Source organism: Paraburkholderia tropica, from assembly GCF_914484835.1.
GTDB lineage: Bacteria > Pseudomonadota > Gammaproteobacteria > Burkholderiales > Burkholderiaceae > Paraburkholderia > Paraburkholderia tropica_A.
Genome location: NZ_CAJZAR010000058.1, coordinates 1 through 56,692, shown reverse-complemented (window position 1 = coordinate 56,692; position 56,692 = coordinate 1). Strand labels below are relative to the sequence as shown.

52 protein-coding genes, 1 tRNA gene and 1 pseudogene are annotated in these 56,692 nt (G+C 66.2%); 28 read left to right on the top strand and 26 right to left on the bottom strand.

The window, feature by feature from the left end; translation table 11 throughout:
- The first annotated feature begins 181 nt into the window (after positions 1 to 181).
- On the top strand, positions 182 to 367 hold the full coding sequence (locus tag LDO54_RS19940; RefSeq protein WP_224012397.1) for a hypothetical protein: 186 nt from the start codon (positions 182 to 184) through the stop codon (positions 365 to 367).
- A 200-nt stretch (positions 368 to 567) separates the two neighbouring features.
- Here the strand turns inward: LDO54_RS19940 and LDO54_RS19935 are convergent, their stop codons facing one another.
- Positions 568 to 1,686, bottom strand: a complete 1,119-nt coding sequence (locus LDO54_RS19935) for a fatty acid desaturase family protein (RefSeq protein WP_224012396.1) — start codon at positions 1,684 to 1,686, stop codon at positions 568 to 570.
- A 200-nt stretch (positions 1,687 to 1,886) separates the two neighbouring features.
- Positions 1,887 to 2,930, bottom strand: coding sequence for an L-glyceraldehyde 3-phosphate reductase (mgrA, locus tag LDO54_RS19930; protein ID WP_224012395.1), 1,044 nt, complete (start codon positions 2,928 to 2,930; stop codon positions 1,887 to 1,889).
- 230 nt (positions 2,931 to 3,160) lie between these two features.
- Between mgrA and LDO54_RS19925 the strand changes: the two genes are divergently transcribed.
- On the top strand, positions 3,161 to 3,367 hold the full coding sequence (locus LDO54_RS19925) for a DUF3185 family protein (RefSeq protein WP_224012394.1): 207 nt from the start codon (positions 3,161 to 3,163) through the stop codon (positions 3,365 to 3,367).
- A gap of 102 nt (positions 3,368 to 3,469) precedes the next feature.
- Here LDO54_RS19925 and LDO54_RS19920 read toward each other — a convergent pair whose 3' ends face one another.
- Positions 3,470 to 4,234: a phytanoyl-CoA dioxygenase family protein gene (locus tag LDO54_RS19920; RefSeq protein WP_224012393.1), complete on the bottom strand. Its 765-nt coding sequence runs from the start codon at positions 4,232 to 4,234 to the stop codon at positions 3,470 to 3,472.
- 617 nt (positions 4,235 to 4,851) lie between these two features.
- On the opposite strand from LDO54_RS19920, the gene LDO54_RS19915 reads away from it, so the two are divergent.
- A complete protein-coding gene (locus tag LDO54_RS19915) occupies positions 4,852 to 5,181 on the top strand; it encodes a hypothetical protein (protein ID WP_405044957.1) in 330 nt (109 codons plus the stop codon).
- Positions 5,182 to 5,280: 99 nt separating this feature from the next.
- On the opposite strand, the gene metK is transcribed toward LDO54_RS19915, so the two are convergent.
- Positions 5,281 to 6,468 carry a methionine adenosyltransferase gene (metK, locus tag LDO54_RS19910; protein WP_065061891.1) on the bottom strand — a complete coding sequence of 396 codons (1,188 nt, stop codon included), beginning with the start codon at positions 6,466 to 6,468 and terminating at the stop codon, positions 5,281 to 5,283.
- Positions 6,469 to 6,735: 267 nt separating this feature from the next.
- On the opposite strand from metK, the gene LDO54_RS19905 reads away from it, so the two are divergent.
- The 9 genes from LDO54_RS19905 to hslU all read left to right on the top strand — a co-directional run bounded on the left by LDO54_RS19905 (position 6,736) and on the right by hslU (position 16,401).
- Complete coding sequence (locus tag LDO54_RS19905; RefSeq protein ID WP_224012391.1) at positions 6,736 to 7,623, top strand: lipid A biosynthesis lauroyl acyltransferase; 888 nt, start codon at positions 6,736 to 6,738, stop codon at positions 7,621 to 7,623.
- 60 nt (positions 7,624 to 7,683) lie between these two features.
- Positions 7,684 to 8,550: a diaminopimelate epimerase gene (gene dapF, locus LDO54_RS19900; RefSeq protein WP_224012390.1), complete on the top strand. Its 867-nt coding sequence runs from the start codon at positions 7,684 to 7,686 to the stop codon at positions 8,548 to 8,550.
- 165 nt (positions 8,551 to 8,715) lie between these two features.
- The gene (locus LDO54_RS19895) at positions 8,716 to 9,417 is read left to right on the top strand and encodes a DUF484 family protein (protein WP_224012389.1); all 702 of its coding nucleotides are present in this window, start codon (positions 8,716 to 8,718) and stop codon (positions 9,415 to 9,417) included.
- Between the two features lie 40 nt (positions 9,418 to 9,457).
- A complete protein-coding gene (xerC, locus tag LDO54_RS19890; protein ID WP_224012388.1) occupies positions 9,458 to 10,396 on the top strand; it encodes a tyrosine recombinase XerC in 939 nt (312 codons plus the stop codon).
- A 130-nt stretch (positions 10,397 to 10,526) separates the two neighbouring features.
- The gene (locus tag LDO54_RS19885; RefSeq protein WP_224012387.1) at positions 10,527 to 11,732 is read left to right on the top strand and encodes a class I SAM-dependent rRNA methyltransferase; all 1,206 of its coding nucleotides are present in this window, start codon (positions 10,527 to 10,529) and stop codon (positions 11,730 to 11,732) included.
- 148 nt (positions 11,733 to 11,880) lie between these two features.
- The gene (locus LDO54_RS19880) at positions 11,881 to 13,047 is read left to right on the top strand and encodes a CobW family GTP-binding protein (RefSeq protein ID WP_405044959.1); all 1,167 of its coding nucleotides are present in this window, start codon (positions 11,881 to 11,883) and stop codon (positions 13,045 to 13,047) included.
- A 693-nt stretch (positions 13,048 to 13,740) separates the two neighbouring features.
- Positions 13,741 to 14,160 carry an RNA polymerase-binding protein DksA gene (dksA, locus tag LDO54_RS19875; RefSeq protein WP_028203189.1) on the top strand — a complete coding sequence of 140 codons (420 nt, stop codon included), beginning with the start codon at positions 13,741 to 13,743 and terminating at the stop codon, positions 14,158 to 14,160.
- A 316-nt stretch (positions 14,161 to 14,476) separates the two neighbouring features.
- A complete protein-coding gene (hslV, locus tag LDO54_RS19870; RefSeq protein ID WP_224012385.1) occupies positions 14,477 to 15,013 on the top strand; it encodes an ATP-dependent protease subunit HslV in 537 nt (178 codons plus the stop codon).
- 35 nt (positions 15,014 to 15,048) lie between these two features.
- On the top strand, positions 15,049 to 16,401 hold the full coding sequence (gene hslU / locus LDO54_RS19865) for an ATP-dependent protease ATPase subunit HslU (RefSeq protein ID WP_224012384.1): 1,353 nt from the start codon (positions 15,049 to 15,051) through the stop codon (positions 16,399 to 16,401).
- 63 nt (positions 16,402 to 16,464) lie between these two features.
- Here hslU and LDO54_RS19860 read toward each other — a convergent pair whose 3' ends face one another.
- Both LDO54_RS19860 and LDO54_RS19855 read right to left on the bottom strand, forming a co-directional pair.
- Positions 16,465 to 17,007: a response regulator transcription factor gene (locus LDO54_RS19860; protein WP_224012383.1), complete on the bottom strand. Its 543-nt coding sequence runs from the start codon at positions 17,005 to 17,007 to the stop codon at positions 16,465 to 16,467.
- A 19-nt stretch (positions 17,008 to 17,026) separates the two neighbouring features.
- Positions 17,027 to 18,499: an ATP-binding protein gene (locus tag LDO54_RS19855; RefSeq protein WP_224012382.1), complete on the bottom strand. Its 1,473-nt coding sequence runs from the start codon at positions 18,497 to 18,499 to the stop codon at positions 17,027 to 17,029.
- 153 nt (positions 18,500 to 18,652) lie between these two features.
- Between LDO54_RS19855 and LDO54_RS19850 the strand changes: the two genes are divergently transcribed.
- A complete protein-coding gene (locus tag LDO54_RS19850; protein WP_224012381.1) occupies positions 18,653 to 20,311 on the top strand; it encodes a hypothetical protein in 1,659 nt (552 codons plus the stop codon).
- Between the two features lie 27 nt (positions 20,312 to 20,338).
- On the opposite strand, the gene LDO54_RS19845 is transcribed toward LDO54_RS19850, so the two are convergent.
- Positions 20,339 to 20,530, bottom strand: a complete 192-nt coding sequence (locus LDO54_RS19845; protein WP_224012407.1) for a cysteine-rich CWC family protein — start codon at positions 20,528 to 20,530, stop codon at positions 20,339 to 20,341.
- 511 nt (positions 20,531 to 21,041) lie between these two features.
- Here LDO54_RS19845 and argB point away from each other — a divergent pair.
- The 8 genes from argB to LDO54_RS19805 all read left to right on the top strand — a co-directional run bounded on the left by argB (position 21,042) and on the right by LDO54_RS19805 (position 29,146).
- Complete coding sequence (gene argB / locus LDO54_RS19840; RefSeq protein ID WP_224012380.1) at positions 21,042 to 21,941, top strand: acetylglutamate kinase; 900 nt, start codon at positions 21,042 to 21,044, stop codon at positions 21,939 to 21,941.
- A gap of 67 nt (positions 21,942 to 22,008) precedes the next feature.
- Complete coding sequence (locus LDO54_RS19835) at positions 22,009 to 22,782, top strand: pyrimidine 5'-nucleotidase (RefSeq protein WP_224012379.1); 774 nt, start codon at positions 22,009 to 22,011, stop codon at positions 22,780 to 22,782.
- 190 nt (positions 22,783 to 22,972) lie between these two features.
- Positions 22,973 to 23,659 carry a nucleoid occlusion factor SlmA gene (gene slmA / locus LDO54_RS19830; RefSeq protein WP_224012378.1) on the top strand — a complete coding sequence of 229 codons (687 nt, stop codon included), beginning with the start codon at positions 22,973 to 22,975 and terminating at the stop codon, positions 23,657 to 23,659.
- Between the two features lie 151 nt (positions 23,660 to 23,810).
- On the top strand, positions 23,811 to 24,422 hold the full coding sequence (locus tag LDO54_RS19825; protein WP_224012377.1) for an HdeD family acid-resistance protein: 612 nt from the start codon (positions 23,811 to 23,813) through the stop codon (positions 24,420 to 24,422).
- Positions 24,423 to 24,706: 284 nt separating this feature from the next.
- A complete protein-coding gene (gene metX, locus LDO54_RS19820) occupies positions 24,707 to 25,852 on the top strand; it encodes a homoserine O-succinyltransferase MetX (RefSeq protein ID WP_224012376.1) in 1,146 nt (381 codons plus the stop codon).
- Entirely contained in the window at positions 25,849 to 26,457 is a 609-nt protein-coding gene (gene metW / locus LDO54_RS19815) for a methionine biosynthesis protein MetW (protein WP_224012375.1), read from the top strand. The genes metX and metW overlap by 4 nt, the downstream gene beginning before the upstream one ends.
- Before the next feature lie 68 nt (positions 26,458 to 26,525).
- Positions 26,526 to 27,995: an AmpG family muropeptide MFS transporter gene (locus LDO54_RS19810; protein WP_224012374.1), complete on the top strand. Its 1,470-nt coding sequence runs from the start codon at positions 26,526 to 26,528 to the stop codon at positions 27,993 to 27,995.
- Positions 27,992 to 29,146 carry a M48 family metallopeptidase gene (locus LDO54_RS19805; RefSeq protein WP_224012373.1) on the top strand — a complete coding sequence of 385 codons (1,155 nt, stop codon included), beginning with the start codon at positions 27,992 to 27,994 and terminating at the stop codon, positions 29,144 to 29,146. The genes LDO54_RS19810 and LDO54_RS19805 overlap by 4 nt, the downstream gene beginning before the upstream one ends.
- A 99-nt stretch (positions 29,147 to 29,245) precedes the next feature.
- Here LDO54_RS19805 and LDO54_RS19800 read toward each other — a convergent pair whose 3' ends face one another.
- From LDO54_RS19800 to gatC, 5 genes are all read right to left on the bottom strand, one after another.
- Positions 29,246 to 30,025: an exodeoxyribonuclease III gene (locus LDO54_RS19800; protein WP_224012372.1), complete on the bottom strand. Its 780-nt coding sequence runs from the start codon at positions 30,023 to 30,025 to the stop codon at positions 29,246 to 29,248.
- Positions 30,026 to 30,077: 52 nt separating this feature from the next.
- The gene (locus LDO54_RS19795; protein WP_224012371.1) at positions 30,078 to 30,926 is read right to left on the bottom strand and encodes a PPK2 family polyphosphate kinase; all 849 of its coding nucleotides are present in this window, start codon (positions 30,924 to 30,926) and stop codon (positions 30,078 to 30,080) included.
- Between the two features lie 137 nt (positions 30,927 to 31,063).
- Positions 31,064 to 32,539: an Asp-tRNA(Asn)/Glu-tRNA(Gln) amidotransferase subunit GatB gene (gene gatB / locus LDO54_RS19790; RefSeq protein ID WP_224012370.1), complete on the bottom strand. Its 1,476-nt coding sequence runs from the start codon at positions 32,537 to 32,539 to the stop codon at positions 31,064 to 31,066.
- A gap of 2 nt (positions 32,540 to 32,541) precedes the next feature.
- On the bottom strand, positions 32,542 to 34,032 hold the full coding sequence (gene gatA / locus LDO54_RS19785) for an Asp-tRNA(Asn)/Glu-tRNA(Gln) amidotransferase subunit GatA (protein ID WP_224012369.1): 1,491 nt from the start codon (positions 34,030 to 34,032) through the stop codon (positions 32,542 to 32,544).
- Positions 34,033 to 34,230: 198 nt separating this feature from the next.
- Positions 34,231 to 34,530 carry an Asp-tRNA(Asn)/Glu-tRNA(Gln) amidotransferase subunit GatC gene (gene gatC, locus LDO54_RS19780; protein WP_028217261.1) on the bottom strand — a complete coding sequence of 100 codons (300 nt, stop codon included), beginning with the start codon at positions 34,528 to 34,530 and terminating at the stop codon, positions 34,231 to 34,233.
- A 380-nt stretch (positions 34,531 to 34,910) separates the two neighbouring features.
- On the opposite strand from gatC, the gene LDO54_RS19775 reads away from it, so the two are divergent.
- The 5 genes from LDO54_RS19775 to rodA all read left to right on the top strand — a co-directional run bounded on the left by LDO54_RS19775 (position 34,911) and on the right by rodA (position 41,698).
- The gene (locus LDO54_RS19775) at positions 34,911 to 35,954 is read left to right on the top strand and encodes a rod shape-determining protein (RefSeq protein WP_004189550.1); all 1,044 of its coding nucleotides are present in this window, start codon (positions 34,911 to 34,913) and stop codon (positions 35,952 to 35,954) included.
- 312 nt (positions 35,955 to 36,266) lie between these two features.
- On the top strand, positions 36,267 to 37,364 hold the full coding sequence (gene mreC, locus LDO54_RS19770; protein ID WP_224012368.1) for a rod shape-determining protein MreC: 1,098 nt from the start codon (positions 36,267 to 36,269) through the stop codon (positions 37,362 to 37,364).
- On the top strand, positions 37,364 to 37,876 hold the full coding sequence (gene mreD / locus LDO54_RS19765; RefSeq protein WP_065061841.1) for a rod shape-determining protein MreD: 513 nt from the start codon (positions 37,364 to 37,366) through the stop codon (positions 37,874 to 37,876). The genes mreC and mreD overlap by 1 nt, the downstream gene beginning before the upstream one ends.
- Before the next feature lie 102 nt (positions 37,877 to 37,978).
- Entirely contained in the window at positions 37,979 to 40,522 is a 2,544-nt protein-coding gene (mrdA, locus tag LDO54_RS19760; protein WP_224012367.1) for a penicillin-binding protein 2, read from the top strand.
- Between the two features lie 9 nt (positions 40,523 to 40,531).
- Positions 40,532 to 41,698: a rod shape-determining protein RodA gene (gene rodA, locus LDO54_RS19755; protein ID WP_065061839.1), complete on the top strand. Its 1,167-nt coding sequence runs from the start codon at positions 40,532 to 40,534 to the stop codon at positions 41,696 to 41,698.
- 93 nt (positions 41,699 to 41,791) lie between these two features.
- Here rodA and LDO54_RS19750 read toward each other — a convergent pair whose 3' ends face one another.
- The 10 genes from LDO54_RS19750 to rsmB all read right to left on the bottom strand — a co-directional run bounded on the left by LDO54_RS19750 (position 41,792) and on the right by rsmB (position 51,272).
- Complete coding sequence (locus tag LDO54_RS19750; RefSeq protein WP_224012366.1) at positions 41,792 to 42,601, bottom strand: tetratricopeptide repeat protein; 810 nt, start codon at positions 42,599 to 42,601, stop codon at positions 41,792 to 41,794.
- Entirely contained in the window at positions 42,598 to 43,380 is a 783-nt protein-coding gene (locus LDO54_RS19745) for an HpcH/HpaI aldolase family protein (RefSeq protein WP_224012365.1), read from the bottom strand. The genes LDO54_RS19750 and LDO54_RS19745 overlap by 4 nt, the downstream gene beginning before the upstream one ends.
- 218 nt (positions 43,381 to 43,598) lie before the next feature.
- Positions 43,599 to 44,042 (bottom strand): 6-carboxytetrahydropterin synthase QueD, encoded by a 444-nt coding sequence (gene queD / locus LDO54_RS19740; RefSeq protein ID WP_110325590.1) that lies wholly within the window; start codon positions 44,040 to 44,042, stop codon positions 43,599 to 43,601.
- 21 nt (positions 44,043 to 44,063) lie between these two features.
- Positions 44,064 to 44,696: a 7-carboxy-7-deazaguanine synthase gene (gene queE / locus LDO54_RS19735; protein WP_224012364.1), complete on the bottom strand. Its 633-nt coding sequence runs from the start codon at positions 44,694 to 44,696 to the stop codon at positions 44,064 to 44,066.
- A gap of 185 nt (positions 44,697 to 44,881) precedes the next feature.
- The gene (queC, locus tag LDO54_RS19730; RefSeq protein ID WP_224012363.1) at positions 44,882 to 45,616 is read right to left on the bottom strand and encodes a 7-cyano-7-deazaguanine synthase QueC; all 735 of its coding nucleotides are present in this window, start codon (positions 45,614 to 45,616) and stop codon (positions 44,882 to 44,884) included.
- Between the two features lie 304 nt (positions 45,617 to 45,920).
- A tRNA-Phe gene (locus LDO54_RS19725) sits at positions 45,921 to 45,996 on the bottom strand.
- 104 nt (positions 45,997 to 46,100) lie between these two features.
- Positions 46,101 to 46,790 carry a response regulator transcription factor EsaR gene (gene esaR, locus LDO54_RS19720; protein WP_224012362.1) on the bottom strand — a complete coding sequence of 230 codons (690 nt, stop codon included), beginning with the start codon at positions 46,788 to 46,790 and terminating at the stop codon, positions 46,101 to 46,103.
- Positions 46,791 to 49,217, bottom strand: a complete 2,427-nt coding sequence (locus LDO54_RS19715) for a sensor histidine kinase (protein ID WP_224012361.1) — start codon at positions 49,215 to 49,217, stop codon at positions 46,791 to 46,793.
- Entirely contained in the window at positions 49,207 to 49,797 is a 591-nt protein-coding gene (locus tag LDO54_RS19710) for a DUF4390 domain-containing protein (RefSeq protein ID WP_065061831.1), read from the bottom strand. The genes LDO54_RS19715 and LDO54_RS19710 overlap by 11 nt, the downstream gene beginning before the upstream one ends.
- Positions 49,794 to 51,272 carry a 16S rRNA (cytosine(967)-C(5))-methyltransferase RsmB gene (gene rsmB / locus LDO54_RS19705; RefSeq protein WP_224012360.1) on the bottom strand — a complete coding sequence of 493 codons (1,479 nt, stop codon included), beginning with the start codon at positions 51,270 to 51,272 and terminating at the stop codon, positions 49,794 to 49,796. Before rsmB ends, LDO54_RS19710 begins: the two co-directional genes overlap by 4 nt.
- A gap of 219 nt (positions 51,273 to 51,491) precedes the next feature.
- On the opposite strand from rsmB, the gene LDO54_RS19700 reads away from it, so the two are divergent.
- A complete protein-coding gene (locus LDO54_RS19700) occupies positions 51,492 to 52,646 on the top strand; it encodes a hypothetical protein (protein ID WP_224012359.1) in 1,155 nt (384 codons plus the stop codon).
- Positions 52,647 to 52,699: 53 nt separating this feature from the next.
- Here LDO54_RS19700 and htpX read toward each other — a convergent pair whose 3' ends face one another.
- From htpX to def, 4 genes are all read right to left on the bottom strand, one after another.
- Positions 52,700 to 53,551, bottom strand: coding sequence for a zinc metalloprotease HtpX (htpX, locus tag LDO54_RS19695; RefSeq protein ID WP_224012358.1), 852 nt, complete (start codon positions 53,549 to 53,551; stop codon positions 52,700 to 52,702).
- A 189-nt stretch (positions 53,552 to 53,740) separates the two neighbouring features.
- Complete coding sequence (locus LDO54_RS19690) at positions 53,741 to 54,388, bottom strand: LysE family translocator (RefSeq protein WP_224012357.1); 648 nt, start codon at positions 54,386 to 54,388, stop codon at positions 53,741 to 53,743.
- A 152-nt stretch (positions 54,389 to 54,540) separates the two neighbouring features.
- A complete protein-coding gene (gene fmt / locus LDO54_RS19685) occupies positions 54,541 to 55,539 on the bottom strand; it encodes a methionyl-tRNA formyltransferase (RefSeq protein ID WP_224012356.1) in 999 nt (332 codons plus the stop codon).
- Positions 55,540 to 55,595: 56 nt separating this feature from the next.
- Positions 55,596 to 56,099 (bottom strand): peptide deformylase, encoded by a 504-nt coding sequence (gene def / locus LDO54_RS19680; RefSeq protein WP_224012355.1) that lies wholly within the window; start codon positions 56,097 to 56,099, stop codon positions 55,596 to 55,598.
- Between the two features lie 331 nt (positions 56,100 to 56,430).
- On the opposite strand from def, the pseudogene LDO54_RS19675 reads away from it, so the two are divergent.
- Positions 56,431 to 56,692 (top strand): annotated as a pseudogene (locus LDO54_RS19675) (hypothetical protein); the annotation flags it as partial.

Here is a 56,692-nt window from a genome sequence, read left to right as displayed (position 1 = left end):
GCCACGCGGGCCTGCGCGGCTGTGCGGCGACGCACACGCGGCCCGCGCGCGAGGCGTCCGGTTTGCAAGCCTCACCTATACTCGATTCAGGCCCGCAGCCGCAGCGCCGCACACCGTGCGATAGAAGAAACCTCGATTGAACGCGCCGCGCCCTGCCGCCCCACGAAAAAAGGAGACGAGCATGCAAGGATATTTCACGATCGGCGATTTCGTGATGATCATCCCGATGGCCCTCGCCGGCGCGCTCTTTCTCGGCGCCTTGCCCTGCGCGACCGAATTCCGGCACAACACCTTGCGCGTGATCGGCGCGCTGATCGGCGCCATGGTCGCGGTCGCGCTGGTCGAAACGCTGCCTGTGCTCATGTAGCGCATCGCAGCGATCCAGGCGGCGCGGGATGCGCGGGCTTTTGGGGGTTCCGCGTGTTTCGCGTGCTTGTTGAGCGTGCTTGATGGCGCTTGAGTGCGCTTGATGGCGCCTGAATCCGCTTGAGTGCGTTCTGGCGCGCTCAGGTGTCTTCAGCCGCGCCTTGGCGTGCGTGCCGATGACGCGCGCCGCGCGTTTCAGTTTCAGCGCGCACCGCCCGCACCGACTCCCGGCTGCAATCCCTTGAGCTGACGCAGCGCCGCGCGCCAGTACGGCTCGCGCATCTGCGCGGGCGCGGCGTCGCCGTGTTCGTCGACATCGGCATATTCGGCGTTAGCGAGCACCGGCAGCGCAGCCCACGGCAGCGTCGGATGCAGATGATGTTGCCGATGCAGATGATGGTTCATCAGCAACACGCCGATCACGCGCGGCACCCGAAAGTCGCGCGAGCGCCCCGGCTCGTCGAGCGCGACGCCGTAATGCGGCAGGTTATCGGCGAGCGAGAGCCACAGGCCGCGCGCGAACATCGCCGCCACGAGCACCGGCCACGCCTTCCCGTACAGCGCGAACGCGCACGCATACAGCGCCAGCGAACCGAGCCAGTCGCGCCGCGCGCGACGACGCTTCTGCGGATCGGTCGCGTGATTCACGAAGAGACGCTGCACCTGCATGTCCTCGGCGCTCGCGCTTTCGCCGGGCGTGCCCACGCCGCGCGCGACCAGCGCGTGCGCGAGACGCACCGGCACGAACGCGAGCAGCGGCACGAGCAGTTCGCCCACATACAGCCCGCCGAGCAGCCGCACGTACCACGCGAGGCGGCGCAGCCAGCGCGGGCCGCGCGCATCGTCGACATCGGGACGATCGAAGGCCTCGCGCGTGAAGCGGTGATGCATCAGGTGTCCGAAACGCACGGCGTCGAACGGCATCGCCATGCCAATCGCCAGCAGCCGCGCGACGATCTCGTTGGCGCGCCGCGAGCGCAGCAATTGCCCGTGGATGCCTTCGTGAATCAAGCCCCAGTGGATCGGCGTGGCGAGCACGACCGGCACGAGCGTCGCCATCAGCGCGAAGGACGGCCCGCCCGCCGCGCGCAGCAGCAGCGGCAAACCGAACAGTTGATACGCGAGCGCGAGCGTGGCGGCGGCGATGAGCGCGGCGTTGGCGCGCAGATCGGGCGCGCGCCGCGTGGCGGTCCGGGCGGACGCGCGCGGCGCGGTGGAAGGCTTGACGGCGGGCGGTACACCAGGTGGTACATCGCGTTGAACAGCAGGCGGCGCAGCAGGCAACTCGCCCAGGGTGCGCACGGCGCTCGTCGACTCCATCGGCAATCCTCAGTGCAAAGACTGCCGCGACGTTAGCAGCGCTCCATGACAGTCCCAGGACGCGCGGCCTTCAGCGCCGCAAGCCTCGTCACCGCGCATTACAGCGCTCGCGTGCCATCACCGGTGCCGAATAAAAAACGCCTCGCAGAAAGCGAGGCGCGAGGGTGCTGCACAAGCGCCCGCGAAGCAGGCGCGCACGATCAGATGTGCTGATCGGTCGACGGCTTTTCCCACAGATTCACGCCGCCTTCGGTCGCGTAGCGATCGATCTCGGCCAGTTCCTCCGCCGAGAATTCGAGGTTCTTCAGCGCGGCGACGTTCTCGCGCACCTGCTCCGCGCGGCTCGCGCCGATCAGCGCCGAGGTCACGCGGCCGCCGCGCAGCGTCCACGCGATCGCCATCTGCGCGAGGCTCTGGCCACGGCGCTGCGCGAGATCGTTGAGCTTGCGCACGTGCTCGATGTTCTGCCCGCTCAGGTGCTCGCTCTTGAGCGAGCCGCCGCCCGGCCGGTTCACGCGCGCGTCTTCCGGCACGCCGTTCAGATACTTGTTCGTGAGCAGGCCCTGCGCGAGCGGCGTGAACGCGATGCTGCCGGTGCCGATGTCTTCGAGCGTGTCGAGCAGGTCGTGCTCGATCCAGCGGTTGAGCAGGTTGTACGAGGGCTGATGGATCAGCAGCGGCACCTTGTATTCGGCCAGCAGCTTCGCCATTTCACGCGTCTTCTGCGCCGAATACGAAGAGATGCCCACGTACAGCGCCTTGCCCTGCTGCACGGCCGTGGCGAGCGCGCCGGCGGTTTCTTCGAGCGGCGTTTCCACGTCGAAACGGTGCGAATAGAAGATGTCGACGTAATCGAGGCCCATGCGCTGCAGGCTCTGGTCGAGGCTCGCGAGCACGTACTTGCGCGAGCCGCCGCCCTGGCCGTACGGACCCGGCCACATGTCCCAGCCCGCCTTCGACGAGATCAGCAGCTCGTCGCGGTACGGACGGAAATCGTCCTTGAAAATGCGGCCGAAATTGGTTTCGGCGCTGCCGTACGGCGGGCCGTAGTTGTTTGCCAGGTCGAAGTGCGTGATGCCGAGGTCGAAGGCCGTGCGCAGGATGTCACGTTGCGTCGAAATCGGCGTGGTGTCGCCGAAGTTGTGCCACAGGCCGAGCGAGAGCGCCGGCAGCTTGAGTCCAGACTTGCCGCAAAAGCGGTATTGCATCTCCGAATAGCGTTCAGCAGCTGCTTCGTAGGCCATCGTTTGAATCCTCGACGAGAACAGGTTTTCAGGAAGTCCAGCGGCGGCGCTAGATGGGCGCGAACGCCGCTCCAGCAGCGGTTTGCGCCCCGCTCGACACACCGCGCGGGCTGCCATGTTAGCCAATCCGCGCGATGCGTGCAGAGGCCCATCATGTGGGATGCGAACATGGACGCCGCCGCGCGGCTCGCCTACACTGCGGCGTCCGTCCAACCCCCGGGAGGTCTCTTATGATGAAAGCGGTTTCGTTCGCGCTGATCGCCTGCGGCGTGGTGCTGCTGTACTTCGGCGGCCAGTCGTTTCACTCGTTCTCGAACGATGTTTCGCGCCTCGTGACGGGCGGGCCCACCGACCGCACGATGACGCTGATCATAGCCGGCGTGGCCGCGACCATTGCGGGCATCAGCGGTCTCGCGCTCAGCGGCCGCCGCCGCTAGGCGCTGTTTCCAGGCGCTGTTGCCAGGCGCTGCTGCACAACGGGCGCGATGCGTGATGCGCGCCATGCACGCGCCCGTTTTCTTGTCGCCGGCTTCGCAACGTCAAACCAGCTTCACCTCGGGCTTCGACGCCGAACGCGAACCCGGCAGCGGCACGTTGCTCGCGCCGTGATAGGTGTAGACGAGCGAAAACTTCACGTCATCGCTCTGATTCTGGCCCGCCGAATGCAGCGTGTTGCAGTGGAAGAACACCACGTCGCCCTTTTGCAGCGTAGGCGAGATGGCCTGCTCGATCCACGCCTGATTCTCGGGCACGTCGGAGCGGAAGAACTTCGCGGCGTCGAAACTCGACGACGTGAACGGCGCCGTATGCGAGCCCGGCACGAACCACAGCCCGCCGTTCTCGACCGTTTCCGGCCCGAGCGCGAGCCACACGGAAACGAGGTCGTCGCGCTCGAACGACCAGTAGCGCACGTCGCGATGCCAGCCCGTGAGGCTGCCGTACGCGGGATGCTTGGTCATCATGCAGTTGTGATGCACGCGCGAGAGCACGGGCTCCTCGCCGAAATACAGCTCCATCCAGCCCGCGATCTCGGGCGACGTGGCCCACGAAGCGAATTGCGGATGACGCCCGTAGGCGTCGAGCAGACGCCGCACCGTATGGCCGCCCGGCGCGTCCTTCGAGTCCGGCGCGCCCGGATAGCGCAGGTCGGCTTCGAATTCGACCGGCGCCTGCGCCGCCTTCAACTGCTCCTGCGCGATGCGCTTGAGTTCGTCGCAACGCTCGGGCGCGACGAGGCCCGGCACGACCACGAAGCCGCGCTCGCGCAGCGCCTGCACCTGTTCTTTCTTTGAGTGAACTGACATGAGACTTCCGTTATTCGAGGCCTGCGAAGGCTGCGCACCGAAGCGGCTCCGATGACGCGCGACGTGCGCAGCGGCGGCGCCGCGAGGCCTGCTGGCCCCAGCGCGCGCCGATCGTTCGATTGTAAAGCGTGCGGCTTGCGCGGAGGCAAGCGTTAGCCATCTGGATGATGTGAGTGCGCACGAAATCCCGCTCACGCGTCGGACAAACGTCGAACAAGCGGCGGACAAGCGCGGAGCACGCCGATGGCGCACACGCACCGCGATGGCGAGAAAGGGCGCGATGACATGCCTCTTTCTTGAGCACACGCGGGTATTAACCGACTTTCTGGCGTCACGATTCGCGTGTAGTCTGCGCGCATGCAGTTTCATCGCACTTCACCTCCAATGCGCGGACGGACCGCCAGCCAGGCCTTGCCCAGCAAGGCGCTCGCCTCTCCCGGCCGATCCCGGCGCTCATCTTTACGCCCTGCGCACGCCCCGCGTTGCGCCGCGCGAATTCCGCTATCGTGACTCCCTCGCAAACAGGCACGTTTGGTGCTCGAAGCATCATGTCGCGCGAGGCGCAAACCGAACCTGATTCCACACACACCATGGATACCCTTTTCGATACCCGCCGTATGACTCGCGCCGCGCTGAAGGCAGCGCGCCCCCGCCGCCACGTCGTGCGCGCGCTGCGCCATCACGCCGCGCGCACGCGCGCGCTCGCCCAGCATGTGCGCGAAGCGCGCCCCGTCGACGGCATGCGCGCCTGGTTCCATGCGTTCTTCTCGGTGCTGCGTCAGCGCGCCGGTTCGCGCCACTTCTCGCTGCGCACGCTGCTCTATCGTCCGAACACGACGCTGCGCACGCTCGCCGCGCCCTCGACCGTCCACACGGCGCGCAACACGCGCCGGCCGCGCCGCATGGGCGCGAGCAGCGAGGGCTGGTTTGGCTTCGCGATGCGCTGAAATCCGCGCTAAAAACAAAAAACCCCGCACAGGCGCGAGCCCTGCGGGGTTTTTCATGCGCGTCCGACGCCGCTGGTGCGGCATCGAACGACGGCGTGCTTACGCCAGCGCGACGACCGGTTCCGTGCCGGCCGCTTCGGCCAGCGCGAGCGCCTTGTCGGTGGCTTCCCACGAGAATTCCGGCTCTTCGCGGCCGAAGTGGCCGTAAGCAGCGGTCTTTTCGTAGATCGGACGCAGCAGGTCGAGCATCTGGATGATGCCCTTCGGACGCAGGTCGAAGTGTTCGCGCACGAGCTTCGTGATGGTCGCGTCCGAGACCTTGCCGGTGCCGAACGTGTTGACCATGACCGAGGTCGGCTCGGCCACGCCGATCGCGTACGAGACCTGGATCAGGCAGCGCGACGCGAGGCCGGCGGCCACGATGTTCTTCGCGACGTAACGGCCGGCGTAGGCCGCCGAGCGGTCGACCTTCGACGGATCCTTGCCCGAGAACGCGCCGCCGCCGTGCGGAGCCGCGCCGCCGTACGTATCGACGATGATCTTGCGGCCCGTGAGACCGCAGTCGCCTTGCGGGCCACCGATCACGAAACGGCCGGTCGGGTTCACGAGGAACTTGATGTCGCCCTTGATCAGGTCGGCCGGCAGCACCGGCTTGATGACTTCTTCGATCACGGCTTCGCGCAGCGTGCCGAGGTCGATGTCCGGCGAATGCTGCGTGGACAGCACGACCGTGTCGATCGCGTGCGGCTTGCCGTCGACGTAGCGCACGGTAACCTGCGACTTCGCGTCCGGGCGCAGCCAGGGCAGACGGCCGTCGCGGCGCAGGTTCGACTGGCGCTCGACCAGACGGTGCGAAAGGTGGATCGGCAGGGGCATCAGCTCGGGCGTTTCGTCGCACGCATAGCCGAACATCAGGCCCTGGTCGCCGGCACCTTGATCGAGGTTGTTGTCGTGCGCGCGGTCCACGCCCTGGGCGATGTCCGGCGACTGCTTGTCGTAGGCGACGAGCACCGCGCAACCGCGGTAGTCGATGCCGTAGTCGGTGTTGTCGTAGCCGATGCGCTTGATCGTGTCGCGCGCGACCTGGATGTAGTCGACGTTGGCCGTCGTGGTGATTTCACCGGCGAGCACGACGAGACCCGTGTTGCAGAGCGTTTCCGCTGCAACGCGCGAGTATTTGTCCTGCGTGAGGATGGCGTCGAGGATCGCGTCCGAGATCTGGTCGGCGACCTTGTCCGGATGGCCTTCCGAAACGGATTCGGAGGTGAAGAAATAGTCGTTTGCCACGTGTAAGGCTCCTTGTAGCTGGTGACGGTGGTACTCACGTTGCCAGCTTCGGGCCTCGAAGCGGCGACGCTTTAGCGGATTACCTGACCGGTGGGCCTGCAGATCGGTCGATTGAACGATGTGCGGCAAACCGGCTTCGCCCCGCAAGTTGTCAGTTAACTCGGCGAAGCCCGTATTATAGCGACTTCCCTAATTTGTCGCAGAGTCGCCGCGCGTGTTGTCAATCGCCTTCTCCAGTTCGTTCATTTCACTCATGGGAGCCGCATCATGCTCGGCAAGCTAGGCTCCCGTTTCGCCATCGGTCTGCTCAAACTGTTCGCGATCCTGCCCTATGGTTTCGTCGCGCGTCTCGGCGACGGCCTCGGCTGGCTGCTTTATCAGATCCCGAGCCGCCGCAAGCGCGTCGTGCACACCAACCTGCGCCTGTGCTTCCCCGAATGGAGCGACGAAAAGCGCGAGGACGTGGCCGGCAAGCATTTCCGCCAGGCCATCCGCAGCTATATGGAGCGCAGCGTCCAGTGGTTCGGCTCGGCGAAGAAGCTCGAAAAGCTCATCCAGCTCGACAGCGAAGTCGATCTCACCGATCCCGACCTGCCGCCCACGCTGTTCCTCGGCCTGCATTTCGTCGGCATCGAGGCGGGTTCGATGTTCCTCAACTACTCGCTGCATCGCCCCTGCGGCTCGCTGTATCAGCCGTTCTCGAACCCCGAGTTCGAGGCCGCCGCGAAGGCCGGCCGCAGCCGCTTCGGCGCCGAAATGGTGAGCCGCGCGGACAGCGCGCGCGCCGTGCTGCGCTGGCTGCGCGACAGGAAACCCGTGATGCTCGGCGCCGACATGGACTACGGCATGCGCAACTCCACCTTCGTGCCCTTCTTCGGCGTGCCCGCGTGCACGCTCACGGCAGTCGGGCGTCTCGCGAAAGTGGGCCATGCGCAGGTCGTGCCGTTCATCGGCGAGGTGCTGCCCAATTACAAAGGTTATCGGCTGAAAATCTTCAAACCTTGGGACAATTACCCCACGGGTAACGACGAAGAAGACGCGCGCCGCATGAACGCCTTCCTCGAGGAGCAGATTCCGCGCATTCCCGAGCAGTATTACTGGGTCCACAAGCGCTTCAAGACGCGTCCGGACGGCGAACCGAGTGTCTACTCGTAAGCGTCTCGCCACGACTGAAGGCGCGCGGGCACAGGCTCGCGCGTCGCTTACAATAACGGCATGAAACTCAAATTCACCAAGATGCACGGCGCGGGCAACGACTTCGTCGTGCTCGACGGCTACACCGAAGACCTCGCGCTCACGCCCGAGCGCGTGCGCGCGCTGGCCGACCGCCACTTCGGCGTGGGCGCCGATCAGCTGCTGCTGGTCGAAAAGCCGACGATCGACGGCGTCGACTTCCGCTATCGCATCTTCAATTGCGACGGCGGCGAGGTCGAGCATTGCGGCAACGGCGCACGCTGCTTCGTGAAATTCGTGCGCGATCGCCGGCTCACGAGCGCGGACAGCATCCGCGTGCAGGTGCAGAACGGCGTCGTCACGCTCGTCATGCAGCCGAACGGTGAAGTCGTGGTCGACATGAGCAGCCCGATCTTCGAACCGGCGCGCGTGCCCTTCGACGCGAACGGTCTCGAAGGCCGCCGCGAAGGCAACGACACGCTCTGGCCGATCGACGTGAACGGGCAGACGCGCTGGATCTCCGCGGTGTCGATGGGCAATCCGCACGCGGTGCAGGTGGTCGAGAACGTCGAAGCGTATCCGGTGCTCGCCGAAGGTCCGCTCGTCGAAACGCATCCGCGCTTCCCGAACAAGGTCAACGCCGGTTTCATGGAAATCGTGTCGCGCAACGAAGTGCGTCTGCGCGTGTTCGAGCGCGGCGCGGGCGAGACGCTCGCGTGTGGCACGGGCGCGTGCGCGGCAGTGGCGGCGGGCATTCGCCGCGGCCTGCTCGACTCGCCCGTGAAGGTCCACACGCACGGCGGCACGCTCACGATCGACTGGAACGGCGCGCGCGACGAAAGCTCGGCGCTCTTTATGGCCGGTCCGGCCACGACCGTCTTCGAAGGCGAAATCGAACTGACCGTCTGAGTCGGCGCGAGTTTGCCGGAACCCGCGCGCGCCCGATCGACTTCGTTTGAGGCGCAGCGGGGACCACGCATCACTCATCAGCAGTAACCACGCAGCAACACCGCAGCATCGCATCACGCATGGCGCGCCGCCGCGCGCCGCTTCTTCACCGAAAGCGCCTACAACATGAACGATCGCGAAGTCGCCGACTATCTGCTCGCCCACCCTGATTTCTTCGTCGAGCACGCCGAGTTGCTGGCGACGATCAAGCTCGGCAATCCGCACGGCAAGGCCGCCGTGTCGCTGCAAGAGCGCCAGATGGAAATGCTGCGCGAAAAGAACAAGCATCTCGAGCTGCGTCTGGCCGAGCTGCTGCGCTACGGCCACGAGAACGACAGCATCGCCGCGCGATTCGTGCGCTGGACCTCGCAGGTCGTCGCCGAGCGCGATCCGCATGCGCTGCCGCGCACGATCGCCGGGCAACTGCGTGCCGAATTCGACGTGCCGCTCGCGGCGCTGCGCGTCTGGGATGTCGCCGACGCCTACGCGCAAGCAAGCTTCGCGAAGCACACGGGCGAGGAAGTGCGCCTCTTCGCCAACAGCCTCGACGTGCCGTACTGCGGCGCGAACACCGGCTTCGAAGCCGCGCAGTGGCTCGCCGCCGCGCCCGGCGCGGAAGGCGAGGAGCAGCCGCCGCAGTCGGTCGCGATCGTCGCGCTGCGCCGCCGCGCGAACGAAGAAGAGGACGATCCGAGCGGCGACGCCTTCGGTCTGATCGTGATGGGTTCGCCCGATCCGCGCCGCTTCCACGACGGCATGGCGACCGATTTCCTGCGCCAGATCGGCACACTCGCAAGCTCGGCGCTCTCGCGCCTGCTGCCGCACTGACGCGGCCGCGCTGCAACCGCACCGCAACCGCACTGAAGCCGTGAACGCGTCCGATCCGATCGCCGACTACCTCGCCGAGCTTGAGCACGTGCGCCGCCTGTCGGCGCACACGCTGCGCGCCTACGCGCACGAACTCGACGAGCTGAAGAAGCTCGCCAACGGCCGGCCGCTCGAACGCGTCGAAGCCGCCGAGGTGCGCGGCGCGGTCGCGCGCGCGCACGCGGGCGGGCTCGCGGCGCGCTCGATCGCGCATCGGCTCTCGGCGTGGCGCGCGTTCTACCGCTGGTACGCGGGACGCGTCGACCTCGACGCAAATCCCGTGGCGGCCGTGCGCGCGCCCAAGCGGGCGAAGACGCTGCCGAAGGCGCTGTCCGTCGACGACGCCACGCGCCTCATGGAAGCGCCGCCGCCCGCCAGCACCGGCGCGGACAGCATCGAAGCGCTGCGCGATCACGCGATGCTCGAACTGTTCTACTCGTCGGGCCTGCGCCTCGCGGAACTGGTCGGGCTCGACGTGCGCTATATCCGCCGCGACGGCTACGAGTCGGCGAGCTGGTTCAAGCGCGACGCCGCCGAAGTCGAAGTGCACGGCAAGGGCAACCGCCATCGCATCGTGCCGGTGGGCAGCAAGGCGCTCGCCGCGCTCGACGCCTGGCTCGCGGTGCGCGATTCGTGGATCAAGCACGACGACGCGCCGCTCTTTATCTCCGTGCGCGGCAACCGCATGGCGCCCGGCGTGGTGCGCGAGCGCGTCAAGCGCGCGGCGCTCGCGGCGGGCATTCCGGCGAACGTCCATCCGCACGTGCTGCGGCACTCGTTCGCCACGCACCTGCTGCAATCGAGCGGCGATCTGCGCGCGGTGCAGGAACTGCTGGGCCATGCGAGCATTTCGGCCACGCAGGTCTACACGTCGCTCGATTTCCAGCATCTCGCCAAGGTCTACGACACCGCCCATCCACGCGCGAAAAAGCGGGACTAGGCGGCCATTGGCACCTCCGGCGCGGCCGGTCCAGAAACTCCGGCGCGCGCGTGATCCTCAACGACCACGCGGCGCGCCCGCAAGCGGCAGGCGCAACGCCCGCCGCCGCATCACCTTTAGCGAAGCCATCATGAATATCGTCACCCTCAAGCCGTCGAAAGAAAAATCCCTGCTGCGCCGCCATCCGTGGGTCTACGCGAACGCGATCGAGCGCGTCGAAGGCAAGCCCGCGTCTGGCGCCACGGTGATCGTGCGCGCCCACGACGGCCGCTTCCTCGCGCGCGCCGCCTACAGCCCGCATTCGCAGATCCGCGCGCGCGTCTGGAGCTTCGACGAAAACGAACCCATCGATCACGCGTTCTTCAAGCGCCGCGTGCAGCGCGCGCTCGCCCATCGTCAGGCGATGGTGCGCGACACCGGCGCCGTGCGCCTGATCTTCGGCGAGGCCGACGGCCTGCCCGGCCTGATCGTCGACTGGTACACCGAAGATGTCGCGCAGAACGCGCGCGGCCAGCTCGTCTGCCAGTTCATGGCGGCGGGCGTCGAGGCGTGGAAGGACGCCATCGTCAACGCGCTGACCTCGGTCACCGGCTGCCCGAATGTCTACGAGCGCTCGGACGTCTCGATCCGCGACAAGGAAGGACTCGAACAGATCACCGGCCTGCTCGCCGGCGACGAACCGCCCGAAACGATCATTGCGAGCGAGAACGGCGTGCGCTATCACGTCGACGTGCGCAACGGCCACAAGACCGGCTTCTACGTCGATCAGCGCGACAACCGCGCGCTCGTGCAGACCTGGGCGCAAGACCGCGACGTGCTCAACTGCTTCTGCTACACGGGCGGCTTCTCGCTCGCGGCGATGAAGGGCGGCGCGAAGCGCGTGGTGTCGATCGACTCGTCGGGCGAGGCGCTGAACACGGCGCAAAAGAACGTGCAGGCCAACGGCTTCGACGCCGACCGCGCGACCTGGCTCGACGCCGACGCCTTCAAGACGCTGCGCCGACTGCACGAGGAAGGCGAGCGCTTCGACCTCGTGGTGCTCGATCCGCCCAAGTTCGCGGCGTCGCGCGAGCACGTGGACCGCGCCGCGCGCGCCTACAAGGACATCAATCTGACCGGTTTCAAGCTGCTGCGTCCGGGCGGCCTGCTGTTCACGTACTCGTGCTCGGGCGCGATCGACGCGGAGCTGTTCCAGAAGATCGTCGCGGGCGCGGCCGCCGATGCGAAGGTCGATGCGCGCATCGTCAAGCGCCTCGGCGCGGGCGTCGATCATCCGCTGCTCACGGCGTTCCCGGAAGGCGAGTATCTGAAGGGCCTGCTGTTGCAAATCGCCTGAGGCGGCCTTATCTGCGCTTGAGTTCGCGAGCGGCGCTTAGCGGCGCTTTAATGGCAGCCTCGATGCGGTTTCGACCCCGATTCGAAGCCGCGCCAGCGCCCTCGCCGCAGATATGTTTCAATAGATAGTTATGTTGTAACACCGCGAGATTCCGGCACGCGGGCGTCCGCGCGGCGCCGCGCCCACACGAGACACTTACCAGGCAAAAAGCATGGCAAACAGCATGATTCCCGTCACGATCCTGACCGGCTTCCTCGGCAGCGGCAAGACCACGCTGCTCAAGCGCATCCTCGGCGAAAACCACGGCATGAAGATCGCCGTGATCGAGAACGAGTTCGGCGAAGAGAACATCGACAACGAAATTCTCGTGCAGGACAGCAACGAGCAGATCATCCAGATGAGCAACGGCTGCATCTGCTGCACGATCCGCGGCGACCTCTCGCGCGTGCTCGCCGACCTCGCGCAGCAAAAGCGCGACGGCAAGCTCGACTTCGAGCGCGTCGTGATCGAGACCACGGGCCTCGCGAATCCGGGTCCGGTCGCGCAGACCTTCTTCATGGATAACGAGATCGCCGACGAATTCCTGCTCGACGCGATCATCACGCTGGTCGACGCCAAGCACGGCAACAAGCAGCTCGACGAGCACGAAGTGGTGCAGCGCCAGGTCGGTTTCGCCGATCGCCTGTTCATCACGAAGGCCGACCTCGTCGACGAGAAGGAAGTCGCCGACCTGCGTCACCGCGTGCTGCACATGAACCCGAAGGCGCAGGTGCGCCAGGTGAATTTCGGCGAGGCCGACATCAAGGAAGTGTTCGATCTGCGCGGCTTCAACCTGAACGCCAAGCTCGAAATCGACCCGGACTTCCTCGCCGAAGACGAGCACGACCACGCGCACGATCATCACGATCATGGTCACGATCACGGCGACCACGCCGATTGCGATCACGATCACGGCAAGTGCACGCACGAAGGCCACGACCACGGCCATCACAACCATCACCACGCGCATCACGACGACAAGATCAAGTCGTTCGTCTACCGCAGCGACAAGCCGTTCGATCCGAACCGCCTCGAAGACTTCCTCGGCGGCATCCTGCAGATCTACGGCGAGCGCCTGCTGCGCTACAAGGGCGTGCTCTACATGAAGGGCGTGGACCGCAAGGTGGTGTTCCAGGGCGTGCACCAGATGATGGGCAGCGACCTCGCGGCCAAGTGGCTGCCGATCGAGAAGAAGACCAGCAAGATGGTGTTCATCGGCATCGAACTGCCGCAGGATCTGATCACCGACGGCCTCGACGCCTGTCTCGTGAAGTAAGCACGGACTCCGGCACGGCGTGTTCGTCGTGCGCGCCGCATCACGCCCGGCTTCGCGCCGGGCGTTTTTGTTTGCGCGCGCCACGATCGCGGTTTTGAAACACGTCTTCAGGCCCACGTCGAAACTGGCCCGAAGCTGGCACAAAACTGGCGCGCAACGGACTAAAACCGACTCGAAGCGCACGAAAAGCGGCGCACAACGGCCTTAAAGCCGCCTTTCTCGCGACGATTCACGCATAAGGCGTCAAATAACGTACCCGACCATCGCTTTTTCACGATTGGCGCGTTATATTTTCTGGATATCGAGCGCAGACGAAAGCCGCCGACGCAGGGATTTCCCGCTTACAGCGCGAGTTTGCGGTTCGGTTACAATACGGCCCCACTGGAATACAGGGCGCCACCCGGACATGGCCTGACAGGCTATCCCGGAAAAACGCGCCTCCCCGGCCGCGCATCGCGTCGCAGCGCGCAGCCGGTACGAAATATGCCTCAGGAGCATCTGAAGAACGGTTTCCAGAGGAGTTCGGCCCCGCAGCGGCGCTAAGGCGTCACCGACAATGCATCGTCCGTGCCCGCCGGCGCGCAGTTTGGCGCGCAATCAGCGCGCGCAATCGTGGTGTCAGCCACTGCGGGCAACACCCAAGTGCAGGCAAGATGTGCCAGTTTTGCCTCACTCATTGAAGAAGCAAGCCAGATGACGACGAAACGACTCTTGACCGAAGCCGAAATCCTGAAGATGAGCGACAAGGATTACATGAACGAGGATCAGCTCGCCTTCTTCAAGAACCGGCTCGAACAGCTGCAGGCGGAAATCCTCCGCAATGCGGGCCAGACCACCGAGAATCTGCGCGAAACCGTGATCGTTCCCGATCCGGCCGACCGCGCGACGATCGAAGAAGAGCACGCGCTCGAACTGCGCACGCGCGACCGCGAGCGCAAGCTGCTGAAGAAGGTGCAGCAGTCGCTCGCGCGCATCGACTCCGGCGACTACGGCTGGTGCGAGGAAACGGGCGAGCCGATCGGCATCCCGCGTCTGCTCGCGCGCCCGACCGCCACGCTCTCGCTCGAAGCGCAAGAGCGCCGCGAACTGCGCCAGAAGCTGTTCGGCGACTGATTGGCCGCCGGCGCCGCCACGCGGCGCGTGCCGATCGACTGCCTTCTTTCGAAGCGCACGGAGTCCCGTGCGCTTTTTCATTTGCGTCCCCCTTTCTCTCCCTTGCTCCGCGTGTGCGCGCCGCCGCAAACGCCGTCGCGGCTTTTCTGCGCTGTCAGACCTTGAACTGCCCGCCGCCGCCCTAAACTTCTACCGACACGCCCGCTCGCGCGCCTCGCGCCGCGTACGGCGCGTAACCGGATCCGCAGGCGCGGCGCGCATGCCGCCGCGCGAAGTCCACGCAACACGCTGGCATCAACGGTAAAAAGGAACGCACATGGAGCAATATCACGGCACGACCATCGTATCCGTGCGACGCGGCGACAAGGTCGCCCTCGGCGGCGACGGTCAGGTCACCCTCGGCAACATCGTCATGAAGGGTGGCGCGAAGAAGGTCCGGCGCATCTACGGCGGCAAGGTGATGGTCGGCTTCGCCGGCGGCACCGCCGACGCGTTCTCGCTGCTCGACCGCTTCGAAGCCAAGCTCGAAAAGCATCAGGGCAATCTCACCCGCGCGGCCGTCGAACTCGCGAAAGACTGGCGCACCGACCGCATGCTGCGCCGTCTCGAAGCGATGCTGATCGCCGCCGACGCCACCACCACGCTCGTCATCACCGGTAACGGCGACGTGCTCGACCCCGAAGAAGGCATCTGCGCGATCGGTTCGGGCGGCGCGTATGCGCAGGCCGCGGCCCGCGCGCTCGTGCTGAACACCGACCTCTCGCCGCGCGAGATCGTCGAAAAGTCGCTCGAAATCGCGGGCGACATGTGTATCTACACGAATCACAACCGCGTGATCGAGACGATCGAGTAAGCGTACCCAGACCGAACCGACGAGAAGGAATCAGGATGAGCACCATGACCCCCGCCGAGATCGTCTCGGAACTCGACAAGCACATCATCGGCCAGGCGAAAGCGAAGAAGGCCGTGGCCGTCGCGCTGCGCAACCGCTGGCGCCGCCAGCAGGTCGCCGACCCGCTGCGCCAGGAAATCACGCCGAAGAACATTCTCATGATCGGGCCGACGGGCGTCGGCAAGACCGAAATCGCGCGCCGTCTGGCGAAGCTCGCCGACGCGCCCTTCATCAAGATCGAAGCCACCAAGTTCACCGAAGTGGGCTATGTGGGCCGCGACGTCGACAGCATCGTGCGCGATCTGATCGAAATCGCCGTCAAGCAGACCCGCGAAACGGAAATGCGCAAGGTGCGCAGCAAGGCCACCGATCAGGCCGAAGACCGCATCCTCGACATCCTGCTGCCGGGCGCGCGCCCGGTCGGCTTCGGTACGTCCGACGCGGCGGCCCCGGCCGAAGGCGGCGACAATGCCACGCGCCAGACCTTCCGCAAGCGCCTGCGCGAAGGCCAGCTCGACGACAAGGAAATCGAACTCGACGTTGAGATGCCGCAAGCCGGCATGGACATCATGGGGCCGCCGGGCATGGAAGACATGACCGAGCAGATCCGCTCGATGTTCGCCAATCTGGGTGGCGGCAAGAAAACGCGCCGCAAGGTGAAGGTCAAGGAAGCGCTCAAGCTGATCACCGACGAAGAAGCGGCCAAGATGCTCAATGACGAAGAGGTCAAGCAGAAGGCCGTGCAGAACGTCGAGCAGAACGGCATCGTGTTCCTCGACGAAATCGACAAGATCGCGTCGCGCAACAACGAAGGCAGCGGTGGCGGCGAAGTCTCGCGCCAGGGCGTGCAGCGCGATCTGCTGCCGCTCGTGGAAGGCACCACCATCAACACGAAGTACGGGATGATCAAGACCGATCACATCCTGTTCATCGCGAGCGGGGCGTTCCATCTGTCGAAGCCGAGCGATCTGATCCCCGAACTGCAGGGCCGTTTCCCGATCCGCGTGGAACTCGAATCGCTCTCCGTGAAGGACTTCGAAGCGATTCTGGTCTCGACCGACGCGAGCCTCGTCAAGCAGTATCAGGCGCTGCTCGCGACCGAAGACGTGCAGCTCGATTTCGCGGAAGACGGCATTCGCCGCCTCGCGGAAATCGCCTACTCGGTCAACGAGAAGACCGAGAATATCGGCGCGCGCCGCCTTTACACGGTCATCGAAAAGCTGCTGGAAGACGTGTCGTTCGCGGCCGGCAACCATGCGGGCCAGAGCGTGACGATCGACGCCGCCTATGTCGACAAGGCGCTCGGCGAAGTCGCGCAGGATGAAGATCTGTCGCGCTACGTGCTGTAACGGCCGCGCGCCTCGCCAACAAAAAAAGCCCTGCATTGCAGGGCTTTTTTCATGGCGGCGGCGTTACTGCTTGACCGGCCGCTTGGCGAGCTTGCGCTGCAACGTGCGGCGGTGCATGTTGAGCGCGCGCGCCGTGGCGGAGATGTTGCCGCCGTGCTCGGCCAGCACGCGCTGAATGTGCTCCCATTCGAGACGCGCAACCGACAGCGGCGTGGGATGCTCAATGGCCGCTTCGGCTTGCAGCGCGCTCGCGTCGCTTTGCAGTGCCGACAGAATCATTTCGACGTTCGCGGGCTTGGCCAGATAGTTGTCCGCGCCGTCCTTCACCGCCTGCACCGCCGTGGCGATGCTCGCGTAACCCGTGAGCACGAGCATGCGCGCGTCGGGCTGCAGGTCGCGCAGCGGCGCGATCAGCGAGAGACCCGAGTCGTTGCCCAGATGCAGGTCGACGGTGATCTGCGAGAACTTCTGCTGGTTGGCGAAGCGCACCGCCTCGTCGGCGTTGTGCGCCTGCTGGACCTGATAGCCGCGCCGCGTGAGGCCTCGCGCCAGGATGTCGGAGAAGACTTCGTCGTCGTCGATCACCAGAAAATTCATATCGCTCATGCCACTTTCTCCGTGTTGTTTAGGCCGCGTCGGGCCGGGCCGGCCCCTCGCCTGATTCAATATCCGAACCCTTGGCCGCCGCGCCATCGCGCGAGCCCGCAGCCTGGTCCGTCTCGCCCGGCGATGCCGGCGCCTGTGCCTGGTCGCCCGTTTTCACGGGCACCCGGAGCACCGCACGCGTGCCGCGCGCCTTGCGCGCGCGCGTGCCGCCGCCCACCGCGGCCGCAGCATGTGCTGCGACTGCTCCACTGCTCCCTTCGGCTGCGCCGCCTTCGGACGCCACGCCGCCCGCCGCCGCGTCGGTCAGTTCGATCGAACCGCCCAGCCGCGCCGCCGACGAAAACGCCAGATACAGCCCCACGCCATGGCCGCCCTGGGTGCTCTCCACGGGCGCGGCGCCCAGCGAGGCGCGCAGCGACGCCGGAATGCCCGGCCCCGCGTCGCAGACTTCGAAATCGATGAAGCCCGCCACGCGCGGCGACGGGTACGCGCGCAGCGAAACGAAATCGCGGCTCGCGCGCGCGGCGTTGTCGAGCAAAATGGTGAGGATCTGGCCGACCGCCACGGTGTCTTCGAGGCAGAGGTCCGCAGGCGGCTCGCCGAGCAGTTCGAACTTCACGTGCGGTTGGCGCAGGCGCCACTGCTCGACGAACGGATCGAGCCATTCGCCCACAGGCTGACGGCTGCCCGCCGACGACGCACGGCTGCGCAGACGCGCGAGCGCCGAGGTGCAGAGCGTGATCTGCCTGTCGAGCAGTTCGAGGTCGGCGCCGTAGGGCGCGAGGCCTTTGTCCGTGCGCGCGATGTCGCGCAACTCTTCGGTCAGCATGGAAATCGTGGAGAGCGGCGTGCCGATCTCGTGCGCGACCGTGGCCGCCTGCACGCCGAGCGCGACCGCGCGTTCGTCGCGCAGGAGGCGCTGCTGGGCGTCGGCGAGCGCGTTCTCGCGCTGGCGCAGCGCGCGCGACATGCGCGCCACGAACCAGACGATCAGCGCCACGCTCACCATGAAGTTCACCCACGTGCCCGCGCGGTAGTAGTCGAACAGGTTCGACGGGTTGTCGAGATTGAGCGGGACGTTGTCGAAACCGAGCAGCACGTAGCAGGCCACCGCGAAGCACGCGAGCCACGCCGTGAGATACCACGGCAGCACGGCCGCCGCGATGGCGAGCGAGGGCAGATAGAGCGAGACGAACGGATTGGTGGTGCCGCCCGAGAGAAACAGCAGCGCCGAGAGCGCGCCGAGGTCGACCCAGATCTGGCCGAACAGTTCGAGATTGGACTCGGGACGATCCTGCGTGACGCGCAGCCAGGTCACGCCGTTGAACGCCACTTCGAGGGCGATCACGAACAGCATGGCAGGCAGCGGCAGTTGCACGCCGAAGAAAAATTGTACGAACGCAATCGTGCAGAGCTGGCCGATGATGGCGAGACTGCGCAGCCAGAACAGATGGCTGAGATTGACGCTAGCACTGACGGTTATTCGATGCATGCTGTCAGTTTACCTGTTCGTACTTGTCCGATTCCTTAACCTGAGCAGCTTTGTTTGAATATTGCTCATAGTCGAATCTGCTCGAAATAGATTTGCCTGAAGCCGCGTTATTCATCTAAGGCCGATAAACCTATGCAAACGGACGCCCACAATTTGCTTCCGCCAATGTGGAATCTCTTTCTCGATTTCGTCGATGCCGCCGCGCGAACGGACCCGGCGCCGGCTGCTGACCGCGAGGCGGAAAACGAAGCGCACGCGCTGTTGACGAAGGCCCGCGCAACTCTGCTCTCACTCGACGACGACGCGCTGATGCGCATCGCGGCCCAGGTGCAGGAACCCGCCAAAGCGCCCGCCGCACTGCGGTTCGCGCTGGCTGCGGCGCGTCTCGCGCCCGCTCGCGTGACGGCGCAATTCGCCGCCGGACTCGCGCTGCAATTCGCCAATCGTCACGCCGATGCCGTCGAACCATACCGCCGCGCGCTGGCAATCGACCCGACGTTTCCAAATCTTCGCAACAATCTTGCAATCTCTTTGATGCTTATCAAATCAGAGAGAGGCGAGGTTGATCGGCTGCTCGAAGATGCCGTCGCGGCCGACCCCGGCAACAGCCGTGCGTGGATCAATCTCGCGTTGCTGCGCCCGACCGACACCGATCTTGCGCGACCTCATGACGCAGCCCGTCGCGCCCTCGCGCTCGCGCCGCACGACCCGCTCGCGATCAACAACTACGCGATGGTGTGCAAGGAAGCGCAAGACTGGGACGAAGCGGAGCGCGCGGCGCGCGCCGCCTGCGAGTATGCGCCCAACGAAGCCTCGTCGCGTTTCAATCTGGCGATCCTGCAGCTCTTGCGCGGCGACTATGCCGAGGGCTGGGCCGGCCACGAACTGCGCTGGCGAGGTTCGCGCGAACTCGCGTCGGGGCGGCCCGCGTTTGCGAAGCCGCAATGGCACGGCGAGCCGCTCGCCGGACGCACGCTGCTGCTTTGGGGCGAACAGGGCATGGGCGACCTGCTGCAATTCGCCCGTTACGTGCCGATGCTCGCCGAGCGTGTGCATCGCGAAGGCGGCAAGCTGGTCTGGAATTCGTTTCCGCAAATGGGCGCGCTGCTCTCGCGCAGCTTCGCCGGCCACGTCGATCTCTATTGCTCGGGCGGGCCGGTCGAAGCGCTGCCGCCGCACGACTGCGAAGTGTCGCTGCTGAGCCTGCCGTTCCTCTTCGATACCCGCGACGACACCCTTCCCGGCCCGACCGGCTATCTCACGGCCGACCCGGCGCGCGCCGCGTACTGGCGCGAGCGGCTCGCGGCCGACGCCGGTCCGCGCCGCCTGAAGGTCGGCCTCGCGTGGACCGGCAGCCTCACGCATCAGCGCAATCCGTATCGGCGCGTCGGGCTCGAACGCTTCGCGCAGGCGTTCGCGGGCATGGCGTCCGACGTTGCGTTCTACTCGCTGCAGCCGGGCGCGCAAGCCGATGTCGAGGCGGCGCGCGCGGCGGGCTTCGCCATCGCCGACTACAGCGCCGAATGGCCGAACTTCGACGAAACCGCGGCCTTCGTCGACGGGCTCGATCTGGTGATTTCGGTGTGCACGTCGGCGGCGCATCTGGCGGGCGCGCTCCGCAAGCGCGCGTGGGTGCTGCTCGACGTGAATCCGCATTGGGTCTGGCAGCTCGATCGCCGTGACAGCCCGTGGTATCCGAACACCACGTTGTATCGGCAGAAGCAGTTCCGCGACTGGACGCCGGTGCTCGACGCGGTGAGCGCCGATCTGGCGGCGCTCGCGCGGGAATCTCGCGAGGCGGCCAGCGCGTAAGGGGCAAGCGTGACGCTTGGCGGAAGTTCAGCCGTCCTGCGGCCCGCCAGCCGGCACATGGCCCGTGGCGACGGCGGCGGCGAGGCATTCGGGGCACAGGCAGCGGCCGCGCGGATCGAGCTGGCTCGCCGGCAGCGCGGGCATCGACTTGCACCAGCAGTCGAACGGCTCGGCGTGACGGCCGCAGTCGAAGCGGCTGCCGCAGCGCGGGCAGCGGATGCTGCGCGTCGCATCGCGAAGTTCGGCTGATTTCGCAGCCGAATTCGCGGCCGATTTCGCGTCCGAAGTTGCGCCCCGGGCCGCGCCCTGCTTGGCGGCGTGGGGCTTGGAGGCGGTCATGGCGCGCTCCTCGTGAGCCGGCGTCGGCGGTAAGGAAATGATGCCACAGTGCGGCGCGGCGCCGGGCGGTGTTCCTGCGCGTTGGATGCAGACAACGCCGCACGCGTCCGTCCTCGCCCATTTTCGCCCGCACGCTACCGCGCAATCGCCGCAACGCAGGATATTTCACCAACAATAAACGCGAAATCAGCATATCTTTCCCGATTTCCCGCCTCAGCCATCGGCTACGCCGCACCGCCGCGCACCCTCGCGAAAACCCTGCCGCAAACCCTGTTGCGCCGCGCCAGTCCTGTACAATTCGGCCTGTTTGACCCGCGCGGCCGGTTTCGCCGGATCCTTCCCGCGCTTTCCGTCTCGTTTTTGTCCCGTTTTCTGTCCAGTCTCCGCCGCCATGTCCGAGCCCATCGACCTCACGCAGATCGCGCCCACCCTGAAAGCCGAAATCCTGGCTGAAGCGCTGCCCTATATCCGTCAGTACCACGGTAAGACCGTGGTCATCAAATACGGCGGCAACGCCATGACCGAGGAGCGGCTCAAGCAAGGCTTCGCGCGCGACGTGATCCTGCTGAAGCTCGTGGGCATCAACCCGGTCATCGTGCACGGCGGCGGCCCGCAGATCGACACGGCGCTCAAGAAGATCGGCAAGCAAGGTACCTTCATCCAGGGCATGCGCGTCACGGACGAGGAAACCATGGAAGTCGTCGAGTGGGTGCTCGGCGGCGAGGTGCAGCAGGACATCGTCACGCTGATCAACCATTTCGGCGGCCACGCGGTCGGCCTCACCGGCAAGGACGGCGGCCTGATCCACGCGCGCAAGCTGATGATGCCGGACCGCGACAACCCGGGTCAGTACATCGACATCGGCCAGGTGGGCGAAGTCGAGGCGATCAACCCGGCCGTCGTGAAGGCGCTTCAGGACGACGCGTTTATTCCGGTGATTTCGCCGATTGGTTTCGGTGAGGATGGTCTGTCGTACAACATCAATGCCGACCTCGTGGCCGGCAAGCTTGCGGTCGTGCTCAACGCCGAGAAGCTCGTGATGATGACGAACATCCCCGGCGTGATGGACAAGTCGGGCAATCTGCTGACCGATCTTTCGGCACGTGAGATCGATGCGCTGTTTGAGGACGGCACGATTTCGGGTGGGATGCTGCCGAAGATTTCGTCGGCGCTCGACGCGGCCAAGAGCGGCGTGCGGTCCGTGCACATCATCGATGGGCGGATCGAGCATTCGGTGCTGCTGGAGATTTTGACCGAACAGCCGTTCGGCACGATGATCCGCTCCCACTGACCCCCCTCTGCACAGGCGGCGCTGGACGCGCCGCCTGTGCTGTCTCCCCCCCCTCTGTTTTGCTTCGATGAACGCCATCCGCACCCGTCGCAGCCCGCCGCGCCGTCGGCCGACGCGCGCCGCGCATCGACCGGTCTGGCTGTTCGACCTCGACAACACGCTCCACGGCGCGTCGCGCGCGGTCTTTCCCGCCATCAACCGCGGCATGACGCAGTACATCATCGACTCGCTCGGCGTGAGCCGCGACGTCGCGAACCATCTGCGCACGAGTTACACGCATCGCTACGGCGCGGCGCTGCTCGGCCTGCTCCGTCATCACGCGATCGACCCGCACGACTTCCTCAAGGTCGTCCATACCTTCGACGATCTGCCCGCCATGCTGCACGCCGAACGCGGCCTCGCACGCATCCTGCGCGCGCTGCCCGGCCGCAAGATCGTGCTGACCAATGGCCCGACCGACTACGCGCACGCGGTGCTCGGCGCGCTCGGCATCGAGCGGATCTTCGAGCGCGTGCTCGCCATCGAACACATGCGCACGCGCGAGCGCTGGCGCGCCAAGCCCGATGCGTCGATGCTGCGCAAGACGCTGCGCGACATCGGCGTCGCCTTCGAGGACGCGATTCTCGTCGAGGACACGCGCGGGCATCTGAAGCGCTACCGGCGCCTCGGCATCCAGACGGTATGGATCACCGGCCATCTGCCCGTCGCGCTCGCGCGGGGCGGACGGCCTCACTATGTCGACCATCGCATTCGTTCGCTAAAATCGCTGGGACGCGGCCTGCGTACCGGGCAACTGCGCGGACAACTGCGCGGGCAGTTGCGCGACGAACCGCGCGGCTGAACGCGCTAACGCACATCAGCACATCACGACCGACGCGCCCGACGGACCACGGGCGCGCCGTGCAGCACGCAGCACACGAATCTGGAGCGAGCGCGGGAGTCGGCACGCATCCAGACGCACAACACACCGCAAGATTCGACGGCCCGGCGGCCTCGCCACGGGCCGCGAGCCGGACTCAGGGGCGACATTCATGCAGCCGACCGAAACGCGTGACGCAGTCGTAGCAGCAGAATCACCGGACTCACCCGATGCACCGCCGCGCCGCGCCGGCCGTCCGAAGCCGGGCGAGCGCCGCGTGCACATTCTCCAGACGCTCGCCTCCATGCTGGAAGCGCCGCGCGGCGAGAAGATCACCACCGCCGCGCTCGCGGCGAAGCTCGGCGTCTCCGAAGCGGCGCTGTATCGCCATTTCGCGAGCAAGGCGCAGATGTACGAAGGTCTGATCGACTTCATCGAGCAGACGCTGTTCGCGCTCGTGAACCAGATCGTCGCGAAGGAGCCGAGCGGCGTGCTCCAGGCGCGCGCCATCGCCTTGATGCTGGTCCAGTTCTCGGCGAAAAACGCGGGCATGACGCGCGTGCTGACCTGCGAAGCGCTGGTGGGCGAGCACGAACGCCTCGCCGAACGCGTGAACCAGATGCTCGACCGCATCGAGGCCACGCTGCGCCAGTGCCTGCGCGTGGGCATCGCCGAACTCGCGGAAAGCGCGGCGGACAACCCCGGCGCAGCGGCGGCGCCAAAGGGTTACGATCCGGCAGTGCGCGCGAATCTGGTGGTGCGCTACGTGATCGGCTGCTGGCACCGTTACGCGCAAAGCGGCTTCACGCGCTCGCCCAGCGAGCACGCCGACGAACAGATTCGCGTGATTCTTCAGTAGCGCGGCCGCGCCCGCCCGTTTCGTCTTTTTTCGTCCTCGTTCGTCCTTTTCGCGGCGAGGCGGGCTTTTCCGGTGTTGTCGGCAGGTCCGGGCGCGTCGTTTCGCCCAGCGCGGCCGTGCGCTTCGCTTCCTTTCGCAAGGAGAAGCACGCATGAACCGACCCGACGTCCGCCCGACTTCCTCCATTCCGCCGATTCCCCCGGCCGCCCTGCCCATCCTCGCGGGACTGTCCGCCCATTGGGGCTGGCTGCTCGCGCGCGGCATCGCCGCCATCGTGTTCGGCGTGCTCGCCTTCATGTGGCCGGGCTTCACCGTCATCACGCTCGCCATCGTCTGGGGCGCCTACGCGATCGTCGACGGCGCCTTCGCGCTGCTCTACGGCGCGCGCGGCGGCGGCACGCGGCGCTGGGCCTACGTCGTGGTCGGCCTGATCGGCGTGATCGCGGGCCTCGTGGCGTTCTTCTGGCCCGGCGAAACGGCCATCGTGCTCGTGATGATCATCGGCTTCTGGGCGCTCGCGGTCGGCATCTTCGAAATCATCTACGCGTTCCAGTACCGCCGCGCGATCGCGCATCCGTGGGCGGTCGGCCTCTCGGGACTGCTGTCGGCGGCCGTGGGCTTCTTCATCGTCATGTTTCCGGGCGCGGGCGCGCTCTCGCTGATCTGGGTGATCGCCGCCTACGCCGTGCTCTACGGCATCCTGATGATCGTCGCCGCCTTCGGCCTGCGACGCTGGCGCAACGCGCATCCGAACGGCGTCTGAGCTTGCGTGAGCCCGGCGGCGCGCGGGCGGCGGCCTCGCGCGCCGCCGCTCCTGCAGCCGCCCGTCCGCCGCATTGACGCCAGCGTTTTCCGTTATACTCTGCGTTCACTTGCTTCACCCACGCGCCGATTTGCTGACTCGATTGCGGGCGCGTGAACTCCCGGGACATGGGTCCGGCGGAGTTCGATATAAATGCGGCTAAAGAGGTCGTCAGCTGCGCCAACTCTTTCGCACTCCGCGCTCGCCGACACCGTTTAGCCGCCCGAAAAACACAGGCGGAACGAATGGAATCGATCGGCATCGTCGCTCCTCAAACACTGCATTTCGACGAGCCCCTGCAACTGCAGAACGGCACGGCGCTGGCCGGGTACGACCTCGTGGTCGAGACCTACGGCACGCTCAATGCCGCGCGCAGCAACGCGGTGCTCGTCTGTCACGCGCTCAATGCGTCGCATCACGTCGCGGGCGTCTACGCGGACAACCCCAAGGACGTCGGCTGGTGGGACAACATGGTCGGGCCCGGCAAGCCGCTCGACACCAACCGCTTCTTCGTGATCGGCGTGAACAATCTGGGCTCGTGCTTCGGCTCGACCGGCCCGATGAGCATCGATCCCGCCACGGGCAAGCCGTGGGGCGCGAAGTTTCCGGTCGTCACCGTGGAAGACTGGGTCGACGCACAGGCGCGCGTGGCCGATCGCTTCGGCATCGAGAAGTTCGCGGCGGTGATGGGCGGCAGCCTCGGCGGCATGCAGGCGCTGGCCTGGAGCCTGCGCTACCCGGACCGCCTCGGCCACTGTCTGGTGATCGCCTCGACGCCCAAGCTCTCCGCGCAGAACATCGCGTTCAACGAAGTGGCGCGCTCGTCGATCCTCTCAGACCCGGATTTCCACGGCGGCGACTACTACGCGCATAACGTGAAGCCGAAGCGCGGCCTGCGCGTGGCGCGCATGATCGGCCACATCACCTATCTCTCCGACGACGACATGGCCGAGAAATTCGGCCGCGCGCTGCGTCGCGCCGAGGGCGCGCAGAACGAATACAACTTCAACTTCGACGTGGAGTTCGAAGTGGAGTCGTATCTGCGCTATCAGGGCGACAAGTTCGCCGACTACTTCGACGCCAACACCTATCTGCTGATCACGCGCGCGCTCGATTACTTCGATCCCGCGCGCACCTTCGACGGCGATCTGACCCGCGCGCTCGCGCACACGAAAGCGAAGTACTTCGTGGCGAGCTTCTCGACCGACTGGCGTTTCGCGCCCGCGCGTTCGCGCGAACTCGTGAAGGCGCTGCTCGACCACAAACGTCAGGTGACCTACGCGGAGATCGACGCGCCGCACGGCCACGACGCCTTCCTGCTCGACGACGCGCGCTATCACAACGTCGTGCGCGCCTATTACGAACGCATTGCTGCTGAGGTGGGCGCATGAACCAGAGCGCTTTCGACAGTCTTTCCGCCCGTCCCGACTTCCGCACCATCGCGCGCTGGATCGAGCCTCGTTCGAGCGTGCTCGACCTCGGCTGCGGCGACGGCGCGCTGCTCTCGCTGCTCGGCGAGGAGCTGGAGTGCACGGGCTACGGCATCGAGATCAACGACGCGGGCGTGCTCGCCTCGACGAAGAACGGCATCAACGTGATCCAGCAGAATCTGGAAGACGGCCTGCGCCTGTTCGAAGACGCGAGTTTTGATTTCGCGATTCTTTCGCAGACGCTGCAGACGATTCACCAGACCGCCGCGATCCTGCGCGAGACCGCGCGCGTGGGCAAAGAATGCATCGTCTCGTTCCCGAATTTCGGCTACTGGCCGCATCGGCTTTCGGTGCTGCGCGGACGCATGCCGGTCTCGAAGTCGCTGCCCTATCAATGGCACAACACGCCGAACGTGCGCGTGCTCACGGTGAAGGATTTCGAGGCGCTCGCGCCCGAAGTCGGCATCGAAATTCTCGATCGCGCCGTGCTGCACGGGGGCCAGACCGTTCGATGGGGTGTGAACTGGCGTGGTAGTCTTGCGGTCTATCGCGTGAAGAAGCGCTGACGCCGGGACCGGCGCCGCGCGTTTCTCGCCGACTTCTTCCCGACACACCCGCGCCGCCGCCCGACGACATGCCGAATCCGCCCCAAGAGGCCACCACTCAGGACGCAAACGAGGCGCGCCACGCGCCCGCAGCGCAACTGCACGAAGCGCACGACGCCCACGAGGCGCACGACGTCGACGCTCACGAGGAACATCCGGGCTGGCGCGCGTACCTGAACAGGCACATGCTCATCTGCGTGTTTCTGGGCTTCACCTCGGGGCTGCCGCTGTTCACGCTCGTCTATCTCGTGCAGGCGTGGCTACGCTCCGAGGGCGTCAATCTCAAGGAAATCGGCCTCTTCGCGCTGATCCAGTTTCCCTATACGTGGAAATTCGTCTGGGCGCCGCTGATGGACCGTTACGTGCCGCGCCTGCCGGGCTGGAAGCCGGGCCGTCGGCGCGGCTGGATGCTGGTCACGCAGATTCTCGTGGCGGGCGCGATCGCCGCGCTCGGTTTCGTCTCCCCGAAAGACTCGATCTGGACCGTCGCCGCGCTCACCGCGCTGGTGGCGTTCTTCGGCGCGAGCCAGGACATTTCGGTCGACGCCTACCGGCGCGAACTGCTCAAGGACACCGAACAGGGTCTGGGCAACGCGGTGCACGTGAACGCGTACAAGATCGCCGCGCTCGTGCCCGGCTCGCTCGCGCTGATCCTCTCCGATCATCTGCCGTGGAGCACGGTGTTCGTGGTCACGGCCGCGTTCATGATTCCGGGCATGATCCTCTCGCTCGTCGTGACGGAGCCCGAGATTCACGGCGCGCCGCCGAAGAATCTGCGCGAAGCCATCGTGCAGCCGTTCGCCGAATTCGTGAACCGCGACGGCCTCGCCGCCGCGCTGTTCGTGCTCGCGTTCATCTTCCTCTACAAGCTCGGCGACACGATGGCGACCACGCTCTCGACGTCGTTCTTTCTCGACATCGGCTATTCGCGCACCGAGATCGGCGTGATCGCCAAGATGACCGCGTTCGGCGCGAGTCTCGCGGGCGGCATTCTCGGCGGCATCGCGCTGGTGAAGATCGGCATCGGGCGCGGCCTGTGGATTTTCGGTTTCCTGCAGATGGTCTCGACGCTCGGCTTCGCGTGGCTCGCGCAGCTCGGGCCGGGCTCGCCCTCGCTCGCGGCGATCTACGACGTGGTGGTCGCGGTGAGCCACGGCGTCGCGCAGGTCACGAGCGTGTTCGGCGCGCATACGCAGCTCACGCTCGATCCGCGCGCGGTGGCACTCGCGCTCGTCTACGGCTTCGAGACCTTCGCGACCGGCCTCACGCTCGCCGCGTTCACGGCCTATATCGCCAGCACCACCGATCCGCGCTACACCGCCACGCAGTTCGCGCTGTTCACGAGCCTCGCCTCGATTCCGCGCACGCTCGCGTCCGCCGCAAGCGGTTATGTCGTCGCTAAAATTGGCTGGTTCGATTACTTCGTCGTCTGCACGCTGCTCGCCGTACCGGGTATGCTCCTGCTCATTCGTATCGCCCCGTGGAGAAACCGGTCGTGACCCCGCTTCAGCCAGCAGTTTTCGCTTCCCGATCGACGCCATGCCGTCCGGGAGGAAGCGATGCGCGCGGCGCGGCGGATCGACAGCGCCCACACCTTCGCACCGCGCTGCGCGCGCTCGCGCTGACGCTCGCCGCCGCGCTGCAGGCGAGTTTCGGCCAGGCGGCGCACGCTGCGGAGAATCCCGCCGCGAACTCGGCCAGTGCCACGTCCCTGCCGGCCGCGGAGCCGAACGCCTCGGCGGGCGCGGCGACCAGCGGCGCATCGGCTGGCGCCAGCGCGGGCAGCGCCGCGCCGAACGCCACATCGGGCAGCGCGCAAAACGGCGTGCCGAACACCGGCCGCGTGGTCCGCTTCGGCAACATCGCAGTGTTCCGCAACCTGATTCCGTCGCCGATGCTCGAAGCGCAGGCGACCGCCGAATACAACGAGATCGTGCGCGGCGCGGCCCATTCGAACCGCCTCTATCCCGATAGCGATCCGCACGTGCAGCACGTGCGCCAGCTCGTCGACAAGCTCGCGCCCTACGCGCTCAAGTGGAGCGACCGCGTCAAATCGTGGAAGTGGGAAGTGGCCGTGGTGCGCTCGCCCGACATCCGCATGTATTGCCTGCCGGGCGGCAAGATCGTCGTGTACGGCGGCCTGCTCGACCGCGTGAAGCTCAACGACAACGAACTCGGCATGCTGCTCGGCCACGAGATCGCGCATGCGGTGCGCGAGCACGTGCGCGAGCGCCTTGGCGAACAGCAGGCCGCGCAGATCGAATCGGGCGCGGTGCCGCAATTGTTCGGTCTCGCGGACCTCGGCATGTTCCCGCTCGGCATCGGCTCGCGGCTCGTCGAGATGCACTATGGCCGCGCCGACGAAACGGAAGCCGACGTGATCGGCAGCGACATCGCCGCGCGCGCGGGCTTCGATCCGCGCGCCGCGCTCACGCTCTGGGACAAGCTCGCGATGGTCACGCGCGCCGATCGCGATCAGGGCTTCATCTACGTGCATCCGTACACGCCCGCGCGGCGCGCCGACATCGCCAAGCGTCTGGCCGACATGATGCCGCTCTACGCCAAGGCCATCGGCAAGCCGCTCGCCGCCCTGCCCGATTACGAAGGCATGCCGGCCGTGCAGAAGCGCAAGGTGGTGGCGTCGCCTTGAGCGCGGCGCGCTTGATACGCGTGAACTGCAAAACGAAATGGGCGCCGAAGCGCCCATTTTTTTGCCCGCGATTAACGACAATCGCGTAACGACGCGCGCTTACTTCTTCATCTTCCAGTCGTAGTCGATCGTCAGCGGCGCGTGGTCGCTGAACTTGATCTCCTTGAACACCGACACGTCTTTCGCCGTCGCCGCGATGCCCGGCGTGGCGATCTGGTAATCGATACGCCAACCCACGTTCTTCGCGTACGCCTGGCCGCGGTTGCTCCACCACGTGTACTGCTCGGGACGCTGGTCGAGCGTGCGGAACACGTCCACGTAACCCACGTCGTCGAACAGCTGCGTGAGCCACGCGCGTTCTTCGGGCAGGCAGCCGGAGTTCTTCTGGTTGCCCTTCCAGTTCTTGATGTCGATTTCCTTGTGGACGATGTTCACGTCGCCGCATACGACCACTTCGCGCTCGCGGCTGAGTTCGGCCAGATGCGGCATGAACGCGTCCATGAAGCGGTACTTGGCGGCCTGGCGCTCCTCGCCGCTCGAACCCGACGGCACGTACACCGAAATAACGGAAAGCTTGCCGAAGCGCGCTTCCACGTAGCGGCCTTCGGCGTCGAATTCCTCGCTGCCGAAGCCGATGATCACGTCGTCCGGCTCGTGGCGCGTGTAGACGCCCGCGCCGCTATAGCCCTTCTTCACCGCGTGCTGGAAATAGCCCTTGAAGTCGTGCGGTGCGAGGAATTCGGGCGTCATGTCGTCCTGCGAGCACTTGATTTCCTGCACGCAGAGCACGTCGGCTTTCTGGTCGCCGAACCATTCGAAGAAGCCTTTCTTCGCCGCCGAGCGGATGCCGTTGAGGTTCGCGGTGATCACACGCAGCATGTTGTGTTTCCTTGAAGTTTGCGTTGTTGGCGTTGCGGGCGCTCAGTCGAGTTCACTCGATCTTCATGCCGTTGAGTTCGGGTTTGGCGGGCGGAAATTCGAGCTTGAGGCCGTCCATCAGACGCAGCAGCAGCTCGGCCACCATCACGTTGCGATGCGTTTTCGAGTCGGCGGGAATCACGTACCACGGCGCGTAGTCGGTGGACGTGGCCGCGAGCGCGTCGTGGTACGCAGCCTGATACGCGTCCCAATGCTTGCGCGCTTCGAGGTCGGAGACATCGAACTTCCAGTGCTTCGTGGGATCGTCGATGCGCGCCTGGATGCGGCGCTTCTGCTCGTCCTTCGAGATGTGCAGCATGCACTTGATGATGGTCGTGCCGGTCTCGGCGAGCATGCGCTCGAAGTCGCGGATCTGCGCGTAGCGGCGCTCGCATTCGTCCGCGTCGATCTGGCCGAGCACGCGCGGCACCAGCACGTCCTCGTAATGGCTGCGGTTGAAGATCGCCAGCTCGCCCGCGCCCGGCACCTGCAAGTGCACGCGCCGGAGGAAGTCGCGCGACGCCTCGATGGGCGTGGGCGCGCGAAACGCCACGATGCGCAGACCGAGCGGATCGACTTCGTGGAACACGCCGCGGATCGTGCCGTCCTTGCCGCTCGTGTCCATGCCTTGCAGCACCAGCAGCACGCGGTCGTGACGCTGCGCATGCAGGCGTTCCTGCTGCACGTCGATCTTCTCGCCGACCTCGGTGAGATGGTCGCGGTCGCCTTCCTTGCTGCCCGTGGAAAACGGCTTCGCGGACGGATCGAAATCGGTCAGCGAAAACTTGTCGGCTTTCTTGTCGCCGAAGTACGGCACGCGGTAATCGTCGAGACTCGGGGACGGGGACGGTGACTTCGCCATGCTCTGCTCTCCTCGTGGTTCGGGTGACCGCTGCTGGATTCGTGCGCCATGACAGACGCGTCGTCAAAACAGGCGCGGGCGCAGGGCGATTCGATCCGCCCGTGCGCCCGCGTTTCAGCCGACAGGCCGCAAGACGATCAGCCGAGCTTCTTCTTGAGCAGCTCGTTGACCTGCTGCGGATTGGCCTTGCCCTTCGTGGCCTTCATCGCCTGGCCGATCAGCGCGTTGAACGCCTTTTCCTTGCCCGCGCGGAATTCCTCGACCGACTTCGGGTTCGCGGCGAGCACCTCGTCGATGATCGCTTCGAGCGCGCCGGTATCCGAAATCTGCTTGAGACCCTTCGCGTCGATGATGCGGTCGGCCGCGGCTTCGTCGGTGGCCTTCTCGTCCCACATCGCCTGGAACACTTCCTTGGCGATCTTGTTCGAGATCGTGCCGTCGGCGATGCGCGCGAGCAGCAGCGCCAGTTGCGCGGCCGAAACCGGCGACTCGCCGATTCCCAGGTCTTCGCGGTTCAGCTGCGACGAGACTTCGCCCATCAGCCAGTTCGCGGCGGCCTTCGCCTGCGCGGCGCCGGCCTTCGCGACCACGGCCTCGAAGTACGCGGCCATCGCCTTGCTCGACGTCAGCACGTTCGCGTCGTACGCGGTCAGGCCGTACTGCTCGACGAAGCGCGCCTGCATCGATTCCGGCAGTTCCGGCATCTCGCCCTTCACGCGCTCGACCCACGCCGCGTCGATCACGAGCGGCATCAGGTCGGGGTCGGGGAAATAGCGGTAATCGTGCGCGTCTTCCTTGCTGCGCATCGAACGCGTCTCGCGCTTGTCCGGGTCGTAGAGGCGCGTTTCCTGCACCACCGTGCCGCCGTCTTCGATCAGCTCGATCTGACGACGCACTTCGTACTGGATGGCTTCTTCGAGGAAGCGGAACGAGTTCAGGTTCTTGATTTCGGCGCGCGTGCCGAACTCTTTCTGACCGACCGGACGCACCGACACGTTAGCGTCGCAGCGGAACGAACCTTCCTGCATGTTGCCGTCGCAGATGCCAAGCCACACGACCAGCGTGTGCAGCGCCTTCGCGTAGGCCACGGCTTCCGCCGCGCTGCGCATTTCAGGTTCCGTGACGATTTCGAGCAGCGGCGTGCCCGCGCGGTTCAGGTCGATGCCCGTCATGCCCGCGAAGTCTTCGTGCAGCGACTTGCCCGCGTCTTCTTCCAGATGCGCGCGCGTGAGGTTGACGGTCTTCTCGTAGGCTTCCTTGCCGGCCTTTTCGTTGGCCGGAACCTGAATCGTGATCTGACCGCCCTGCACGACCGGAATCTCGTACTGGCTGATCTGATAGCCCTTCGGCAGATCCGGGTAGAAGTAATTCTTGCGCGCGAAGATGCTGCGCGGCGCGATCGTCGAGCCGATCGCGAGGCCGAACTGGATCGCGCGCTCGACGGCGCCGCGGTTCATCACCGGCAGCACGCCCGGCAGCGCGAGATCGACGGGGCAGGCCTGCGTGTTGGGCGCTGCGCCGAATTGCGTCGAGGCGCCCGAGAAGATCTTGGAGACCGTCGACAGCTGCGCGTGCGTCTCAAGACCGATAACGACTTCCCATTGTGTTGCCATGTTCACACCCCTGCCGGCGCCTTGCGATGCCAGTCGGTCGCGCGCTGGAAAGCGTCGGCGACCTGCAGCATGCGGGCCTCGTTGAAATAGTTGCCGACGATCTGCAGACCGACCGGACGTTGCGCGTTCGCGCCCGCGCCGAAACCGCACGGCACGCTCATGCCGGGCAGGCCCGCGAGACTGGTCGACAGCGTGTAGATGTCCGCGAGGTACATCTGCAGCGGATCGTCGCCCTTCGCGCCCAGATCCCACGCCACGCTCGGCGCGACCGGACCCATGATGACGTCGCACTGCTTGAACGCTTCCTGGAAGTCCTGCGCAATGATGCGTCGGATCTTCTGAGCTTGCAGGTAGTACGCGTCGTAGTAGCCGTGCGAAAGCACGTAAGTGCCCACCAGAATGCGGCGCTTCACTTCGGGGCCGAAGCCTTCAGCGCGCGACTTCTTGTACATGTCGAGCAGATCGGTGTACTGGTCCGCGCGATGGCCGAAGCGCACGCCGTCGAAACGCGAGAGGTTCGACGAGGCTTCCGCCGGCGCGATCACGTAATAAACGGGAATCGACAGTTCGGTCTTGGGCAGCGTGACTTCGACGAGCGTCGCGCCCAGCGACTCGTAGGTCTTGAGCGCGGCGTCGATGCTGGCGCGCACGTCGTCGGCGAGGCCCGCGCCGAAGTATTCCTTCGGCAGACCGATGCGCAGGCCCGCGAGCGGCTTGTCGGCGCTCGCGTTCGCGCCCCACTGCTGGCCGAGGTGACGCGTGTAGTCTTCGTCGTCGCGCGTGAGGCTCGTCGAGTCGCGCTCGTCGAAACCGGCCATCGCGTTGAGCAGCAGCGCGCAGTCGGCGGCGCTCTGCGCCATCGGACCGCCCTGGTCGAGCGACGAGGCGAACGCGATCATGCCGTAGCGCGACACGCGGCCATACGTGGGCTTGATGCCCGTGATGCCGGTGAACGACGCGGGCTGACGGATCGAACCGCCGGTGTCGGTGCCCGTTGCGGCGGGCGCGAGACGCGCGGCCACGGCGGCGGCCGAACCGCCCGACGAGCCGCCCGGCACCGCGTTCTTGTCCCACGGGTTCTTGACGGCGCCGAAGTGCGAGTTCTCGTTGGACGAGCCCATCGCGAATTCGTCCATGTTGGTCTTGCCGAGCGTCACCATGCCCGCGCGCTGGAGGCGCTCGACCACGGTGGCGTCGAACGGGCTCACATAGTTTGCAAGCATCTTCGAGCCGGCCGTCGAGCGCCAGCCGCGCGTGACGAACACGTCCTTGTGCGCGAGCGGAATGCCGGCGAGCGGGCCTGCGTGGCCCGAATGCAGCAGCGCGTCGGCGGCCTTGGCCTGGGCGAGCGTCGCGTCGGGATTGACGTCGACGAAAGCGTTCAGGTCTTGATGCGCCTCAATCCGGCTCAGAAAATGCTGGGCCAGTTCGACTGCGGAGCACTCCTTCGCAGCCAGCGCGGCGCGCAGTTCGGTCAAGCTTTTGTCATGCATTGCGTGATTCCTGGAAGAACGTGGCGGCGCTTCGCATTCCGTGCCGCGCCGCGAGGGCGCTGCGCGCCGGTGCGCCTCGCGCCCGGCCTTTCGGGTGTGCCGCCGTTCGCGGAACTGACTGTCCGCGAAGTTAAAGTCCGCGAAGTTAAAGTCCGATAACTCGGATTTCTTCGAAATTGACGCTAAATGCCAGCGTGTTTACTCAATCACGCGCGGAACGAGGTACAGTCCGTCCTGCACCGCGGGCGCGGGACGCTGGAAGGCGTCGCGGTCCACGGTTTCGGTCACGGCGTCCTCGCGCAGGCGCAGCGCGACATCCTCGATCTGCTCGATCGGGTGCGCGAGCGGCGCGATGCCCGTGGTATCCACGGCCTGCATCTGCTCGACGAGCCCGAAGAAGTTATTCAGGCGCTCGAGCGTATTGCCAGCCTCGGCTTCGGCCAGTTCGAGGCGCGCGAGATGCGCGATGCGCTTCACATCGGTCAGGGTCAGGGCCATGCGGTCACCGGAAAAAATGAGGCTGAAGCAGTGCGGAAAATTCGGTGCTGCAACAGCGGTTTATCGCGCCGGATCCGACTGTGGAAGAAAGCTTCGACGCGGTCAAAAACTGACCTTCGGATCCTGCAAAACAGGCAAAATTATAAGGTATCATTACGCGTTCGACTCAAACCCGGACCGCCTTGCGCCCGCCTTTCAACCCTGATCGCAGCAATTTGCGTTCAGCAGGCGCGCAACGGGGTTGCCTCCGGTCACCATTCCCGCAGTTTCAGGCTCCTCGCGGCGGCACTTTCCGCCCGTCCTGAGGCTGTTATTTTTTCCGCTGCCGCCCGTGACCCGCTCGTCCCACAGGTCGGCCACCAGCGAGACAGGATTTTTGAATGTTCGGTTTTCTGCGTAGCTACTTCTCCAACGATCTCGCGATCGACCTCGGCACCGCCAACACCCTGATCTACATGCGCGGCAAGGGCATCGTCCTCGACGAACCCTCGGTCGTGTCCATCCGCCAGGAAGGCGGCCCGAACGGCAAAAAGACCATTCAGGCAGTCGGCAAGGAAGCCAAGCAGATGCTCGGCAAGGTGCCGGGCAACATCGAGGCCATCCGCCCGATGAAGGACGGCGTGATCGCCGACTTCACCGTCACCGAGCAGATGATCAAGCAGTTCATCAAGACTGCACACGAATCGCGCATGTTCTCGCCGTCGCCGCGCATCATCATCTGCGTGCCCTGCGGTTCGACCCAGGTCGAGCGCCGCGCGATCAAGGAAGCCGCGCACGGCGCAGGCGCCTCGCAGGTCTACCTGATCGAAGAACCGATGGCCGCGGCAATCGGCGCCGGCCTGCCGGTTTCGGAAGCCACGGGCTCGATGGTCGTCGACATCGGCGGCGGCACGACCGAAGTGGGCGTGATCTCGCTGGGCGGCATCGTCTACAAGGGTTCGGTGCGCGTGGGCGGCGACAAGTTCGACGAAGCCATCGTCAACTACATCCGCCGCAACTACGGCATGCTGATCGGCGAACAAACCGCCGAAGCCATCAAGAAGGAAATCGGTTCGGCCTTCCCGGGTTCCGAAGTCAAGGAAATGGAAGTCAAGGGCCGCAACCTGTCGGAAGGCATTCCGCGCAGCTTCACGATTTCGAGCAACGAAATCCTCGAAGCGCTCACCGATCCGCTGAACCAGATCGTGTCGTCGGTGAAGATCGCGCTGGAACAAACGCCGCCGGAACTGGGCGCCGACATCGCCGAACGCGGCATGATGCTCACGGGCGGCGGCGCGCTGCTGCGCGACCTCGACCGTCTGCTGGCCGAAGAAACGGGCCTGCCGGTGCTGGTGGCGGAAGATCCGCTCACCTGCGTCGTGCGCGGTTCGGGCATGGCGCTCGAGCGCATGGACAAGCTCGGCAGCATCTTCTCGTACGAGTAAGCGTGCAGCCCTACGCTGCGGGCGCAACGGCGCATTTGCGATCCGGCGCCCCAGCTCTGGAACCTGGCGCTGAATGTGGTGTCACATCTGGCGCCGCATCTGGTGCGACTTATCGCGCCGCAGTGGGTGAAACTGTCGCTCGGTTGACGGTTCGGTGGCGGCAGCCCCTGCCCCGTTCCACCGTCCGCGCTGACCGTGCCGTTCGCGCCGCCCGTGTTGAGGCGGCGCTCGCGCCGCGCTTCGCGGTCCGGCCGTCGCGCCGCCAGTTTCACCGTTAGTTTCACCGAACCGCTCACGCCCCCGGCGCCGACCATGGAATACAGTCCGCCGCCTCTGTTCAAACAAGGCCCATCGGCACTCGCACGACTGCTGTTCTTCGTCGTGCTGTCGATCGCGCTGCTCGTCTCCGACGCCCGCTTCAAGACGCTCGAAGTCGTGCGCGGCGTGCTCGGCGCGGGCCTCTATCCGTTGCAGCGCGCCGCGCTCGTGCCGCGCGACCTGTTTATGGGCGCCGCCGACCTCGCGGTCACGAGCGCCTCGCTGCGTCAGGACAACACGCAGCTGCACACGCGCAATCTCCAGCTCGCCCAGCAAGCCAACGAGGCGGCCTCGCTCGCGGCGGAAAACACGCATCTGCGCGCGCTGCTGCAACTGTCGCAGCGCATCGGCGCGCAGACCACGCCCGCTGAAATCCAGTACGACACGCGCGATCCGTTCACGCAGAAGGTCGTGATCGGCGGCGGCTCGCAACAGGGCGTGCAGAACGGCTCGCCCGTGGTGACCGAAGACGGCGTGATCGGCCAGATCACCCGCGTGTTCCCGATGCAATCCGAAGTCACGCTCGTGACCGACAAGGATCAGGCCGTGCCGGTGGAAATCGTCCGCACGGGCCTGCGCAGCGTGATTTACGGCACGGCGCGCGGCGATCTGCTCGATCTGCGTTTCGTGCCGATCAGCGCCGACGTGCAGGCCGGCGACGAACTCGTCACGAGCGGCCTCGACGGCGTGTATCCGCAAGGTCTGCCGGTCGCGAAGGTGCTGCGCGTCGACAAGCAGGCCGATACGGCCTTCGCGCGCGTGGTATGCGTGCCGCTCGCGGCCGTGCGCGGCGCGCGTCAGGTGCTGGTGCTGCATGTCACGGCGCAACTTCCGCCGAATCCGGTGGAAGCCGCCGATGCCGCCGCCGCCGAAGCCGCGAAGGAAGCCAAGGAAGCGAAGAAGAAGGCCGCCAAGGGCGCCGACAAGAAAGCCGACACCAAGCCCGCCGCCGCCAACGCAGGCGCGGGCGCAAGTGCGGCGGCCGCCACGAGCAACGCCGCGCCCGCGAAATCGTCAGCACCCGCGCCCGCGCCCGCGAAATCGCCGGCACCCGCGCCGGCCAAGCCTGCCGCACAAGGGGGCAGTCACTGATGCCGCGTCCGCAATACATTCTTCAACCGGTCAATCCGTACTTCATCGCGTTCAGTCTCGCGGCGGCGTTCCTGCTGAACCTGCTGCCGTGGGGCAAGCTGCCCGGCGTGCCCGACTTCGTCGCGCTCGTGCTGCTGTTCTGGAACATCCATCAGCCGCGCAAGGTCGGCATGGGCATCGCGTTCTGCCTCGGCCTGCTGATGGACGTGCACAACGCCAATCTGCTCGGCGAACACGCGCTGGCCTACACGCTGCTTTCGTTCGGAGCGATCACGATTCACCGCCGCGTGCTGTGGATGTCGATCGGCCTGCAGATGTTCGCCGTCACGCCGCTGCTCGTGGGCGCACAGGTCGTGCCGTTCGTGATCCGCCTGTTGATGGGCGCGTCGTTCCCCGGCTGGGGCTATCTGATCAGCGGTTTCGTGGAGGCCGTGCTGTGGCCGGTCACGAGCGTGCTGCTGCTGCTGCCGCAGCGCCGCCCCGTCGATCCCGACGACACGCGGCCCATCTGAGCGGCCGCGCGCCGCTCGCCGTTGCAAGACGCCCGATGACTCACTCTTCTTACCGGCCCGCCGCAGCGCTCGCGCGAGGCGCGGGCCTCGTCGCCTGATCGCATGACCGAATTCAAGGACACTCAGCAGCAGCTCACGAAGTTCCGCCTGCGCGTTGCGGCGGCGGGCCTGTTCGTGTTCGTCTGCTTCGGGCTGATCGCGTTCCGTTTCCTCTATCTGCAGGTCTGGAACCACAGCAAATACTCGCTGCAAGCGGACGAAAACCGCATCTCGGTCGCGCCGATCGTGCCGAACCGCGGCATCATCACCGACCGCAACGGCGTCGTGCTCGCGAAGAACTACTCCGCGTACACGCTCGAAATCACGCCGTCGAAGCTCACCGACACGCTCGACAACACGATCGATCAGCTCTCGACCGTGATCCCGATCGATGCGCGCGACCGCCGCCGCTTCAAGAAGCTGCTCGAAGATTCGAAGAACTTCGAGAGCCTGCCGATCCGCACGCGCCTCACCGACGACGAAGTCGCGCGCTTCACCGCGCAGCGCTTCCGCTTCCCCGGCGTGGAAGTGCGCGCGCGCCTGTTCCGCCAGTACCCGCTCGGTCCGACGGCCGCGCACGTGATCGGCTATATCGGCCGCATCTCGCAGCGCGACCAGGAACGGATCGACGACATGAGCGACAAGAACGACAGCGATCCCGAGCATTACGATCCGCGTCTCGATGCGAACAACTACAACGGCACCGACTACATCGGCAAGATCGGCGTCGAGCAGAGCTACGAAACCGAGCTGCACGGTCTGACCGGCTTCGAGGAAGTGGAAGTGACGGCGGGCGGCCGCCCGGTGCGCACGCTCTCGCGCACTCAGGCCACGCCGGGCAACAACCTCGTGCTGTCGATCGACATCGGCTTGCAGCAGGTGGCCGAGCAGGCTTTCGCGGGCAAGCGCGGCGCGCTCGTCGCCATCGAACCGTCGACGGGCGACATTCTCGCCTTCGTTTCCGCGCCGAGCTTCGATCCGAATTCGTTCGTCGACGGCATCGACCAGCAAACCTGGGACGAACTCAACAACTCGCCCGATCACCCGCTGCTCAACCGTCCGCTGCACGGCACCTATCCGCCGGGCTCGACCTACAAGCCGTTCATGGCGCTCGCCGCGCTCACGCTGCACAAGCGCACGCCGCAATGGGGCTTCTCGGACCCGGGCTACTACATGTTCGGCGGCCACCGCTTCAACAACGACGTGCGCTCCGGCCAGGGCTGGGTCGACATGAACAAGGCGATCATGGTGTCGAACGACACCTACTTCTTCATGCTCGCGCACGACCTGGGCGTGGACGCCATCGCCAACTTCATGAAGCCGCTGGGCTTCGGCCAGCTCACCGGCATCGACATTTCGGGCGAGGCGCGCGGCATCCTGCCCTCGACCGAATGGAAGAAGAAGGCTTATCGCAAGCCCGAGCAGCAGAAGTGGTACGAAGGCGAGACCGTCAGCCTGGGCATCGGTCAGGGCTACAACTCGTTCACGATCCTGCAGCTCGCGCACGCCACGGCCACGCTCGCCGATAACGGCATTCTGATGAAGCCTCACCTCGTGAAGGCCATCGAGAACCCGATCACGAAGGCCGAACATCTGACCGTGCCCGCCGAAAGCGGACGGCTCGACGTGAAGCAGGCCGATATCGACGTCGTGAAGCGCGGCATGGAAAACGTGACGATGAACCCGTCGGGCACCGCGTATCAGCTGTTCCGCAACGCTCCGTACACCTCGGCGGGCAAGACCGGCACGGCGCAGGTGTACTCGCTGCAAGGCGCGAAGTATCAGGCGCACGCGGTCGCCGAGCATCTGCGCGACCACGCGCTGTTCACGGCCTTCGCGCCCGCCGACAAGCCCACGATCGCGCTCGCGCTGATCGTCGAAAACGGCGGCTGGGGTGCGCAGTCGGCGGGCCCGATCGCGCGCCGCGTGCTCGATTACTGGCTCGTCGACCGCCTGAAGCCGGGTGCGGAACAGGCGGCCGTGGCCGCTGCCGCGTCGGCGACGCAGGACGCGTCCGCGCCCGTGATCGGCGGCGAGGCGCAAGAGGCGTCGGGTGTCGCGGGCGCCGCGGGTGCATCCGGCGCTGCTGCCGCCTCGGGCGCGAGCGGCGCTTCGGCGGCCGCGCCCGCCAGCGCGCCCGTGTCGAGCGTGAAGGTGGCCGCAGGCTTCACGCCGCTGCCCTTCCCCGGCGCGGCGTCGGCGGCTGAAGCGGCATCGGCCGCTGCGGCGGCTTCGGCTGCCGCCAGCGCCGAGACGGCGTCGAACGCCTCCGCCGCGAGCGGCGCGCGCGCGCCGGCCGCGCCGCAAGCCAAACCCGCCGCGCCCGGCAACACCGCCAGCCCGCGCGCCAATGCAGGCAATAGCGCAGGCAATAGCGCGGGCAACAGCGCAGGCACCGGCACGAACGCCGATAGCGTCAATAGCGCCGACGCCGTGAACGGCGGCACCTCGGTCGCCGACGACGGCGCCGCCGCGCGTCCCGCCGCCGCCTCGCTGCCGCGCCATTTCGGCCCCGGCCCGCATCGTCCGCGCCGCCATGCGGGCGAGTCCGGCAACGCCACGCTCGCGCCGCCGCCCAAGGCCGCCACGGGCAACGCCGACGAGTAAGGACACACCATGCCTCTCCTCCAGTTCGACAAGATCGACAAGCGCGCCGTGCTCGACACGCTGCGCAAGATGTTCCTGGGCTTCGATCGCCCGCTCGCGCTCACGGTGTTTCTGCTGCTGTGCGTGGGCATCGTCACGCTGTACAGCGCGAGTCTCGATGTGCCGGGCCGCGTCGAAGACCAGCTGCGCAACATCATGCTCACCTTCGTGCTGATGTGGGTGCTCGCCAACGTGCCGCCCAATACGCTGATGCGTTTCGCGGTGCCGATCTACACCTTCGGCATCGCGTTACTGATCGCGGTCGCGCTATTCGGGCTCACCCGCAAGGGCGCGAAACGCTGGATCAACGTGGGCGTGGTCATCCAGCCGTCGGAAATTCTCAAGATCGCCACGCCGCTGATGCTCGCGTGGTACTACCAGCGCCGCGAGGGCGTCACGCGCTGGTACGACTTCGTGGTGGGTTTCGCGATCCTGCTCGTGCCGGTCGCCCTGATCGCCAAGCAGCCCGACCTCGGCACCGCCGTGCTGGTGTTCGCCTCGGGCGTGTTCGTGATTTATTTCGCGGGGCTCTCGTTCAAGCTGATCGTGCCGGTGCTGATCGCGGGCGTGATCGCGGTGGCCTCGATCGCGGCGTTCCAGGACAAGATCTGCCAGCCTCAGGTCAACTGGCCGCTGATGCACGACTACCAGAAGCACCGCATCTGCACGCTGCTCGACCCGACCTCCGACCCGCTCGGCAAGGGTTTCCACACGATTCAGGCCGTGATCGCGATCGGCTCGGGCGGGCCGCTCGGCAAGGGCTGGCTCAAGGGCACGCAGTCGCACCTGGAGTTCATCCCCGAGAAGCACACCGACTTCATTTTCGCGGTGTTCTCGGAAGAATTCGGCATGGCGGGCGGCATCGTGCTGCTCACGCTCTACATGTGTCTGATCGCGCGCGGGCTCTATATCGCGGCCAACGGCGCGACGCTGTTCGGGCGATTGCTGGCCGGTTCGCTGACGATGGCGTTCTTCACCTACGCGTTCGTCAACATCGGCATGGTGAGCGGCATCCTGCCCGTGGTGGGCGTGCCGCTGCCGTTCATGAGCTACGGCGGCACCGCGCTGACGACGCTCGGCATCGCGATCGGGCTGATCATGAGCGTCGGGCGGCAGAAGCGGCTGATGCAAAGCTGATCGCGCCGCACAAAACGCAAAAACAAAACGCGCCGGTTCTCACCGGCGCGTTTGTCATTTCTGGACGCGATCTAGCGTGGATTCACGACGACTTCACTGCGGCTGCGCGGGCGCGGACTTCATCAATTGCTCGCTCAACTGCTGAAACTTGAGGCGCGCCACCGGATCGCCCTGCGCCGCCGCCGCCGCGTAGTAGGCGCGCGCGACGTTGAGGTTCTTCGGCACGCCGTCGCCGCCGCGTTCGTAGAACGAGCCGGTCACGTATTGCGCGGTCATGTCGCCGCCCTCGGCCGCCTTCTTGTACCAGTAGAACGCCTGCTTGTTGTCGCGCGTGGTGCCGCGTCCGTCGAGGAACTGGTTCGCGAGCGCGAGTTCAGCCTGCACGTGGCCCTGCTTCGCGGCCTTCAGGAACCACTGATGCGCCTCCACCGGATTGCGCTCGACGAAGTCGCCGTCGTCGTACATTTTTCCGTACACGTACTGCGCGTGGGACATGTTCGCGTCGGCGGCCTTGCGCAGCCACTTGCGGCCTTCGCTCACATCGGCGGGACCGCCCTCGCCGTTCACGAGCATCATCGCGTAGTTGAATTCGGCGAGCCGGTTGCCGCGCGCCGCCGCGGCCTGGAACTCCTTGCGCGCGGCCGCGAGATTGCCCGCGTTGTAGTCGGCGACGGCGCTGGCCGTCTGCGGATCGTCTTCGGCGCCCGCTGCGGCGGTTGAAATCGCGGGCTTTGCTGCGGATTTTGTGGCGGGCTTCACGTCCTGCTTCGCGTCCGGCTTCGCTTCCACCTTCGCACCGTTATCGGCCGCGAACGCCGCACCGCCGAAGCAAGATGCCGCCAGCATCACCGACGTCGCCAACGCGATCCGCGCCGCACACTCCCATCCCTTCGGACGCCTCATGAGCGCGCCTCCTGCAAGGCCTGGCGCGTGGCGCGCACGAGCCAGATCACGTCGGCGGCCAGCGCGATAAACGAAAAACCCATCTCGCGATACTGCTTCGCCTGCGCCGCGTCCATCGCGAAGATGCCCGCCGCCACGCCCGCAGCACGCGCCGCGGCGACGATGCGCGTCATCGCGGCCACCACGTCCGGGTGCTTCGAGTCGCCGAGATGACCGAGGCTCGCGGCGAGATCGGCGGGCCCGACGAACAGGCAATCGACGCCCGGCACCGCCGCGATCTGCTCGACCTCAGCCAGCGCCGCCGCCGATTCAATCTGCACGAGCGTGGCGATCTGCGCATTCGCGCCGTGCAGATAGTCGCGCCGCATGCCGTAGGCCGCCGCGCGCACCACGCCCGCGACACCGCGCTGACCGTCCGGCGACTGCGCGTCGGGATAACGCGTCGTGCTCACCGCGCGCGCCGCTTCGGCCGCCGAGGCGATATTCGGGAACATCACCGTGCGCGCGCCCGCGTCGAGCACGTGCTTGACGAGCCACGGCTCGTTGGCCGCCACGCGCACCACGGGCTCGGTCGGCAGATGCGCCGCCGCGATCGCGCGCAGTTGCGCGATGGTGTCGCCGCTGTCGTTGGGCGTGTGCTCCATGTCGATCAGCAGCCAGTCGAAGCCGGCGTGCGCGAGCGCTTCGGCGGCCGTTTCGCTGCCCATCGACAGCCATAGCCCGTACAGCGGCTCGGCGTCCTTGAGGCGTTCCTTGAGGGGATTGGTGAAGGTACTCATCGCCGTGCTCCCGGCGAGCGTGCGCGATGCGCGCGTCACGCGCGGGCCTCGTGGCCCGGCGGCGCGGCAGCCGGCAAGTCTCGCTCCGTTGTGTTGTCGGGCCGCGCGAGCTGCGCAGGCCTTGCCGGAGCGATCATACCGCGACAAAAGTAGGCGGGGACGGACGGAAAACCCGTCTTGCGCGGCGCGCGCGGGCGCCGGCGGAGATCAGCGGAAAATCAGTCGCGGACGACTTCGGCCCAGCAGTTGGGCGTTTCGTACAGGCGCACCTTGTGCAGCTGCAGGTTCACGCCGTAATGCGCGTCGTACACGTTGGCGAGGATCTCGAACGCGATGGCCGCGAGATTTTCCACGGTCGGAATGCGGTCGATCACGACGGTCTTATGGCCCGGCAGCGTTTCGAGAAAACCGCGCACCTGCGTGTCGCCTTCGAAGACGAGGAACGCGTGGTCCCACAGATCGACGAGATGCTGGTTCGCGAGCGACTTCACGTCGGCGAAATCCATCACCATGCCGCGGTCGGGCGCGCCTTCCGTCTCGACGGTGTCGCCCTGCAGCGTGATTTCGAGCACGTAGCGATGGCCGTGCAGATTACGGCACTGGCTGCGGTGGTCGGGGATGCGGTGACCCGCGTCGAATTCGAGTTTTCGGGTGATCGTCAGCACGGCGCTTCCGGGGCAAATTCAGGGAATGTTCAGGTACTTGTGCGTCTGCATCGAGAGGCGCCATTGCGGATGACGCTTGCACCAGTCGATGGCGAGCTTCGTGTTCAGGTCGCGCGACGGACCATCCATCGGCTGCACGAGAAAATACTCGAAATCGAGCTTCGCGTAGTCGGCCAGACGCTGGTTGTCCTGCGGCACCACGACCTTGAGCTCGTTGCCTTTGGTGACCACGAGCGGCGCGTCGGCCTTCGGGCTCACGCAGATCCAGTCGATGGTGTCGAGCACCGGCAGCGAGCCGTTGGTTTCGATGGCGATCTCGAAGCCCGCCGCGTGCAGCGCATCGACGAAAGGTTGGTCGATCTGCAACATGGGCTCGCCGCCCGTGCAGACCACGAAGCGGTTGTTCTCGCCTTCGGGCCACAGCGACGCGATCTTCGCGACCAGTTCCTCGGGCGTGCGGAATTTGCCGCCGTTCTCACCGTCGGTGCCGACGAAATCCGTGTCGCAGAAACGGCATTGCGCCGACTCGCGATCTTCCTCGCGGCCCGACCACAGATTGCAGCCGGCGAACCGGCAGAACACGGCCGGACGCCCGGCGTTCGCGCCTTCGCCCTGCAACGTGTAGAAAATTTCCTTTACCGCGTAAGTCATGCTGCTGCCTGATATCGACTCGGGGCTCGTGGGGAGCCGTCATGATGGCGGGCGCTCATCGAGCTTTTCAGCTCGCTCGTCGCGTCGCGAGGCGCGCCGCCCGTGCGCCGCTTCGCTCTTGCCGCGTTCCAAATGCCGCGCAGTCTGTTAGAGCACTGCCTGCGCGGCGCGCGCCCGTCGTCGGATCAGACCGGCGCTTCCGTTACGTTCTCGCCCGCGAGATAAGCCTCGTAGCCGCGCTTGCGCAGCTTGCATGCCGGGCATTCGCCGCAGCCGAAGCCCCATGCGTGCAGCTCGGCGCGCTCGCCGACGTAGCAGGTATGCGTTTCCACGCGCACCAGCTCGACGAGCGCTTCGCCGCCGAGCGTTTCGGCCAGACGCCACGTGTCGGCCTTATCGAGCCACATGAGCGGCGTTTCCAGCACGAAGCGGCTGTCCATGCCCAGATTGAGCGCGACCTGCAGCGCCTTCATGGTGTCGTCGCGGCAGTCGGGATAGCCCGAAAAATCCGTCTCGCACATGCCGCCGACGAGCACCTTGAGCCCGCGTCGATACGCGATCGCGGCGGCGATCTGCATGAACATCAGGTTGCGGCCCGGCACGAAGGTGTTCGGCAGGCCGTTCGCGGCCGTTTCGATCTCGATTTCGCGCGTCATGGCGGTGTCGCTGATCGAGCCGAGCACGGAGAGGTCGATCGTGTGATCGTCGCCGAGGCGCTGGCCCCACTCGGGGAACGTGCTCGCGACCGCGGCGCGAAAGCCCTCACGGCATTCCAGTTCGACGCGATGGCGCTGGCCGTAATCGAAGCCGAGCGTCTCGACGGTATCGTAGCGGTCGAGCGCCCAGGCGAGGCACGTTGCCGAGTCCTGGCCGCCGGAAAACAGCACGAGCGCGCCGTTCCTGGTTTCTGTTCGAGTCACCGTGAAACTCCGTGTGTGAGGTTCCGCGCGGTCGCAAGCTGTCGAAACCCGCCGGGCGGACCGGCTCGATCCGGCGCCGGCCCATGCAGTATAGGGCGCGCCCTCCCGAGGGGTATCGGCGCCACTTTATACCGCTCATTAGCCCTGATTGCGCACGCTGGCGTCGGCCAGAGGCGCAGATCGTGCGTCTCTGCGCGTCTCTGTGTGCATCGTGCAACCGCACAGACCACAATCACGCCGGGCGATTCGCGCCCTCCAATGAAAAAGCCCCAGGAATCGTACGATCTCCTGGGGCTCTGCATTCTGGTGGCCTGGGTCGGAATCGAACCAACGACACGCGGATTTTCAATCCGCTGCTCTACCAACTGAGCTACCGGGCCAACGAAGAAGGGAAATTATAGAGAGCTTTCCAGCCTTGCGCAAGCCCTTTCTCAAAAGATTCTGAAAAAGGGCGGGCACGAAGCCAGCAGCCGGGCCCGTCGCGTTATTCGCCCTTGCTCTTGCCGAGGTCGACGCCCAGCTGCTTGAGCTTGCGATACAGGTGCGTGCGCTCCAGACCGGTTTTCTCGGCCACGCGCGTCATGCTGCCGTTCTCGCGCGCGAGGTGATATTCGAAGTACGCGCGCTCGAACGCGTCGCGCGCGTCGCGCAACGGAATGTCGAACGAGATCGAAGCCGTCTGCGCCATGCTGACGCCCGCCACGCCGTCCGCGCCCAGCACCGGCAGCGCCGCCGCCGAGGCCACCACGGCCGGGCCGCCCGCCACCGGCTTCGCGCCAGGCGCGCCTCCGGCAGGCACCGGCGCGGCGGTGCCGCGCGCGAGACCCTGCTCGACTGCCTTCAGCAGCTTCTGCAGCGCGATCGGCTTTTCGAGGAAGTTGAGCGCGCCGATCTTGGTCGCCTCGACCGCCGTGTCGATGGTCGCGTGTCCCGACATCATGATGACCGGCATCGAGAGCTGGCCTTGCGCGGCCCACTCCTTGAGCAGCGTGACGCCGTCGGTGTCGGGCATCCAGATATCGAGCAGCACCAGGTCAGGCACCTGACGCTGACGGAATTCCCGCGCCTGTTGCGCGTCCTCCGCGAGCTCCACGACGTGTCCCTCGTCGCTGAGGATCTCCGAGAGCAATTCCCGGATGCCCATTTCATCGTCTACCACCAGGATGGTTGCCATTTACGCTGCCCTTGTCTGCACTGTTGCTTTTGATCCCTGCTCAGCTGTAACGCTTGAACGTGCGTTTCCGTTGGCGTCCGGGTCGACGTCATCGGCGAGCTGGAGAAAGAGAATCGATATCTGCGCGCCTTCTATCACATCGCCCGCTTTCATGCGATTGCGAATGTCGATGCGCGCGCCGTGCTCGTCGACGATCTTCTTGACCATCGCAAGCCCGAGTCCTGTTCCTTTGGCCTTGGTCGTCACGTAGGGTTCAAAGGCACGCGTGAGGATGCGTGCCGGAAAACCCGGACCATTGTCCGAGACCGTGAGCCGCACCGCGACGCGCGTGTGGCCCTCTGCATCCGCATCGCCGTATTCTACGGCCCGCGTTTCGAGCGTCACGCGCGGCGGCGCCACATCGGCCACGGCGTCCTGCGCATTCTGCAGGAGGTTGTGGATGACCTGGCGCAATTGTGTCGCGTCGCCGCGTATCACGGGCAACGAAGAGAGCTCGACCTTGATCGCGCTCTTGCCTTCTTCCGCGCCGTAAAGCGTGAGCACTTCGCTCACGAGTTCGTTCAACTGCAGGCTCGCGAGCACCGCCGGCGGCGTGCGCGCATAGTCGCGGAAGTTGTCGACCATCTGCTTCATGGCCGCGACCTGATTGACGATGGTGGTCGCGCCGCGCTTGAGCACTTCGGCGTCCGAGGGCGCGAGCTTGTCCGAGAGCTTCATTTGCAGGCGCTCGGCCGACAGCTGAATCGGCGTGAGCGGATTCTTGATCTCGTGCGCGAGACGCCGCGCGACTTCGCCCCATGCGACCGAGCGCTGCGCGGAGATCACGTCGGAGATATCGTCGAACACCACGACGTAGCCCGAGGTCTGCATGTCGCCCGCGTCGCGGCCCGTGTCGGAGACGAGCCGCGCGCCGCGCACGAGCAGCGTGAGCGGATCGGTCTCGCCCGGCACGGGCACCGAGAACTGCTGCTGCCAGTGGCCGCGATCGACGCCGCCGTTGTCGCCGCCCATGCGCGACGCTTCCTGATCGGCGAAGGCCTTGCGCACCATCGCCGCGAAGTCGCCGAGCGCGGCCACATGATCGATCGGCAAGCCCACCTGCGTCTGGAACGGATGACGGAAGATGCGTTCCGCGCCGGGGTTCGCCGTGGTCAGGCGGAACTGACGGTCGAACACGAACACGCCTGCCGTGAGATTCGCGAGGATGCTTTCGAGATACGCCTTCGAATGTTCGAGCGCGACGCGGTTCTTCTCCACGGCCTGGCGCGCCTCGGAAAGCTGACGCGTCATCGCATTGAACGACTGCGTGAGGAAGCCCAGTTCGTCGCGCGACTTGATTTCGCGCTTCGGCGTGTAGTCGCCCTCGGCCACTTCCTTCGTGCCCTGCGCGAGCAGGAACAGCGGCCGCGCGAGCTGGTTGCCGAGCGCGAGCGCGAGCATCATCGCGACGAAGGTCGCGAGGAACAGCGCGAGCGTGAGCGTGCCGATGTACATCTTGCGCAGGCCCGTGCGGCCGAGCGCCTTTTCCTGGTACTCGCGATAGGCGCGCTGCACGGCGTCGGCGTTGCGCGCGAGCGCGGCGGGCACCGGCTGTTCGAGCTGCAGGAAGCGTTCGGCGGGCTGCAGATCGGTGGTGTTGCCATCGGGGATGCGCGTGACCACGCGCAGCCGCAACGCGCCCTTCGGTCCATGCAGATGCGGATCGCCGTCGACTTCGCCTTCGATCGCCGCGTAGCCGCGCCCGCGCGCCTGATCGATCATCAGCGTGGTGGGCAGATCGGCGGGCATGAGCGAGGAGAAGTTGCTCGACGCCTGCGCAACCACGTGCATGTCCGGCGCCGCGCCCGACATGCTGCGCACCGGCTCGACGATGGTCGCGTCCTGCACGCCGAACTGGTCGCGCGCGCGCAGCAGCGTGAGCGTCGTGCCCGCGGCGTCGCCGCTCGCGATCTGCTCGGCCATCAGACGCGCCTTGGTCTGCAGGTCGGACAGCGAAGCGTCGAGCATGCCGCGCCCGAGATTGAGGCCCGCCGTGAGCGCGGTTTCCACGTTCACGTCGAACCACGATTCGATCGAGCGCGACACGAACTGATACGAGACGATGTAGATGATGCCGCCCGGCACCACGCCCACGAGCGCGAAGAAGAACGCGAGCTTGGCGAGTAATCGCGTGCCGAACTTGCCGCGCCGCAAGCGCACGACGATCACGATGACGAGCGCCGTGACCACCGACATGAAGACGATCGCGACGCCGATATTGGCCGCGTAGAGCCAGCCGTAGTAGCGGTCGAAGAATTCGGTATTGGCGCTCGCGGCGGCGAGCAGCACGAGCAGCAGCGCGGCGGTGAACGCGACCGTCGACACCAGCAGTCGGACGACGAAGCTGCTGACACTGCCTCCGGTGGCGCGGCGCACGTTATTTAGCACGTTCGGTCACCGTGAAGCTGAAGCGCTTCCAGTCGGAAGCAAGGTTCCAGTCGCGGTTGTTGACCGCGTCGATCTGGAAAGGCTTGGGCATGAGCGCGACGTCGAGCTGCATGCGCACCGAGGCCGTGTAGGTCTCGCCCGGATGCACCTGGTTACGCTCGATCACGTGCCACGACGTGACGTGCTTGATGACCGCGAGCGCATCCGCCAGCGTCGAAAAGCCGAGCTGGAGACCGCCGCTCGACACGCGGTATTCGCGCGTGAGCGGCTGAAACGAGAGGCGAATGCTTTGCGACACGCTCACGGGTTGTTCGTCGAACCAGTACCAGCGCGGGCGCGTGAGTTCGAAATCGGTGGTGAAGTAGAGCGGAATGCCCTTGTTGACCGCGTCTTCCAGGCTGCTGTTGAGATCGAAATCGAAGCGGGCGTCGAGGCTCCAGCCGGAACCGTCGGCCTGCAACGAGGCGCGCTGCACCGAGATCGAATCGGCGCGCGCCGGCGCGGCGGCCATGAAGCCAAAGAACAACGCGACCCAGAGCAGGGCCGCGAAGCGCAGCGGGAAGAAGCGTTTGATGGTCACCGTTTCTGGAAGCGCGCGTAGAAGAATCCGTCGTGATCTGCGGGGCGATCGGCCGGCGCGCCGTCGGCCGCAGCGGGCAACAGTTGCCCCGGCGCGTCCAATCGTACCGCATCCGCGTGGCTGCTTTCAAACCAGACCGCCTGCGCCTCGCCTTCCTCGGGGAACAGCGAGCAGGTCACGTAGAGCAGTTCGCCGCCGGGCTTGAGCAAACCCCACAGCGCCTCGACGATGCGGCGCTGCTCCTGCGCGAGCGCGGCGATGTCGCTCGCGCGGCGCAGCCAGCGAATATCGGGATGACGCCGCACGATGCCCGAGGCCGAGCACGGCACGTCGGCGAGAATGCGGTCGAACAACTGGCCGTCGCCTTCATCGTCGAACCACGCTTGCGGCTCTCCCGCGTCGCCGACCACCACGCGCGCGTGGCGCAGCGGATGCGCGGCATCGTCCTGCGCGAAGCCGAGACGCGTGAAGTTTTCGCCGATACGCGACGCGCGCAACGCGTCGCTCTCCAGCGCGATCAGGTCGATGTCGGCGAGTTCGAGCAGATGGCCGCTCTTGCCGCCGGGCGCCGCGCACGCATCGAGCACGCGCATGCCGTCGCGCACGCCGAGGATGTCCGCCGCGATCTGCGCGCCCGCGTCCTGCACGGACACATCGCCCGCGAAAAAGCCCGGAATGCGATCGACGGGCAGCGGCGCGGCCAGCCGCACGGCGTGCGTGCCGATCTGCGTCGCGGCGATGTTTTCGTCGGCGAGGCGCTGCACGTAGTCGGCGGCGCTCGTGCGGCGCGCGTTCACGCGCAGCGTCAGCGGCCCGTGCGTGTTGCCCGTGGCGAGAATCGTTTCCCATTGCGTGGGCCACGCGCGGCGCACCGCGTCGATCCACCATTGCGGATAGTTCCAGCGCGCGACTTCGTCGGCTTGCGCGGCGGCCAGCGCCTGTTCGCGCTCGCGCAGGAAACCGCGCAGCACGGCGTTCACGAGTCCCTTCGCAAAACCGGTTTCGCGGCGCGCGCCGACCGCGCGCACGGCCTGATCGACGACCGTGAACGGCGTGTAGGCGGCGTGCGCCTCGTCGTCGACGAGCAGGGCGAACGCGCAGGCCAGCAGGTTCGTCACAGGGGCCGGCGGCGCCTTGCTCACGCGCTGCTTGATCAGCCAGTCGACCGTGCCGAGGCGGCGCATCGTCCGGTATGCGATGTCCTGCACCGCGCCGCGCGCGACCGAGGCCAGCTCGTGCGGCAACGAGGCGAACACGCTCGACAGCGCGGCGGGCAACGCCGCGCCGGCCCGCACCGCGCCGACGGCTTGCGCGGCCTGATCGAGCGCGAAGCCGAGCGAGTCGGGGGCCAGATGCACGGGCGGCAGCGCCGCTGGCGCGCCGGACTGCCGGGCGGGCGAAGCGGAATGCGTGGAACGGCCTGCGCGAGTCTGGCCGGCTTTGCCGGACGGGCGGCGGGAATGGCTGGATGTCATGGGAAAACCGGATGCGAGCCGCATGGTGCGGCGTACGAGCATAAGCAAATCACAAGCGAGCCATTGTAGCGTGGCGTGGGCGCAACGCTGATCATGCGGCACAGGGGACGCGGGGAGGACGGGTAAAGCGCGGCGGTCGGGCACTAGAGAACCGCCGATTTCGCCTGAGATTCCGCTGCAAAATGGCAAGCGCCCCCGCCACGACCCGTGAAGGCCGCCATGAAACTATTCGGGAAAAAATTCGATCTCGTGTTCCTGGTCGGCGTTGTGGTGTTCGCGGTGCTCGGGCAAGGCCCCCAAAAGCTGCTCGCGCCATTCTGGGACTACAGCAGCTATAGCGCCGCGCTCACGCGTTTCAACCAGGGCGGCGACCCGTACGGCGTGCCCGCCTCCGAGTTTCCGCTGGTCTATCCGCCGATCTTCCTGAATCTGCTTGCGAAGGTGCCGTTTCTCACCGTCTATCTGCTGTTCACCCTCGCGACGCTCGCGTACGTGGTCTATAGCGTGCGCAAGTCGGACTTCGTCTGGCCCGCCACCGTGGGCTTTCTCGCGGGCGGCGCCGGCGTGGGTGCGCTGCTCACGGCCAATTTCGCGATCTTTTCGCACCTGCTGATCGTCGCGCTGCTGTACTCGGCGTCGCGCAGCGAGCGCCGCGCAGTGCTCGGCTATGCCGTGGCCGCGCTGGTCATCGTGCTGTTCGCGTCGATCAAGATTTACTTCGCGGCTTACGCGCTCGTGTTCCTGTTTCTGCCGAACGGCATCCGCTACGTCTTCGCCATCCCGATTTGCGTCGCGTGCGTGGACGCCGCGCAAATGCTGCTGGAGCCGCAGTTGTGGGCCGCGTTCGAAACCCGCCTGCGCTGGCAAGTGATCACGCAGCACGACTCCGGCCTCGTGCTCTCAGGCATCCTGCAGCAACGCGTCGAGAGCCTCTCGGCGATCGAGGACGTGCTGATCCACGAAGCCATCGTCGTCGCGCTATTCCTCTATGGGATCAATCCGCTGCGCGAGCCGCGCACGCTGGCGTTCAACGACGTATCGGGGAAGCTGTTCTACGTGATCGCCTTCGCGATCATCCTGAATCCGCGTTTGAAGGAATACGACATCGGCGCGCTGTTCGCGTGCTGCTATATCTCGCTGTTCCAGAGCACGCGGCCCGCGGATCGCGCGCAACGCGTGATCGCCTACGTCGTGCCGATTGCGTTCGCGGCGGCGTGGTTCATGTCGCGGCTCACGCATGTCTTCCTCTTCCTCGACCTGACGTGGATCCTGAGCGTCTACGGTCTCTTTCTCGCCATCTCGATACGTCAGCGCGCCTTGCGCAAGGTCGGCCACAGGAGCCCGCCGCCGCACATCGGGATCTCGCAGGCATAAAAAAACGCCTCAAAAAGAGGCGTTTTTCGTGATTGCGCGCGAACGCGCCCGGCTTAGCGCTGGCCCGACGCCATCTCCATCAGACGGCGGATGCGTTCTTCCGTGGCCGGGTGCGTGCTGAACAGATTCTGGATGCCGCCGCCCGAAAGCGGATTCATGATCATCATCTGCGCGGTGGCCGGATGCTGCTCGGCCGCGGCGAACGGAATGCCCTGCGCGTAGCGATGGATCTTGTCGAGCGCCGACGCCAGCGCCTGCGGATCGCCAGAAATTTCCGCGCCGCCGCGGTCGGCCTCGAATTCGCGCGCGCGCGAAATGGCCATCTGGATCAGCGCGCCCGCGATCGGCGCCAGCAAAGCGACGGCGATGCCCGCGATGGGGTTGGTCGGACGGCCGTTCTCGTCGCGGCCGCCGAAGATCATCGCGAAATTGGCGAGCGCCGAAATCGCGCCGGCCATGGTGGCCGAGATCGTCGAAATGAGAATGTCGCGGTGCTTCACGTGCGCGAGTTCGTGAGCCATCACCCCGCGCATCTCGCGCTCGGACAACACGCGCAGAATGCCCGTGGTGGCCGCCACCGCAGCGTGCTCGGGATTGCGGCCCGTGGCGAATGCGTTGGGCGCGTCTTCGTTGATGAGGTAGACGCGCGGCATCGGCAGATTCGCGCGCGTGGCCAGATCGCGGACCATGCGGTAGAACTGCGGCGCCGTGGTCTCGTCGACTTCCTGCGCGTTGTACATGCGCAGAACCATCTTGTCCGAGAACCAGTACGAGAAGAAGTTCATGCCGAGCGCGATCACGAGCGCGAACATCATGCCGCTGCGCCCGCCGATCAAACCGCCAATCGCGATGAACAGGGCCGTAATCGCGGCCATCAACATCGCGGTCTTGACCCAGTTGAACATGTGCTGTGCTCCTTCACCCAGTGGGGATCAAATCGTTGGACGCCCGCCGCTCGACTTTCCCTGAGGGACAGGTCGCGGCAGCGAGCGCATTGTAAGCGATCTGTTAGATATGGGCGGGTGCGAAAAATTCAATCTCCGCGCGCGGGCAAACCGGCGCGCGAGCGAGCGCCCCGAAGCCGGTGCGTGCGCTCAGCGCGTGGTGGTGGCCAGCTTCACGCCAAGCCCGACGAACGCCGAGCCAACCGTGCGGTCGAGCCACTTTTTGATACCCGGCTTGCCGGAGACGCGCTGCGTGACGCTGCCCGCGATCCAGGCGACGAAGCTGTTCCAGACCCAGCTCATCAGCACGAACACCGCGCCGAGCGTGAGGAACGCGAGCACCTTGTACGGGCTCGTCACGCTCACGAACTGCGGGAAGAACGAGACGAAGAACAGCACGACCTTCGGGTTCAGCACGTTGGTCCAGAAGCCCGAGAGGAACAGCTGGCGCAGCGGACGCGGCGCGGCCGAACGCGGCTCGTCGGCTTGAGCCGCGGCGGCCTTGGCTTCGCTCTTTGCAAAGATCAGGCGCACGCCGAGGTAGACCAGATAGCAGGCCCCCACCAGCTTGATGACCGTGAACGCGGTGGCCGACGCCGCCAGCAGCGCCGTGAGACCGAACGCGCAGGCGAGCGCGTGTACGCAGCAGCCCGCCGAGATGCCGAGGGCCGACACCAGGCCAGCGCTGCGGCCCTGCGCGACGCTGCGGCCGACGATGTACGCGGTGTCCGGGCCGGGCGTGACGTTCAGGAGAAAAACCGCGACCACGAAGAAGCCGAAATGGGTGATGCCGAACATGACTGTCTCTGCCAAAACGATGAAGAAATAGCGCACGAACGCAGCCGCGCGGGACTCGCACGGGGACGCGAAGCGACCACCGATTCTAACGCGCGCCGCGTGGCGCGCGTCACCTGGCCGAACGGATGACTGGCGCGCGAACGCGCCCGAATTTACGCTGCGGAGGTGTCGGGCAACGCGAAGCGCTGGCCCGCCGTAAGCGGCATGCCGGCCAGGAATTCGCGCGCGGGCAGGCGCTTGCCGCCCGGCTTTTGCAACTGCGTGAGGCGCAGCGCGCCTTCGCCGCACGCCACCACCACGCCCGCGGGCGAGACGTCGAGAATCTGGCCCGGCGCGGCGCCTTCGGGCAGCGTCGCGCCGTCGGCCGGCTCGGCGGCCCACAGCTTGAGCTGCGCGCCGTCGAGCGTGGCCGCGCCGCCCGGAAACGGGTCGAACGCGCGAATCTGGCGCGCGAGCGCCACGGCGGGGCGGCGGAAATCGAGCGCGGCTTCGTGCTTGCCGATTTTTTCGGCGTAAGTCACGCCATCGGTCGGCTGCGGCGTCAGCGGCAACTGGCCGGTGCGTTCGAGCTGCGTGAGCCAGTCCACCACCAGTTGCGCGCCCAGATTCGCGAGGCGGTCGTGCAGCGTCGCCGTGGTGTCGGTGGGCGTGATCGGCGTGCGCACTTCCGAGATCATCGCGCCGGTGTCGAGGCCCGCGTCCATCTGCATCAGCGTGATGCCGGTCTCGGCGTCGCCGGCCTCGATCGCGCGATGGATCGGCGCGGCGCCGCGCCAGCGCGGCAGGATCGAGGCGTGAATGTTGATGCAGCCGTCCGTCGGAATGTCGAGCACTTCCTGCGGCAGGATCAGGCCGTAGGCGGCCACCACCATGACGTCGTGCGGCGTCGCGCGCAGCAGGTCGATCGCCTCGGCGGCTTCCTGCAGGTACTTGCCCGCGCGGCGCAGCGAAGTGGGCTGCGCGACGGCGATGCCATGCTCCTGCGCGTAACGCTTGACCGGGCTCGCCTGAAGTTTCATGCCGCGTCCGGCGGGCCGGTCGGGCTGGGTCAGCACGAGCGGCACGGGAAAGCCCGCCTCGTGAATGGCGGCGAGCGCCGAGGCGGCGAATTCCGGCGTACCGGCGAAGATCACGCGAAGAGAGTGGCTCATGGGCACAAGCGAATACGGGGTGAAACAGTGAAGCGCACGACGGGCGTGCGCGGCGCTTACATCGCGCGTTCGAGCTTCTTCATCTTGCTCTTGATGCGCGTCTGCTTGAGCGACGAGAGATATTCGACGAACACCTTGCCCATCAGGTGATCCATCTCGTGCTGGATGCACACGGCGAGCAGGCCGTCGCAGTCGACCTCGTAGCTCTCGCCCTTCTCGTTGAGGGCGCGCACGCGCACTTTCTCGGCGCGCTCGACTTCGTCGTAGATGCCCGGCACCGAGAGGCAGCCCTCTTCGTGCACTTCGCGCTCGTTGCTCGCCCAGATGATTTCCGGGTTGATGAACACCTGCAGCTGGTCGTGCGTATCGGACACATCGATCACCACGACGCGCTCGTGCACGTCCACCTGGGTCGCGGCGAGGCCGACGCCCGGCGCCGCGTACATCGTCTCGGCCATGTCGCCGACGAGCTTGCGGATGCGGTCGTTGACCACTTCGACCGGCTTGGCGACCTTGTGCAGGCGCTTGTCCGGGTAATGAAGAATATTCAGTAGAGCCATGATTTCACGGTTTCTCGTTGGGCGGCAGGCCGCGCCGATGTTGCGGATCGCGCGCGGATTGGCCGTTCGGCCAGCTTGCGGGCCCAGTACAGGATACGGAGGATATACGGACAAAGCGGCCGGATTCAATGCGCGGGCCGCCTCGGGCAACCAGCGCCGCGCCGCTCGCGCACTCGCACAGGCCAACGCGGCCGCGCAAGGGCGATGCCTCGCTGCGGCGCGTCGCGGCAGCGTCTCAGAGATCGCCTCAATGAGCGCCGCCTACAAATTTCGGATGGTGAAAATTTTAACACGACGGGCTGCGCTTCGCCCGCCCACGGGAGAATCGCCGATGCTCGACACCTTGCCGCCCGTTACGCGGCCGGATACGTCGCCACTTACGTCGCTCGATGCGTCGCCCGATGCGTCGCCCGATGCGTCACCGCTGGCGCCGTTGCCGCTCGCGGCCGACGAATTGCATGCCTGGCTGCGCCTCACCACTGCGCGCGGCCTGAAGCCCGCCGCGCTGCGCGCGTTGCTCGGCGCGTTCGGCCTGCCGCAGCAGGTGCTCGCGCAACCATTCAACGCGCTCGCGGCGGTGGCGGGCAGCGCGG

Bases quoted from the DNA above. Each gene is read 5' to 3' on its own strand.
- dapF (WP_224012390.1), top strand. From the start codon at position 7,684: ATGAAACTCAAATTCACCAAGATGCACGGCGCGGGCAACGACTTCGTC.
- LDO54_RS19885 (WP_224012387.1), top strand. From the start codon at position 10,527: ATGAATATCGTCACCCTCAAGCCGTCGAAAGAAAAATCCCTGCTGCGC.
- LDO54_RS19935 (WP_224012396.1), bottom strand. From the start codon at position 1,686: ATGGAGTCGACGAGCGCCGTGCGCACCCTGGGCGAGTTGCCTGCTGCG.
- LDO54_RS19860 (WP_224012383.1), bottom strand. From the start codon at position 17,007: ATGAGCGATATGAATTTTCTGGTGATCGACGACGACGAAGTCTTCTCC.
- gatC (WP_028217261.1), bottom strand. From the start codon at position 34,530: ATGGCCCTGACCCTGACCGATGTGAAGCGCATCGCGCATCTCGCGCGC.
- gatB (WP_224012370.1), bottom strand. From the start codon at position 32,539: ATGGCAACACAATGGGAAGTCGTTATCGGTCTTGAGACGCACGCGCAG.
- mreC (WP_224012368.1), top strand. From the start codon at position 36,267: ATGGAATACAGTCCGCCGCCTCTGTTCAAACAAGGCCCATCGGCACTC.
- hslU (WP_224012384.1), top strand. From the start codon at position 15,049: ATGAGCACCATGACCCCCGCCGAGATCGTCTCGGAACTCGACAAGCAC.
- LDO54_RS19795 (WP_224012371.1), bottom strand. From the start codon at position 30,926: ATGGCGAAGTCACCGTCCCCGTCCCCGAGTCTCGACGATTACCGCGTG.
- LDO54_RS19895 (WP_224012389.1), top strand. From the start codon at position 8,716: ATGAACGATCGCGAAGTCGCCGACTATCTGCTCGCCCACCCTGATTTC.
- slmA (WP_224012378.1), top strand. From the start codon at position 22,973: ATGCAGCCGACCGAAACGCGTGACGCAGTCGTAGCAGCAGAATCACCG.
- LDO54_RS19855 (WP_224012382.1), bottom strand. From the start codon at position 18,499: ATGCATCGAATAACCGTCAGTGCTAGCGTCAATCTCAGCCATCTGTTC.
- queE (WP_224012364.1), bottom strand. From the start codon at position 44,696: ATGACTTACGCGGTAAAGGAAATTTTCTACACGTTGCAGGGCGAAGGC.
- fmt (WP_224012356.1), bottom strand. From the start codon at position 55,539: ATGAGCCACTCTCTTCGCGTGATCTTCGCCGGTACGCCGGAATTCGCC.
- rsmB (WP_224012360.1), bottom strand. From the start codon at position 51,272: ATGACATCCAGCCATTCCCGCCGCCCGTCCGGCAAAGCCGGCCAGACT.
- LDO54_RS19690 (WP_224012357.1), bottom strand. From the start codon at position 54,388: ATGTTCGGCATCACCCATTTCGGCTTCTTCGTGGTCGCGGTTTTTCTC.
- LDO54_RS19810 (WP_224012374.1), top strand. From the start codon at position 26,526: ATGCCGAATCCGCCCCAAGAGGCCACCACTCAGGACGCAAACGAGGCG.
- LDO54_RS19905 (WP_224012391.1), top strand. From the start codon at position 6,736: ATGCTCGGCAAGCTAGGCTCCCGTTTCGCCATCGGTCTGCTCAAACTG.
- mreD (WP_065061841.1), top strand. From the start codon at position 37,364: ATGCCGCGTCCGCAATACATTCTTCAACCGGTCAATCCGTACTTCATC.
- LDO54_RS19800 (WP_224012372.1), bottom strand. From the start codon at position 30,025: ATGCTGCGTGTGATCACCGCGAACCTCAACGGCATCCGCTCGGCGGCG.
- LDO54_RS19745 (WP_224012365.1), bottom strand. From the start codon at position 43,380: ATGAGTACCTTCACCAATCCCCTCAAGGAACGCCTCAAGGACGCCGAG.
- LDO54_RS19825 (WP_224012377.1), top strand. From the start codon at position 23,811: ATGAACCGACCCGACGTCCGCCCGACTTCCTCCATTCCGCCGATTCCC.
- LDO54_RS19700 (WP_224012359.1), top strand. From the start codon at position 51,492: ATGAAACTATTCGGGAAAAAATTCGATCTCGTGTTCCTGGTCGGCGTT.
- htpX (WP_224012358.1), bottom strand. From the start codon at position 53,551: ATGTTCAACTGGGTCAAGACCGCGATGTTGATGGCCGCGATTACGGCC.
- esaR (WP_224012362.1), bottom strand. From the start codon at position 46,790: ATGGCAACCATCCTGGTGGTAGACGATGAAATGGGCATCCGGGAATTG.
- mrdA (WP_224012367.1), top strand. From the start codon at position 37,979: ATGACCGAATTCAAGGACACTCAGCAGCAGCTCACGAAGTTCCGCCTG.
- LDO54_RS19775 (WP_004189550.1), top strand. From the start codon at position 34,911: ATGTTCGGTTTTCTGCGTAGCTACTTCTCCAACGATCTCGCGATCGAC.
- gatA (WP_224012369.1), bottom strand. From the start codon at position 34,032: ATGCATGACAAAAGCTTGACCGAACTGCGCGCCGCGCTGGCTGCGAAG.
- hslV (WP_224012385.1), top strand. From the start codon at position 14,477: ATGGAGCAATATCACGGCACGACCATCGTATCCGTGCGACGCGGCGAC.
- metX (WP_224012376.1), top strand. From the start codon at position 24,707: ATGGAATCGATCGGCATCGTCGCTCCTCAAACACTGCATTTCGACGAG.
- LDO54_RS19925 (WP_224012394.1), top strand. From the start codon at position 3,161: ATGATGAAAGCGGTTTCGTTCGCGCTGATCGCCTGCGGCGTGGTGCTG.
- def (WP_224012355.1), bottom strand. From the start codon at position 56,099: ATGGCTCTACTGAATATTCTTCATTACCCGGACAAGCGCCTGCACAAG.
- argB (WP_224012380.1), top strand. From the start codon at position 21,042: ATGTCCGAGCCCATCGACCTCACGCAGATCGCGCCCACCCTGAAAGCC.
- LDO54_RS19920 (WP_224012393.1), bottom strand. From the start codon at position 4,234: ATGTCAGTTCACTCAAAGAAAGAACAGGTGCAGGCGCTGCGCGAGCGC.
- LDO54_RS19750 (WP_224012366.1), bottom strand. From the start codon at position 42,601: ATGAGGCGTCCGAAGGGATGGGAGTGTGCGGCGCGGATCGCGTTGGCG.
- mgrA (WP_224012395.1), bottom strand. From the start codon at position 2,930: ATGGCCTACGAAGCAGCTGCTGAACGCTATTCGGAGATGCAATACCGC.
- LDO54_RS19835 (WP_224012379.1), top strand. From the start codon at position 22,009: ATGAACGCCATCCGCACCCGTCGCAGCCCGCCGCGCCGTCGGCCGACG.
- dksA (WP_028203189.1), top strand. From the start codon at position 13,741: ATGACGACGAAACGACTCTTGACCGAAGCCGAAATCCTGAAGATGAGC.
- LDO54_RS19940 (WP_224012397.1), top strand. From the start codon at position 182: ATGCAAGGATATTTCACGATCGGCGATTTCGTGATGATCATCCCGATG.
- LDO54_RS19915 (WP_405044957.1), top strand. From the start codon at position 4,852: ATGACTCGCGCCGCGCTGAAGGCAGCGCGCCCCCGCCGCCACGTCGTG.
- metW (WP_224012375.1), top strand. From the start codon at position 25,849: ATGAACCAGAGCGCTTTCGACAGTCTTTCCGCCCGTCCCGACTTCCGC.
- rodA (WP_065061839.1), top strand. From the start codon at position 40,532: ATGCCTCTCCTCCAGTTCGACAAGATCGACAAGCGCGCCGTGCTCGAC.